The sequence below is a fragment of the Streptomyces sp. NPDC006624 genome (assembly GCF_040611555.1).
Classification (GTDB): domain Bacteria; phylum Actinomycetota; class Actinomycetes; order Streptomycetales; family Streptomycetaceae; genus Streptomyces.
On the sequence record NZ_JBEXOM010000027.1, the window covers coordinates 1 to 56,917 of the forward strand.

Consider the following 56,917-nt stretch of genomic DNA (forward strand, 5'->3'; position numbering starts at 1 on the left):
GGCCGTTTTAAGGCCCTCCAGGCCTTCGCGCGGTTGTCGCCGCTCGGTTCCGGCACCCTGCCGTCACCCACCGCACCGGGGGGTTGGGGGGGGCCCGGCGCCGGCAAGTCCTGGACTTCCCGGCGCCGGGCGCTGTCATGAGCCGGAAGCCCCGCCTCCCGTCCGGCCGGTGCGGGCTGGCACCCCGCGCGGGGCGTTGTCCACAGCACACCCGGGCGTTGTCCACAGCCCCGGCGCACGGCCGCGCGGCGTCGTACGCTGGAGACCCCCGGCCCGCGGCGCGCGTCGGGCCCGTCGTGTTGCCCATCCTGGACGGAAAACACCCCTCATGAGCCTGCACGGTCTGCTCGACGCCGTCGTCAAGGACGCCGCCCTCGCGGAAGCGATCAAAGCGGCCGCAGACGGCAACCGCCTGCACGTCGACCTGGTCGGCCCCCCTGCGGCCCGCCCCTTCGCGGTCGCCGCCCTGGCCCGCGACACGGGCCGCCCGGTGCTGGCGGTCACGGCCACGGGCCGCGAGGCGGAGGACCTGGCCGCCGCCCTGCGCTCCCTGCTCCCGCCCGAGGAGGTCGTGGAGTACCCGTCCTGGGAGACCCTCCCGCACGAGCGGCTCAGCCCCCGCAGCGACACCGTCGGGCGCCGCCTCGCCGTGCTGCGCCGCCTGGCCCACCCCCGCCCCGACGACCCCGAGACCGGCCCCGTCTCCGTGGTCGTGGCGCCCGTGCGCTCGGTGCTCCAGCCACAGGTCAAGGGCCTGGGCGACCTGGAGCCCGTCTCCCTGAGGCAGGGGCAGAGCGTCGACCTGGGAGAGGTCGTCGAGGCCCTGGCGGCCGCGGCGTACGCGCGCGTGGAGCTGGTGGAGAAGCGCGGCGAGTTCGCCGTGCGCGGCGGCATCCTCGACGTGTTCCCGCCCACCGAGGAGCACCCCCTGCGTGTCGAGTTCTGGGGCGACGACGTCGAGGAGATCCGCTACTTCAAGGTCGCCGACCAGCGCTCCCTGGAAGTCGCCGAGCACGGCCTGTGGGCCCCGCCCTGCCGCGAACTGCTCCTCACCGAGGACGTCCGCGCCCGCGCCCGTGCCCTGGCCGAACAGCACCCCGAGCTGGGCGAACTGCTCGGCAAGATCGCCGAGGGGATCGCCGTCGAGGGCATGGAGTCCCTCGCCCCGGTCCTCGTGGACGACATGGAGCTGCTGCTCGACGTGCTGCCCAAGGGCGCCATGGCCCTGGTGTGCGACCCGGAGCGGGTCCGCACGCGCGCGTCGGACCTCGTGGCCACCTCGCAGGAGTTCCTGCAGGCCTCCTGGGCGGCCACCGCGGGCGGCGGCGAGGCGCCCATCGACGTCGGCGCGGCCTCCCTGTGGTCCCTCGCCGACGTCCGGGACCGGGCCCGCGAGCTGGACATGATGTGGTGGTCGGTGTCGCCGTTCGCCGCCGACGAGGAACTGGACGCGGACACCCTCAAGCTCGGCATGCGCGCGCCCGAGACCTACCGCGGGGACACCGCCAAGGCCCTCGCCGACACCAAGGGCTGGCTCGCCGACGGCTGGCGCACGGTCTTCGTCACCGAGGGCCACGGCCCCGCGGCCCGCACGGTCGAGGTGCTGGGCGGCGAGGGCATCGCCGCCCGCCTGGCCCAGGACCTCGCCGAGATCTCCCCGTCGGTCGTGCACGTGGCGTGCGGCTCGATCGAGCACGGCTTCGTGGACCCGGCGCTCGGACTCGCCGTGCTGACGGAGACCGACCTCACCGGCCAGAAGGCGTCCGGCCGCGAGGGCGCCCGCATGCCGGCCCGCCGCCGCAAGACCATCGACCCGCTCACCCTGGAGCCGGGCGACTACATCGTCCACGAACAGCACGGCGTGGGCCGCTACATCGAGATGGTGCAGCGCACCGTGCAGGGCGCCACCCGCGAGTACCTGGTCGTGGAGTACGCCCCCGCCAAGCGCGGCCAGCCCGGCGACCGCCTCTACATCCCCACCGACCAGCTGGAGCAGATCACCAAGTACGTCGGCGGCGAGGCCCCGACCCTGCACCGCCTCGGCGGCGCCGACTGGACGAAGACCAAGGCCCGCGCCAAGAAGGCCGTCAAGGAGATCGCCGCCGACCTCATCAAGCTCTACAGCGCGCGCATGGCGGCCCCGGGGCACGCGTTCGGGCCGGACACCCCCTGGCAGCGCGAGCTGGAGGACGCCTTCCCGTACGCGGAGACGCCCGACCAGCTCACCACGATCGCCGAGGTCAAGGAGGACATGGAGAAGTCGGTCCCGATGGACCGCCTGATCTGCGGCGACGTCGGCTACGGCAAGACCGAGATCGCCGTGCGGGCCGCCTTCAAGGCCGTCCAGGACGGCAAGCAGGTGGCCGTCCTGGTGCCCACGACGCTGCTGGTGCAGCAGCACTTCGGGACGTTCAGCGAGCGGTACGCGCAGTTCCCGGTGAAGGTGCGGGCCCTGTCCCGCTTCCAGACCGAGACCGAGGCCAAGGCGGTCCTGGAGGGCCTGCGCGAGGGCTCGGTCGACATCGTCATCGGCACGCACCGGCTGTTCTCGTCCGAGACGAAGTTCAAGGACCTGGGCCTGGTCATCGTCGACGAGGAACAGCGCTTCGGCGTCGAGCACAAGGAGCAGCTGAAGAAGCTGCGCGCCAACGTCGACGTGCTGACGATGTCCGCGACGCCCATCCCGAGGACCCTGGAGATGGCCGTCACCGGCATCCGCGAGATGTCGACGATCACCACCCCGCCGGAGGAGCGCCACCCGGTGCTCACCTTCGTCGGCCCCTACGAGGAGAAGCAGATCGGCGCCGCCATCCGCCGCGAACTGCTGCGCGAGGGCCAGGTCTTCTACATCCACAACCGCGTGGAGTCCATCGACCGCGCTGCGGCCCGGCTGCGCGAGATCGTCCCCGAGGCGCGCATCGCCACCGCGCACGGGCAGATGTCGGAGTCGGCGCTGGAGCAGGTCGTCGTCGACTTCTGGGAGAAGAAGTTCGACGTGCTGGTGTCCACGACGATCGTGGAGTCCGGCATCGACATCTCCAACGCCAACACCCTGATCGTGGAGCGCGGCGACAACTTCGGCCTCAGCCAGCTCCACCAGCTGCGCGGCCGGGTGGGGCGTGGCCGCGAGCGCGGCTACGCCTACTTCCTGTACCCGCCGGAGAAGCCGCTGACGGAGACCGCGCACGAGCGGCTCGCCACCATCGCCCAGCACACCGAGATGGGCGCCGGCATGTACGTCGCCATGAAGGACCTGGAGATCCGCGGCGCGGGCAACCTCCTCGGCGGCGAGCAGTCCGGTCACATCGCGGGTGTGGGCTTCGACCTGTACGTCCGCATGGTCGGCGAGGCCGTCGCGGACTACCGGCGCCAGCTGGAGACCGGCGAGATCGAGGAGGAGCAGCCGCTCGAGGTCAAGATCGAGCTGCCCGTCGACGCGCACGTCCCGCACGACTACGCGCCCGGCGAGCGCCTGCGCCTGCAGGCGTACCGCGCCATCGCCTCCGCCAACTCGGAGGAGGACATCAAGGCCGTACGCGAGGAACTCGTCGACCGCTACGGCAAGTTGCCCGAGCCGGTGGAGAACCTGCTGCTCGTCGCGGGCCTGCGCATGTTCGCGCGCGCGTGCGGCGTCGGCGAGATCGTGCTGCAGGGCAGCAACATCCGGTTCGCGCCGGTGGAGTTGCGCGAGTCGCAGGAGCTGCGGGTCAAGCGGCTCTACCCCGGCGTCGTCATCAAGCCGGCCGCGCACCAGGTGCTGGTGCCGCGCCCGAAGACCGCGAAGGTCGGCGGGAAGCCGCTGGTCGGGCGGGAGTTGCTGGCGTGGGTCGGGGAGTTCCTGACGTCGGTGCTGGGGTCCTGACCCGGACCGCCGGCGTACGGGGCACCCGGCCGGTGCCCCGTACGCCCCGGTGTGCTCCGGTCCTCCCCCTCGCTACGGTGGGACCGGGCACAGGCCGTCCCCGCGGGGCGGTACGGGAAGACAGGGGAGGGGCGCAGCGTGACGCGTCTGAGGGGCGGGGCGGCGCTGGCCGCCGCGATGGTGGTGGCCGGAGCGGCACTGACGGGCTGCGAGGGCCTGGCCCCGCCGGCGGACGGCAACTCCCCCGGATCCGGCGCCCCGGCTGCCGGTGACGGCCGGGCCGTGAGCCCGCTGGACAACCCCGACGGCACGAAACCGGGCCTGGCGGCGGTCACCTCCGGCGGCGACAAGGCGCGGGCGCGTGAGCTGATCGGGAAGGTGGCGACGAAGGGCCGCGGCCCCAGGACGGGCTACGACCGCGACGAGTTCGGCTACGCCTGGATGGACTCGGCACCGCACGACGTCCCCTACGCGCGCAACGGCTGCGACACCCGCAACGACGTGCTCAAGCGGGACGGTCTCGACCTGCGCTTCAAGTCGGGCTCGGACTGCGTCGTCGCCTCGATGACGCTGCACGACCCGTACACCGGCCGGGAGATCGAGTGGACCAAGTCCCGCGCGGCGAAGGTCCAGATCGACCACGTCATGCCGCTGTCCTACGACTGGCAGATGGGCGCCTCGCGCTGGACGGAGGACAAGCGGGAGTCCATCGCCAACGACCCGCTCAACCTCGTCCCGGTGGACGGCCCCACCAACAGCGCGAAGGGCGACTCCGGCCCGGCGTCCTGGCTGCCCCCGGACAAGCGGATCCGCTGCGCCTACGCGGTGCGCTTCGCCCAGGTGTCCCTGAAGTACGACCTCCCGGTGACGACGGCCGACAAGGAGATGATGCTGCGGCAGTGCGGCGGGTGAGACCGCACGACGTGATCAGCACGACAACGGTTCGGTACAACCCGTGACGTGCCGCCCGTGTCGGGCTATACGCTCGGATCCCCAACGGGCACTGTCACTCGCACACTCGTCCCCATCGGCTACACCGGTCCAGGAGCAGTCATGTACGGCCACGGCGCGCCGCCGCCTCCCCGCAGCGCGGCAACGGTCATCTCCCTGCGCGTGCTGTTCGCGGCCGCCGGTGTCCTCAGCTGCGGCCTGCTGGCCTGCGCACCGCTGTTCCGGGTGGCCGTCCTGCGGGGGCGGGCCCTGGACTGGGCGGCGGCCTGGGTCAGTCTGCCCCTGTCCATCGCGTGCTTCTCGGTGGTCGGCGCGCTGCCGGAGGAGGACTTCCGGACCGACATCGCGGTGGCCGTGATCCTGCTGCTCGGCGCCGCCAGCTCCGTCTACTTCCTGGTCGTGGACATCAGCCGGCACGGCGAGCGGCGGCAGTTCGCCGCCTACCCGCCGTCGCCGCACGCCTCGACGGCCGTCCACACCCCGTACGGCTACCCGCAGCCGGCGCCGCCCTACGCCCCCTCCTCCACCCCCGTCCCGCAGCCCCCCGCGCCCCACCCCCACACCCCCTCCCCGCACAGCGCCACGACACAGGTCCCGGGCCAGGTCCCGCCGCCCCCGCAGCGCCCCGCCCCGGCCCGCATCGACCAGGTCCGCGCCGAACTCGACGAGCTCAGCGACTACCTGCGCCGGCACGAGGGCGAAGGCCGAGGAGAAGGCCAGGGCGAAAGGTGACCGCGGCGGCAGGACGTGTCGTCGCCGGCCGCTACGAGCTGTCCTCGCTGCTCGGGCAGGGCGGCATGGGACAGGTCTGGACGGCGTACGACCAGCGCCTCGACCGGCGCGTGGCGGTGAAGCTGCTGCGTCCCGACAAGGTGGCCGGCCAGGACGCGGAGGAGCTGCGCCGCCGTTTCGTGCGCGAGTGCCGGGTGACCGCCCAGGTCGACCACCCCGGGCTCGTCACCGTGCACGACGCGGGCAGTGAGGGCGAGGAGCTGTTCCTCGTCATGCAGTACATCGACGGCGCCGACCTCGCCGACCATCTCGCCGAGCACGACCCGTACCCCTGGCAGTGGGCGGTCGCGGTCGCCGCGCAGCTGTGCGCCGTACTGAGCGCCGTGCACGCCGTGCCGATCGTCCACCGCGACCTCAAGCCGCGGAACGTGATGGTGCGGCAGGACGGCACGGTCTCCGTCCTCGACCTCGGCGTCGCCTCCGTGATGGACGCCGACACCACCCGCCTGACCCACACCGGCACCCCCATCGGCTCGCCCGCCTACATGGCCCCCGAGCAGGCGATGGGCGGCGCGGTCGGCCCGTACACCGACCTCTACGCCCTCGGTGTGCTCCTGCACGAACTGCTCAGCGGCGACGTGCCCTTCTCCGGCTCCACGGCCCTCGGCGTGCTGCACCGGCACCTGTACGAGCCGCCGGTGCCGGTACGCCGGCTGCGCCCCGAGGTCCCCGAGGCCCTGGAGGCCCTCGTGCTGCGCCTGCTCGCCAAGGACCCGCAGCACCGCCCCGCCTCCGCGCAGGAGGTCCACGAGCACCTGGAGCTGCTCCTGCCCGGGCGCGGCACGCCCACCGGAGCGCCCCTCGACCCCACCCGCCCCTTCCTGCGCCCGCACGCCCCCTGGCCCGACCGGGCCCGCACCCCCGCCCCGCAGCCGGCGCCGCCCGCCGCGCCCGTCACCGGCACCGCGGGCACGACGGACATCGCCCGCGCCGTCGACGAGGTCAAGCGGCTGCTCGGGGAGGGCCGGGTCACCCAGGCCGTCGACATCCTCGGCGCGATCCTGCCCGTCGCGGCGGAACGGCACGGCGAGCACTCCCCGGTCGTCCGCACCCTGCGCAAGCAGTACGCGGCCACCCTCCTCGACGACGGCCAGTACCGGCGCGCCCTGCCCGAGCTGCGCCGCCTCGCGGACGAACGGGCCGCCGAGGCCGGCCAGGCCGACCCGCAGTCCCTGCGCTTCCGCTACGAGGCCGCCCAGTGCCTCGAACAGCTGGGCGAACCGGCCGCGGCGCTCGCCGAATACCGGGCGGTGCTGCCGTACTACGAGAACCAGTACGTCGCCGCCGGCGGCCCCGAGCTGGCGCACGACGTCCGCCGCCGCATCGGGCTGCTCCTGCTCGCCCTCGGCGACCGCGGCGCCGCCCACGACACCCTGGCCCGGCTGCTGCACGACGTGGAGCGCACCCACGGCCACGGGCACCCGCTCGGCGCGGAGATCCGCAGGACGCTGCACTGGCTGGGGCAGGTCCGCGGCTGACGACGCCCCGGGGCGGCGTGCGGCGGTGCCGGAACCGGCGGTGAATCGTTGGTCGAATGGGTTGGCCAGAGGCTGGTCACTGCCTACCATCGATCATCGCAAGACCTTGTGCACCGTCGCACAATCTCCTCAGGAGGTCTCCTTGCACCGCCGCCGTCGCTCCGCGCTCGTCCTCACCGCCGCGATCGCCGCCGCGGCGCCCTTGCTCACCGCCTGCGGGAACGACGCGCACCCCGGCGCGGCCGCCGTGGTCGGCGGGCAGCGCATCACCGTCTCCCAGCTGGAGGACCGGGTCGGCGAGGTGCGCGCGGCCCAGCGGGCCGCCGTGCGGGACGACGCCCAGTACCAGCAGGTCATCGCCCGCACCGGCACGCTCACCCGGGACACGCTGCAGACCATGGTCCTCGACCGGGTGCTGCACCGCGCCGCCGAGGACGCCGGGGTGAGCGTCAGCCGCAAGGAGGTCCAGCAGATGCGCTCGGGCCTGGAGGAGCAGGCCGGCGGCCGCGAGGCGCTGGAGACGACCTGGCTGCAGCAGTACGGCATCCCGCCCAAGCGCCTCGAGGAGAACCTCCGCCTCCAGCTGGAGGCCCAGAAGCTCGCCGAGAAACTGGGCACCGACACCGGCCGCCCCGAGTTCTGGAAGGCCCTGTCCGACGCCTCCAGGGAACTGAACGTCGACCTCAACCCCCGCTACGGCACCTGGGACGTGCAGAAGAGCAGCCGCGCCGACGCCAAGACGCCCTGGGTGCGGGACGTGACGACGGCGCAGGCACCGCAGTCCATGTAGGGCCCACCGGTACGGGCGCCGGTGCCCGGGGACGACCTCCGGCCCGGCCGGCGGCGTGGGATAGCTTCGGACCGTGAACGCCAACAGCCCCGAAGCCGTCCCGGGCCCCGGGCGGACCGCCCCCGGCGCGGCCGCCGGCCCCGGCCGTATCGTCCTGCTCACCACCAGCCACCGCGTCGCCCCCGGCCTGCTCTCCTGGCCCGCCTGGCAGGCCGTGCGGGCGGCCGACCGGGTGCTGTGCGCGGACGGGGCGCATCCGCAGCTGCCGTACCTGCGCGAGGCGGGCGCGGCCGTCGAGGAGACCTCCCCGACGGCCCAGGAGCTGGTCGACGCCTGCGCCGGCGGCCGCACGGTGGTGGTCGTGGCCACCGGCGAGGGCGAACCCGCCCTGACGGACGGCCTCGCGCGTCTCGCCGGCGGCGGCCGTACCGCGATGCCCGAGCTGGAGCTGCTCCCCGCCTCCTACGACCTGCCGGGCGCCCGTCTGCTCGACCTCGTCCAGGTCATGGACCGCATCCGCGCCGAGTGCCCCTGGTCGTCCCGGCAGACCCACGAGGGCCTGGCCAAGTACGGCATCGAGGAGGCCTACGAGCTGGTCGAGGCGATCGAGGAGGGCGACCGGGACGAACTGCGCGAGGAGCTCGGTGACGTCCTCCTCCAGGTCGTCTTCCACGCGCGCATCGCCGAGGAGGACCCGCAGGCGCCCTTCTCCGTCGACGACGTGGCGGGAGGCATCGTCGCCAAGCTGATCCACCGCCACCCGCACGTCTTCGGCGACGCGACGGCCACCACCCCCGAGGAGGTCAAGGAGCACTGGCTGCGCACCAAGGCCGTCGAGAAGCGCCGCAGCTCGATCACCGAGGGCATCCCGCTCGGCCAGCCGGGTCTGGCCCTGGCCGCCAAGCTCGCCTCCCGGGTCCGCACCGCCGGTCTCGACCTGCCGCTGCCGCGGGTCGAGGGCATCGGCTACGACCTGCTCGCCCTGGCGGTCCGCGCCGAGGCGGAGGGCGTCGACCCGGAGGCGGCCCTGAGGGCGGCGGCCCGGGCGTACCGGGACGCGATCAGGCAGGCGGAGACGGGCGGACCCCCACCGGGCGGCGGCGGGGAGCCGGATACGGTCGGGGAGTGACCGACCAGCCCCAGCCCAGCACGCCCGCTCCCGAGCTGTTCACGTGGGAGTTCGCGAGCAACCCCTACCCCGCCTACGCCTGGCTCCGCGAGCACAGCCCCGTCCACCGGACGCGGCTGCCCAGCGGGGTGGAGGCCTGGCTGGTCACGCGGTACGCCGACGCCAAGCAGACCCTCGCCGACCACCGGCTCTCTAAGAACCCCGCGCACCACGACGAGCCCGCGCACGCCAAGGGCAGGACCGGGATCCCCGGGGAGCGCAAGGCCGAGCTGATGACGCACCTGCTGAACATCGACCCGCCCGACCACACGCGGCTGCGGCGGCTGGTGGCCAAGGCGTTCACGCCCCGCCGGGTCGCCGAGTTCGCGCCGCGGGTGCAGGAGCTGACGGACGGGCTCATCGACGCCTTCGCCGGGCAGGGCTCCGCCGACCTGATCCACGACTTCGCCTTCCCGCTGCCCATCTACGCCATCTGCGACCTGCTCGGCGTCCCCCGCGAGGACCAGGACGACTTCCGGGACTGGGCGGGCATGATGATCCGTCACCAGGGCGGGCCGCGGGGAGGTGTCGCCCGCTCGGTGAAGAAGATGCGCGGCTACCTCGCCGACCTCATCCACCGCAAGCGCGAGGCGCTCCCCGATGAGCCCGGTCCGGGCGAGGACCTCATCTCCGGCCTCATCCGCGCCTCCGACCACGGCGAGCACCTCACCGAGAACGAGGCCGCGGCGATGGCCTTCATCCTGCTGTTCGCCGGTTTCGAGACGACCGTGAACCTGATCGGCAACGGCACCTACGCCCTGCTCACCCACCCCGGGCAGCGCACCCGCCTGCAGCGGTCCCTCGCCGCGCGCGAGACCGCCCTCCTGGAGACGGGCGTCGAGGAACTCCTGCGGTTCGACGGCCCCGTCGAGCTCGCCACCTGGCGTTTCGCCACCGAGCCGCTCACCCTCGGCGGGCAGCGCATCGAGGCGGGCGACCCCGTCCTGGTCGTCCTGGCCGCCGCCGACCGGGACCCGGAGCGGTTCGCCGACCCGGACGTGCTCGACCTCTCCCGCCGCGACAACCAGCACCTCGGCTACGGCCACGGCATCCACTACTGCCTGGGCGCCCCGCTCGCCCGCCTGGAGGGCCGCACCGCCCTCGCCACGCTCCTCACCCGCCTGCCCGACCTCCGCCTCGCGGTGGACCCGGCCGAGCTGAGATGGCGCGGCGGTCTCATCATGCGCGGGCTGCGCACCCTGCCGGTGGAGTTCGCACCCGTCACCACGACACGGCCGGGAACGTGACGAAACCTCAACTCTGTGATCTTCACGTGATCTGCGCGGCATGAACTTGTGACAAGTGATCGTCTGCCGATACGTTCACCCATCAACGCGGGCCGAGCACTCGATCCGCGTCGATCACTGCTGTCTCCGAAAGGTCTCCGCATGCTCTCCGGGAACGGTCGGCACCGTCGCCCCCGCCAGGCTCCGGCTCTCCTCGTCGCGGCCGGAGTGACCGGCTCCGCCATCGCGATCCCGCTCCTCGGAGCCTCCGGCGCCAGCGCGGCAGACGGCACGGCCTGGGACCGGGTCGCGGACTGCGAGACCGGCGGCGCCTGGAGCCAGAACAGCGGCAACGGCTACTACGGCGGCCTCGCCATCTCCCAGGAGGACTGGGAGAAGCACGGCGGCCTCGACTACGCCGCCAGCGCCGACCTGGCCAGCCGCTCCCAGCAGATATCCGTGGCCGAGAGAATCCTCGCCGACCAGGGGGTCGGCGCGTGGCGCACCTGCGGGCTGCTCTCCGGCCTCGAGCAGGGCAAGGGCTCCGGTTCGGCCGACGACTCCGGTTCCTCCGGTTCCTCCGAGTCGTCCGCATCCACGGATGCGCCCGGTTTGCTGGAAACGTCCGAGTCGTCCCCTTCGCCGACTCCCTCGTCGTCACCGTCGTCTGACGTGGAGTCGGCCTCTCCGGACCAGGGTGACGAAAGCGGCGAAAGCGCCAAGTCCGACAAGTCGTCCGGTGTGGCCGAGTCCGCGCCGCAGGGGGAGCAGACCCAGGGCGAGGGATCCGCGCCGGCCGGCTCCGGCGGTGACGAGTCCGCCAACGCGCAGGCGCCCGAGGGCTCTTCGGCGCCCGCCGGTACCGGCTCCGGCCGCCACCGCGGCCCCAGCGCCGACGAGAACACCGAGCCGGCGGACGGCCGTACGGACGAGTCGTCGGGCCGCCACGCCTCGCGCGGCGACGGCGCCTCCCGCGACGCGGCCGACGGCTCCTACACCGTGCGCTCCGGCGACACCCTCTGGTCCATCGCCGACTCCCTTGACCTGAGCGGCGGATGGCGTGCGCTCTACACCGGCAACAGGGAGACCGTCGGCGCCGACCCGAACCTCATCCGCCCCGGTCAGACGCTCACGACAGAGGGCGAAGCGGACGGCGAGTAGCCGTTCGGGCAGTGCGGATACGGGGGCGGAAGTCACCCCGAAACGGCGCGAGTTCACGTCATGTTTCGCGGCTAATGTCCCGTATGGGGCCGGTGAGAGATAGATCTCAGAAGCCCTGATCGTCTTTGAAAATCGGTGGATCGCGTGTCTACGGTCGTGACCGCTCGCCATCGCGGGCCCCGGCTGCCGCAACGCCGAATCCTGCCAGCGGCCGCACGGGAACAGTCGTCGCGTCAAGCGCCGTAGGCAGGAGCGGGGGACCCAAGGTAGGTGCCCGACCGGCTTGTTGCGCCGGAAGGGCTAGGGGTGAAGCCGCGTCCCGTCAGGGACGCGGCCGGGCAACTCAACCGGCCCGAACCCGACAGCTCACCTCGCAGGCGTCGGTGAGGGGATCCATCCATGCTGTTTTCCAGCAAGGGCAAGCACCGCCGTCCGTCCAAGGCCACCCGTGCCATCGCCGTCGCCGGTGTGGCCGGTGCCGCCGTCGCCGCCCCGCTGATGGCGGCCGGCAACGCCTCCGCCGCCACCGCCTCCGAGTGGGACGCCGTCGCCCAGTGCGAGTCCGGCGGCAACTGGTCCATCAACACCGGCAACGGCTACTACGGCGGTCTGCAGTTCTCCGCCTCCACCTGGGCCGGCTACGGCGGCACCAAGTACGCCTCCACCGCCGACCAGGCCACCAAGGCCCAGCAGATCGAGATCGCGGAGAAGGTCCTCGCGGGCCAGGGCAAGGGCGCCTGGCCGGTCTGCGGCAAGGGCCTGTCGAGCGCCGGCTACACCGGCGGCGGCTCCACCGACTCCGGCAGCTCCTCGCAGAGCCAGAGCCAGAGCCAGAGCCAGCAGAGCACCGAGACCCGCTCGAGCCAGGAGCAGCCGGCCTCCCGCTCCGAGGAGCGTCCGGCCGCGAAGAAGACCGTCACCACCCCGACCGGCAAGAAGGTCGAGAAGGGCGACGGCGAGTACAAGGTCGTCAAGGGCGACACCCTGAGCTCGATCGCGGCCGACGAGAAGGTCAAGGGCGGCTGGGAGAAGCTCTTCGAGCTGAACAAGGACATCGTCCAGGACGCCAACCTCATCTACCCGGGCCAGCAGCTGCACCTGAAGTAGGCAGCGGCCCGCCCAGGGCCGGCTCCCCGCCCCGGCGCGTCATCCCCCGTACGCGCCGGGGCGGGGTTTTTCGGCAACCGGCTTTGTTCCGTTCGGAAACAATTTACTCTCGGTTCTGTCCATGGGGTGGGCGACCCGGTGGCCGATCGCCGCGAGCCGGTTAGGCTCATGTCGCGAGCCACCGCGGCCCGCACCGCGCAGGGCCCGAGCGGCCCGCGTACCCGCGTCACATCAAGAAGGAGATGCTCGTGCCGTCCATCGACGTCGTCGTAGCCCGGGAAATCCTGGACTCCCGAGGCAACCCCACGGTCGAGGTCGAGGTCGGCCTCGACGACGGCAGCACGGGTCGTGCCGCCGTCCCGTCCGGCGCCTCGACGGGCGCCTTCGAGGCCATCGAGCTCCGCGACGGCGACTCGAACCGTTACCTCGGCAAGGGTGTGGAGAAGGCCGTCCTCGCGGTCATCGAGCAGATCGGCCCGGAGCTGGTCGGCTACGACGCCACCGAGCAGCGCCTGATCGACCAGGCCATGTTCGACCTGGACGCCACCGACAACAAGGGCTCCCTCGGCGCCAACGCCATCCTCGGCGTCTCGCTCGCCGTGGCCCACGCCGCCTCCGAGGCCAGCGACCTGCCGCTGTTCCGCTACCTGGGCGGCCCGAACGCGCACCTGCTGCCGGTGCCGATGATGAACATCCTGAACGGCGGCTCGCACGCCGACTCCAACGTGGACATCCAGGAGTTCATGATCGCCCCGATCGGCGCGGAGTCCTTCTCCGAGGCGCTGCGCTGGGGCGCCGAGGTCTACCACACGCTGAAGAAGGTCCTGAAGAGCAAGGGCCTGGCCACCGGCCTCGGCGACGAGGGCGGCTTCGCCCCGAACCTGGGCTCCAACCGCGAGGCCCTCGACCTCATCCTCGAGGCGATCAAGGAAGCCGGCTACACCCCCGGCGAGCAGATCGCCCTGGCGCTCGACGTGGCCGCCTCCGAGTTCTACAAGGACGGCGTCTACACCTTCGAGGGCAAGGAGCGCTCGGCGGCCGAGATGACCGAGTACTACGCGGAGCTCGTCGACGCGTACCCGCTCGTCTCCATCGAGGACCCGCTGTTCGAGGACGACTGGGACGGCTGGAAGACCATCACCGACAAGCTCGGTGACAAGGTCCAGCTCGTCGGCGACGACCTGTTCGTCACCAACCCCGAGCGCCTCGCCCGCGGCATCGAGGAGGGCGCCGCCAACGCGCTGCTCGTGAAGGTGAACCAGATCGGCTCGCTCACCGAGACCCTGGACGCCGTGGAGCTGGCCCAGCGCAACGGCTTCAAGTGCATGATGTCCCACCGCTCCGGCGAGACCGAGGACGTCACCATCGCCGACCTGGCCGTCGCCACCAACTGCGGCCAGATCAAGACCGGCGCCCCGGCCCGCTCCGAGCGCGTCGCCAAGTACAACCAGCTGCTGCGCATCGAGGAGATCCTCGACGACGCCGCGGTGTACGCCGGCCGCAGCGCGTTCCCGCGCTTCAAGGGCTGACCGCAAAAGGCCCGACCCGTTCGAGGCAGCGTCGTACGTACGTCCCCGTACCCGGTCCCGTACCGTGTCCGGGGACGTACGCGCGTATGACGGCGGAGCGGAGGCGGCGAGATGGCAGTGAAGGACCGGGACCGGTTCTCCACCGCGACCAGGATCCGGCTGCTCGGTGAGCAGACCGCGGCCCGGGTCTACCGCTCCCAGACCAAGCGGCAGGCCCGCCGCTCCCGGCTGACCGGCCGGGCCGCCCTGCTGGCCCTGGTGATGTGCTCGCTGATCGTGGCCCTGGCCTATCCGATGCGGCAGTACGTCTCCCAGCGCGCCGAGATCGAGGACCTGCAGCGCGAGCAGCAGCAGGCCCGCCAGCGCGTCGAACGGCTGCGCGACATGAAGGCGCGCTGGCAGGACGACGCCTACGCCGAGCAGCAGATCCGGCAGCGGCTGCACTACGTCATGCCGGGGGAGACGGGCTTCATCGTCGTCGACCCGCACGCGGCGCGGCAGTCGCGCACCTACCTCGGGGCGGCCGACCGCCCCTGGTACGCGAACGTCTGGGACGGAGTCGACAAGTCCGACGCCTCCGCCCCGTCACAGTGACCCCAGAGAAGGACACCTGAAGACAGTCATGGAAACGCCCCCGCCGACCACCCCGCGCACCGAGCCCAGCGAGGCCGACGTCGAGGCCTTCAAGCAGCAGCTCGGCCGGCCGCCGCGCGGTCTGCGCGCGATCGCGCACCGGTGCCCGTGCGGGCAGCCGGACGTCGTCGAGACGGCCCCGCGGCTGCCGGACGGGACGCCGTTCCCCACGCTGTACTACCTGACGTGCCCGAAGGCGAACTCCGCGATCGGCACGCTGGAGGCGAACGGCGTGATGAAGGAGATGACCGAGCGGCTCGCCTCGGACCCGGAGCTGGCGGCGGCGTACCGGGCGGCGCACGAGGACTACGTCCGGCGCCGTGACGAGATCGAGGAGCTGAAGGGCTTCCCGAGCGCGGGCGGCATGCCGGACCGGGTGAAGTGCCTGCACGTGCTGGTGGCGCACTCGCTGGCCGCCGGGCCGGGGGTGAACCCGCTCGGGGACGAGGCGATCGCGATGCTGCCCGAGTGGTGGCGCAAGGGCCCGTGCGTGACGGCCGCCGAGGAGGACGCCCAGTGACCCGTGTCGCCGCCGTGGACTGCGGTACGAACTCCATCCGGCTGCTGGTCGCCGACGCCGACCCGGCGACCGGCGAGCTGGTCGACCTGGACCGCCGCATGACGATCGTGCGGCTCGGACAGGGCGTCGACCGCACCGGCCGGCTCGCCCCGGAGGCGCTCGAGCGGACCTTCGCGGCGTGCCGCGAGTACGCCGCGGTCGTCAAGGAGCACGGGGCGGAGCGGCTGCGGTTCGTGGCGACCTCCGCCTCCCGGGACGCCGAGAACCGCGACGAGTTCGTGCGCGGGGTGCTGGACATCCTGGGCGTCGAGCCGGAGGTGATCACCGGGGACCAGGAGGCCGAGTTCTCCTTCACCGGCGCGACCAGGGAACTGGCGGGGCGGGACCACCTGCCCAGGCCCTACCTGGTGGTGGACATCGGCGGCGGCTCGACCGAGTTCGTCGTCGGCGACGACCGGGTGCGCGCGGCGCGCTCGGTGGACGTCGGCTGCGTCCGCATGACCGAGCGGCACCTGGTCCGCGACGGGGTGGTGGGCGACCCGCCCTCCGAGGAGCAGATCGCCGCGATGCGGGCCGACATCGAGGCCGCCCTGGACCTCGCCGAGGAGACGGTCCCGCTGCGCGAGGCACGGACGCTGGTGGGCCTGGCCGGGTCCGTGACGACCGTGTCGGCGATCGCCCAGGAGCTGCCGGAGTACGACTCGGCCGCCATCCACCACTCCCGGGTCTCCCGCGAGAAGGTCCGGGAGATCACCGACTGGCTGCTGCACGCCACGCACGCCGAGCGCGCGGCCGTGCCCTCCCTGCACCCGGGCCGGGTCGACGTGATCGGGGCGGGGGCGCTCGTCCTGTTGTCGATCATGGAGCGGATCGGGGCGGAGGAGGTCGTCGTGAGCGAGCACGACATCCTCGACGGCATCGGGTGGTCGGTGGCCTAGCCCGCTTCTGAGCAGGCATGGATCACGAATGAGCGCCTCCCGGGGGTCCCTGCGGGGCCCTCGGTGACCGTCCGCCGGAAAAGTTCGTGAAGTTCTTCACAAGGAATTCGGCCCTCCCGGGGGACGGGAAGGGCCCCGTTGACCCGTCCGGGGGCCGAACGGCCCTTTGAACACGTTCAGAAGCATGGTATGGAGGGGTTCGGGAGGGTGCCCGCCCCCGCCTCACGCGGACCCCTCACGGAGGCCTCCACGCGACAGAGAGGCAGCTCACGCGGCATTGACAACGGCTGGCCGTGCACAAACGCTCCCGGTTGTCACCATGACATGGATCACGTGGGCGGCGGAGGATAGCACACCCCCTCGACAACCTTGTGAAGGGGCGCACGAGCTACCCCCCCGAACCGGGTGGATACTCGATGGCATGAGCACCACGGAGCGTCCCAGGATCCTCGTAGTAGGCGGTGGGTACGTAGGCCTGTACGCAGCTCGGCGCATTCTCAAGAAGATGCGTTACGGCGAGGCGACCGTCACGGTCGTCGACCCCCGGTCGTACATGACCTACCAGCCCTTCCTCCCCGAAGCCGCCGCCGGCAACATCTCCCCGCGCCACGTCGTCGTCCCGCTGCGACGCGTGCTGCCCAAGGCGGAGGTCCTCACCGGCCGGGTCACCACCATCGACCAGGACCGCAAGGTCGCCACGGTCTCCCCGCTGGTCGGCGAGGCCTACGAGCTGCCCTTCGACTACCTGGTCGTCGCCCTCGGCGCGGTCTCCCGCACCTTCCCGATCCCCGGCCTCGCCGAGCAGGGCATCGGCATGAAGGGCATCGAGGAGGCCATCGGCCTGCGCAACCACGTCCTCGAGCAGCTCGACAAGGCCGACTCCACCACGGACGAGGAGATCCGCCGCAAGGCGCTCACGTTCGTGTTCGTGGGCGGCGGGTTCGCCGGTGCCGAGACCATCGGCGAGGTCGAGGACATGGCCCGCGACGCGGCGAAGTACTACAAGAACGTGTCCCGCGAGGACATGCGCTTCATCCTGGTCGACGCCGCCGACAAGATCCTCCCCGAGGTCGGCCCCAAGCTCGGCAAGTACGGCAAGGAGCACCTCGAGGGCCGCGGTGTCGAGGTCTACCTGTCGACCTCCATGGACTCCTGCGTGGACGGCCACGTGGTGCTGAAGAACGGCCTCGAGGTCGACTCCAACACCATCGTCTGGACCGCCGGCGTCAAGCCCAACCCGGTCCTGTCCCGCTACGGCCTGCCCCTCGGCCCGCGCGGTCACGTCGACTGCCAGCCGACGCTCCAGGTCAAGGGCACCGACTACATCTGGGCCGCCGGCGACAACGCCCAGGTGCCGGACCTCGTCGGCCGCAAGGCCGGCAACGAGAACGCCTGGTGCCCGCCGAACGCCCAGCACGCGCTGCGCCAGGCCCGGGTCCTCGGCGACAACGTCCTGTCCGGCATGCGGGGCTTCCCGCAGAAGGACTACTCGCACGCCAACAAGGGCGCGGTGGCCGGCCTCGGCCTCCACAAGGGCGTCGCGATGATCGTCATGGGCAAGATGAAGATCAAGCTCAAGGGCCGTCTCGCCTGGTACATGCACCGTGGCTACCACGGCCTGGCGATGCCGACCTGGAACCGCAAGATCCGCGTCTTCGCCGACTGGACCCTCGGCATGTTCCTCAAGCGCGAGGTCGTCTCGCTCGGCGCCATCGAGACGCCGCGCGAGGAGTTCTACGAGGCCGCCAAGCCGGCCCCGGTCGCCGCAGCGCCGAAGGAGAAGACCGAGGAGAAGGCCAAGGCCTCCTGACCTCGGCACCGCTCCCCGTCTGACCGAAGACCGAAGACCGAAGGGCCTCCCACCGTCCGTGGTGCGGGAGGCCCTTCGGCGTGCGCGGCCGGGCGCGCCCGGCGAAGCTCACGGCGGCCCGGTTCATCTTCGGGACGTGGGAAGTGAGGCTTCCGGGCGCCCCGGGCGCCGGGTGCTGAGCCGATCGACCGGGACGGTGTTCACCCTCCCAGGGTTTGCCCAGTCGTGACGCGCGTGGGGGACTGCGCCGGGGCCGCGCAGGTGTTTACGTGGTGTCGGACATTCCGGGATTCCCCTCCCCAAGCCCTCGACTTCGCTCGAGCAGGGGATGCTCCTATCGGAGGTGTACACCATGGCAGACGCCGCGCAGCGGCTGCAGGGCCTCTTCGCACAGATGCTGGGAGCACCGCTTCCGGTGCGCATCCGCGCCTGGGACGGTTCGCAGGCGGGTCCGCCGGGCGCGCCGACCCTGGTCGTACGCAACCGGCGCGCCCTGCGCCGCCTGCTGTGGAAGCCGGGCGAACTGGGCCTGGCCCGCGCCTGGGTGGCGGGCGACCTGGACATCGACGGCGACCTCTACACCACGCTCGACCTGCTGGCCGGCCTGGTCTGGGAGCGCGGCGAGGACGCCCGCACCCTCACCCAGGCCCTGCGCGAACCGGAGGTCCGCGCCGCCGTCCGCGGACTCGTCCGGCTCGCCGGATCCCCGCTGCCGCCCGCCCCGCCCCGCGAGGAGGCCCGCAGCCCCCGCCGCCACCTGCACACCAAGCGCACCGACCGGCGGGCCATCAGCCACCACTACGACGTCGGCAACGACTTCTACGAGATCGTCCTCGGCCCGTCCATGGTGTACTCCTGCGCCTACTGGCCGGACCCGGACGCCACCCTCGAACAGGCCCAGCACGACAAGCTCGAACTCGTCTGCCGCAAGCTCGCCCTGAGCCCCGGTCAGCGGCTGCTCGACGTCGGCTGCGGCTGGGGCTCGATGGCCGTCCACGCCGCCCGCGAGCACGGCGCCCACGTCGTCGGCGTCACCCTCTCCCAGGAACAGGCCGCCTACGCCCGCAAGCGCGTCGCCGACGCGGGCCTCACCGACAAGGTCGAGATCCGCGTCCAGGACTACCGCGACGTCCGCGACGGACCCTACGACGCGATGTCCTCCATCGGCATGGCCGAACACGTCGGCGCCGACCGCTACCTGGAGTACGCCGCCGACCTGCACGACCTGCTCAGACCCGGCGGCCGGCTGCTCAACCACCAGATCGCCCGCCGCCCCCGGCGGGACGAGGACGCCTACCTCGTCGACCCCTTCATCGACTCCTACGTCTTCCCCGACGGCGAACTGCAGCCCATCGGCACGACCGTCGCGCAGCTGGAGCGCGCCGGGTTCGAGGTGCGCGACGTCGAGTCGCTGCGCGAGCACTACGCCCTGACCCTGCGCCGCTGGGTCACCCGCCTGGAGGCCGGCTGGCAGCGTGCCGTCGAGCTCAGCGGCCCCGGCCGCGCCCGCGTCTGGCGCCTCTACATGGCCGCCTCCGCCCTCGCCTTCGAACGCAACCGCATCGGCGTCAACCAGGTCCTCGCCGTCCGGACGCCGGACTCGGGCGCCTCCGGGATGCCGTTGCGGGCCCGCACCTGGGGTGCGCCCGGCCGCGGTTGATCCCGGCGCAGCGGGAAGGGCCGGGCTCCCCGTGACGGGGGACCCGGCCCTTCGGTGTGCCGCGGTGCGGCGAGGTCACTCGGCCTTGATGGCGTTCAGCATGTTCAGCCGGGCGGCGTTGCGGGCCGGCCACATCGCGGCCAGGACGCCGACCAGACCGGCCAGCACCAGGAAGATCCCGATGCGGTCCCAGGGCAGGACCAGCGCGTAGCCCGGGATCTCGTCCGCGAAGGTCTCACCGATCGCCCAGCCGAGGAACGCCCCGAGACCGATGCCGACGACCGCGCCGAACACCGAGATGACCACGGCCTCCAGCCGGACCATCCGCTTCACCCGGCGCCGGTCCAGACCGATGGCGCGCAGCATGCCGATCTCCTGCTGCCGTTCGAAGACCGACATCGCGAGGGTGTTGACGACGCCCAGCACCGCGATGATCAGGGCCATCGCCAGCAGGCCGTACATGACGTTCAGCAGGGTGTTGATGGCGCCGCCGAACTCGTTGCGGATGTCCTGCTTGTCCATCACGGTGATCGCCGGGTTGTCGCCCAGCGCGTCGATGAGGACCTTCTCGTTCGCCGCGCTCTGACCGCCGTCGATCTTCACGAAGATCTGCCGGATGGACGGCTTCGTCTCGTGCCGGTCCACGACCTTCCGGTCGATGAGCACGGGGGAGAGGAACTCGCTGTCCTTGTAGACGGCGCCGACCGTCAGCGTGGCCTTCTTGTCGTCGCCGAAGGTGACGAGGAGGGTGTCGCCGGTCTTCCAGCCCCTGCTCTTCGCCGTCTTCTCGGCGACCGCGATGCGGCCCTCGGCGAGCGAGTCCGCGCTGCCGCTGACCACGTCGACGGTCAGGACCTTCTCGATGTCGCCCGGGGTGACCGCCGAGGCGGACACGTAGTCGTCGCCGTCGACCTGGACGTAGGCGTCCTGCTGCGGCGAGACCGCGGCCACGCCCTTCGCCTTCTGCAGCGCCGACAGCGCCGACCGGTCCAGGTCACCGCCGTTGGCCATCGAGACCATGTAGTCGGCCTTGATGTTGTCGGTGGTCATCTTGTCGATGGCCGTGCCGACCGTGACGCCGAGCACCGACAGGCCGGTCACCAGCGTCAGCCCGATCGCCAGGGCCGAGGCGGTGGCGCCGGTGCGGCGGGGGTTGCGGACGGCGTTCTGGCCGGCCAGCTTGCCCGCCACCCCGAAGGGGCCGACGAGCAGCGGGCGGACGAGCGCGATCACGGGCCGGGACAGCAGCGGGATCAGGATGATCACGCCGATCAGTGCGAGGAACGCGCCCGCCCCGATGTACATGCGGCCGTCGTCGCCGCCGGTCGAGGCACCCGCCACGATCCCCACCGCGCCCAGGGCGGTGACGGCCGCGCCGATGGAGTTGCGCAGCACCAGCGACTTGGTGGTGGCCACCGCGTGGACACTGTTCATGGCCGCCACCGGCGGGATCTTCGCGGCCCGGCGGCCGGGCAGCCAGGCGGCGAACACCGTGATCAGCACGCCCACCGCGAGAGCCGCGAGCACCGGGGTGGCGGACAGGACCAGCGGACCGTCCGGCATCTTCATGTCGAACGCGGCCATGCCGGAGCGCAGTCCGACGGCCAGGCCGATGCCGAGCACGAAGCCGACGGCCGAGGCGACCAGACCCACCAGCGCGGCCTCGGCGAGCACCGAGCGGGTGATCTGCCTGCGGGACGCGCCGACCGCGCGCATCAGGGCGATCTCCTTGGTGCGCTGGGCGACCAGCATCGTGAAGGTGTTGGAGATGAGGAAGATCCCGACGAAGAGCGCGATGCCCGCGAAGCCGAGCAGGACCTGCTTGAGGTTGCCCATGCCCTGTTCGATCTGCTCGGCCTGCTCGTCGGCGAGTGCCTGGCCGGTGCGGGCCTCTGCCGTGTCCGGCAGCAGCGGCCTGACCGCGTCCAGGATCCGCGTGTCGTTCGCGCCGGGGGCGGCGGTGACGGTGGCGCTCTCGAAGTAGCCCGGCTTGAGGTACTGCTTCTGGGCGACGGCGGTGTCGAAGAGGACGAGGCTGCCGCCGGCGTTGACGGCGCCGTCCTCGGTGGTGAACACGCCGCTGAGGGTGTACTCCTTCACCGGGCCGTTGGTCGCGACGCGCACCCGGTCGCCGACCTGGTACTCGCCCTTGGCGGCGGACTCCTCGTCCAGGGCGATCTGGTCGTCCTTCACCGGGCCGGAGCCGTCGGTGAACGTGTAGGCGGCGTCCTTGCCGTCCTTGCCGGGGGCGAAGTTGGAGCCCTTGTTGGACCAGCCGACGCCGATCAGCTTGCCCTCGGGGTCGGCGACCCCGGCGAAGCCCTCGACGCGGCCGTACACCCCGGCGACGCCGTCCACGGCGGCTATCTCGTCGAGGACCTTGCCGGTCAGGCCGGGCACCTGTTCGGGATCGTCCGGGTCGGCGTACGCGGTGACGGAGACGGCGACGTCGTCGTAGCTCTTGGCCGACTGGTTGCGGAAGGCGTGGGAGAGGGTGTCGGCGAAGACCAGGGTGCCCGAGACGAAGGCGACGCCGAGCATCACGGCGAGCACGGTCATCAGCAGCCGGGCCTTGTGCGCGAGGACGTTGCGCAAGGCGGTACGGAACATGGTGGCGTTTCTCAGTCCTGTCGGTCCTGACGGGGGATCAGCTGGTGCGGCCCTTGGCGTCGAACGCCTTCATGCGGTCCAGGACCGACTCGGCCGTCGGGCGGTGCATCTCGTCGACGATCCGGCCGTCCGCCAGGAAGACCACCCGGTCCGCGTAGGCCGCGGCCACCGGGTCGTGGGTCACCATCACCACCGTCTGGCCCATCTCCCGCACGGAGTTGCGCAGGAAGCCCAGCACCTCGGCGCCGGAGCGGGAGTCGAGGTTTCCGGTGGGCTCGTCCCCGAAGATGATCTCGGGCCGGGAGGCCAGCGCCCGGGCCACGGCGACGCGCTGCTGCTGGCCGCCGGAGAGCTGGGAGGGCCGGTGGCCCAGCCGGTCGGCCAGCCCGACCATGCCGATGACGGAGTCCAGCCACTGCTTGTCCGGCTTGCGGCCCGCGATGTCCATCGGGAGGGTGATGTTCTCCAGGGCCGTCAGGGTCGGCAGCAGGTTGAACGCCTGGAAGATGAAGCCGATCTTGTCCCGGCGCAGCTTGGTGAGCTGCTTGTCCTTCAGGGAGCCCAGCTCGGTCTCGCCGATGCGCACCGACCCGGAGGAGAAGGTGTCGAGACCGGCCACGCAGTGCATCAGGGTCGACTTGCCGGACCCGGAGGGGCCCATGATCGCGGTGAACTCGGCCTGCCGGAAGTCGATGGAGACCCGGTCCAGGGCGACCACCTGGGTCTCACCCTGCCCGTAGATCTTCGACAGATCCGTGGCGCGCGCGGCCACGGTGGTGGCCCGGTCGGCGAGGGATGCGGTGGTCACGGGATGGCTCTCCTGACGGACGGCGATGTTCTGGAAGGACGTGTTCCATCGTCCGGGGCGCGCACCGCCGTGTAGTCACCCGTTGTTCCGGTTCTGAGGGGCGACTCCGGTCTGACCCGGCGGCGCGGTGTCATACCTGGGAATGACGAACGCCCCCGAGGGGTCCGGCTTCCGGGCGGGTGCGTGGACGCTTCTCGGCCACGCGGGATGCGCCGGTGAGGTGAACGCGGGTGCCCAGGTGTCGAGAACAGGTGGAGTGCCCTCGTTCAGACGGTGAAATTCCGTCATTCCGCATACGCGGCCGACCGCCGCACGCAAGGCTATTGGCAAGTGCGGATGGCCTGTTCCGAGTGCTGATGCACCCTCAGACGTCAATAAAATAAGACAACATCGGTCCGTGCTTCCGCTGTTCGGGGGATGCGTCCCGATAGTCTCGGAACCTCGATGCGGAGCCCATGGCCTGCCCGGATGGTGGAATGCAGACACGGCGAGCTTAAACCTCGCTGCCCCTTCGCGGGCGTGCCGGTTCGAGTCCGGCTCCGGGCACTCCGATCCCTGTGTGCTCCATTGAGAACTTCACGGCGTGCCCGTTGACAGTGGCCGTGTGCCGTCAGAAACTCACATCCGAGAAGAGTGAAATATTTTTCACCTGGCGAACACGGATGAGAAGAGGTCGCCCGATGCGCACCACCGTCGGCATCATCGGAGCCGGACCCGCCGGCCTCCTCCTCGCCCGGCTGCTCCACGACGCCGGCATCGACGCGGTCGTCCTGGAGAGCCGCGACCGCGACTACGTCGAGCGGCGGCAGCGCGCCGGGATCCTGGAGCAGGGCACCGTCGACGTGCTCCGCGCGGCCGGAGCCGGGGAGCGCATGGACCGCGAGGGGCTGCGCCACGACGGCATCGAACTCCGCTTCGACCGCCGGCGCCACCGTGTCGACTTCCCCGCCCTCACCGGCGGCCGGTCCGTGACGGTCTACGCCCAGACCGAGGTGTGCAAGGACCTCATCGCCCTCCAGCTGGAGGAGGGCGGCCCGCTGCTGTTCGAGGCGGAGGCACTGGCCGTCGAGGACGCGGACACCGCCACCCCGCGGATCCGCTTCCGGCGCGGGGGCCGCGAGGAGGTCCTGGAGTGCGCGTACGTCGTGGGGTGCGACGGGTTCTGGGGCGTGGCCCGCCGGGCGATCCCGGCCGCACTGACCCGGGTCTTCGAACGGACGTACCCCTTCGGCTGGCTCGGCATCCTCGCCGACGTGCCCCCCTCGCACGACGAACTGGTCTACGCCCGCCACGACCGCGGCTTCGCGCTGCTCTCCATGCGCTCACCGTCGGTCTCCCGCCTCTACCTCCAGGTGCCCGACGGCACCGACGCCGCGTCCTGGGGCGACGAGGAGATCTGGGACGAGCTGGAGCGCCGCTTCGAGACCGCCGACGACTGGCGGCTGGAGCGCGGCCCGATCACCCAGAAGTCCGTCACGCCGATGCGCTCCTACGTCCACGAGCCCATGCGCCACGGCCGCCTCTTCCTCGCCGGCGACGCCGCGCACATCGTGCCGCCGACCGGCGCCAAGGGGCTGAACCTCGCCGTCGGCGACGTCGTGACCTTCGCGCGGGCACTCGTCCACCAGGAGCGGACCGGCTCACCGGAGCTGCTCGACGCCTACTCCGATACCTGCCTGCGCCGGATCTGGCAGGCCGAGCGCTTCTCCTGCGACATGACGGCCCTGCTGCACCGGGCACCCGGAGCGACGCCCTTCGAGGACCGGCTCCAGCTGGCCCGGCTGGAGCGGATCGCCTCCTCCCGCGCCGCCGAGGCCGACCTGGCCGAGGCGTACACGGGCTTCCCGTTCGGGTGAGGTGAACACGGCAGGAGCGGGTACTCGCCGCAAGGTCGCGGACGTGTCGCGGTCCGGTCATGAATCAGCCCCTCCGATGTGGGGAATCAACGGGCCGCGTAGCGTGTTGCGCAGCACGACGAGGGAAAGATCCTCCCCAAGCACTAGGGTCATTCCTTTGCCTACCTATTACTCTTGAGCCAAGGCCACGCACGGTGGCTGGCCATGGAGGAGTGAAATGAGGAGCAGAAACCCGGTCTTCTCGCGACGGGGGTTCAGCCGCGACAACGGCTACGCGGGCTTCAACACCGCGCCGCAGGCCGGGGGTCCCGCTGTCGCCACGCAGGGCAACCCGTACGCGCAGCCGACTGGCAACCAGTACGCGCAGAACCCGTACGCGCAGAACCCTTACGCCCAGCAGGACCTGCAGTACGGCGCGCCGCCGCAGGCCCCGGCCACCACCGGCCGGATGACCATCGACGACGTCGTGCTGCGCACGGCGAGCACGCTCGGTGTGCTCGTCGTCACCGCCGCGCTCTCCTGGGCCCTGCTGCCGATCGACGACGCCAACATCGGCCGGAGCTACGGCATCGGTATCGGCGCCGCCCTGATCGGCATGGTCCTGGCGCTCGTGCAGTCCTTCAAGCGCAAGGCCTCGCCCGCGCTGATCCTGACGTACGCCGCGTTCGAGGGTGTCTTCCTCGGCGTCGTGTCCAACATCGTCGACAACCGCATCGCCGACGGCGCCGCCATGCAGGCGGTGATCGGCACCATGGCGGTCTTCGCCGGTGTGCTGGTCGCCTACAAGGCCGGCTGGATCCGCGTCAACCGCCGCTTCTACGGCTTCGTGATGGCGGCCGCGCTCGGCTTCGTCCTGCTGATGATGGTGAACCTGCTGTTCGCCGTGTTCGGCGGCGGTGACGGCCTCGGCTTCCGCAGCGGTGCGCTGGGCGTGATCTTCGGCGTCATCGGCATCATCCTGGGCGCCTGCTTCCTCGCCCTGGACTTCAAGCAGGTCGAGGACGGCATCGCCTACGGTGCCCCGCGCGAGGAGGCGTGGTTCGCGGCCTTCGGCCTCACGCTGACCCTCGTGTGGATCTACCTGGAGTTCCTGAGGCTCATCTCGATCCTCAACAGCAACGACTAGTCGCAGACGGTCGCAGCGCGAAGGGCCCCGGCTCGTGCCGGGGCCCTTCGTCGTCGTCCGGGCGGCGCCGGCTCACAGCAGCTTCCGCGCGGCCCTCCTCAGGTCGTACTCATGGATGATCGCCTTGGCGTGGCCGTACGCCAGGTTGTGCTCGTGCCGGAGCCAGCTGACCTTTTCCTCGAAGCGGAAGAGTGCCGGGCCTTCTTCGACGGTGCGCAACCAGTCGGAGATCTCACGACCGGTGCAATGGGGAATGCGGGCGAGCATGTTGCGGTGGGTCTCTTCGGAGAAGACTTGGGACATCGGCGCCTCCGGACGCTGGGATGTAAGCCGGTCCTTCAGGTCACCGTGCCTGAGTGTCCGCCCGTTGGCAACAGTCCCGCAGCGACGCGTACGCTCGCGGCGTGGTTGATACGACGCCTCTGACCCGTGCGGTGGATCACTTCGCCGATCGTTTGAGGGCCGCGCCCCAGAGCCGGTTGCAGCGGGGCGCTGCCGCCGAGGCTCTCGGGCTGGCCCGGGAGCTGGCCCGCAGGGCACAGGTCCTCGAGGGCGTGGAGCCCCGGGAGATGCCGGATGCGGGGATGTTCGCGGCGGCGGACCAGATCACCGTCGCCGCGCACGATCTGGCGGTGGTGGTTCCCGGCGACGCCGACGTCGACGAGGCGGTGCGGCTGGTCGAGGAGGCGCAGAAGCGGGCGGGGGTCTGAGTTCCGTGCGCGGGCCGCGTGCGGTCGCCCGCGCGGTTCCCCGCGCTCCTAGAGGGACGCGATGACCCGGTCCGCCAGGATGTAGACGTTCTCCTCGCCGCACTCGAACGTGAGCGTGTACGCGCCCGAGATGCCCGAGCCGCCCAGCAGGGTCGGGGTCTCGCCCGAGCGGAGGGCGCCGGCCAGCCGTTCCGCCGTCTCCCGGTGGCCCGGGGTCATGCACAGGGTCGTGCCGTCGGCGAAGACGTAGACGTCCAGGGTGCCCAGCGGGCCGGGGCGGACGTCGGTCAGTTCGACGCGGGAGGCGGCGAGTTCCTCCAGCGTGGCGACCGTGCGCTCGTGGTCGTTCACGACCGGCGACGGGTTCGGCACGAAGTCCGGGTGGGAGGGGTGGCGGCGGCGGGCCGCGGCCAGCTCCGGGGACTCCCCGGCCTGCTCCTCGGTGTCCGCGCCGGACTCCGAGACCGGCTCCAGACCCGCGAAGTCGGCCTGCCGGGGCAGGAACAGATCATGGTCGGTCAGGCCCAGCAGGGACGGCGCGTCCGAGGCGTCACGGGCCTCCTGGGCGGCCCAGAACGCCCGCGCCTCGGCGAGCTCGCGCTCCCGCTCCTCGGCCAGGGCCGCCGCCACGGCGGCCCGTATCTCATCGGTGTCGGTCGTGGTGCGGGCGGCGGGCAGCAGTGCACGGGTGGTGGCGGCCCGGTTCTCGGCCAGCGCGGTGTGCAGGGCCGCGACCTGGCGGCGCAGCTGCAGGACGGTGCGCAGGACGGCGACGCCCACGGCGCCCGTGGCGGCCGTGGTGACCAGCAACGCGATCGGCATGGCGCTCACTGACGTACTCCCGGTTCAAAGTCGACCCCCGACTTCCTACATCAGCTTGAAGGGCGGACTAACCAGCTGTCAGTGCGTAACGTCACGAAACGGACAGGGCTTCGGTGTCGGGGGAGGGGGTGGGGCTACTGTGACCTGCGGTTCTCCCCGGATGGAGGGAGATAGGTCACATCCTGGGGGAGATTGGATCACAAAACGGCCCAGAACCCTGGTGTTTCCCGGGTTCTGGGCCGCTGCCTCACGGTCGGTGGTAAGGCGGTTACGGTACGGCGCTCAGCTGAGGCGCTCGATGACCATGGCCATGCCCTGGCCGCCGCCGACGCACATCGTCTCCAGGCCGAACTGCTTGTCGTGGAACTGCAGGGAGTTGATGAGCGTGGTGGTGATGCGGGCGCCGGTCATGCCGAAGGGGTGGCCGACGGCGATGGCACCGCCGTTGACGTTCAGCTTCTCCAGCGGGATGCCCAGGTCGCGGTAGGAGGGGATCACCTGCGCGGCGAACGCCTCGTTGATCTCGACCAGGTCGATGTCGTCGATGGTGAGACCGGCGCGGCGCAGGGCCTGGTTGCTCGCCTCGACCGGGCCGAGGCCCATGATCTCGGGGGAGAGACCGGAGACGCCGGTGGACACGATCCGGGCGAGCGGGGTCAGGCCGAGCTCGCGCGCCTTGGTGTCGGACATGATCACCAGCGCGGCGGCGCCGTCGTTCAGCGGGCAGCAGTTGCCTGCCGTGACCATGCCGTCGGGGCGGAAGACCGGCTTGAGGCCCGCCACGCCGTCCAGGGTGACGCCGGGGCGCGGGCCGTCGTCCTTGGAGATGACGGTGCCGTCCGGGAGGGTCACCGGGGTGATCTCGCGCTCCCAGAAGCCGTTCTTGATGGCTTCCTCGGCGAGGTTCTGCGAGCGGACGCCGAACTCGTCCATGTCCTGGCGGGTGACGCCCTTGACGCGGGCCAGGTTCTCGGCGGTCTGGCCCATCGCGATGTACGGGTCGGGCAGCAGGCCGTCCTCGCGCGGGTCGTGCCAGGTGGTGTTCTCCTGCTGGGCGACCTCGGCGGTGCGGGCCTCGGCCTCGGCGAACAGCGGGTTGTGCGTGTCCGGGAGGCTGTCGGAGTTGCCCTTGGCGTAGCGGGAGACCATCTCGACGCCGGCCGAGATGAAGACGTCGCCCTCGCCGGCCTTGATGGCGTGCAGGGCCATGCGGCTGGTCTGCAGCGACGAGGAGCAGTAGCGGGTGACGGTGCAGCCCGGCAGGTGGTCCATGCCCATCTGCACGGCGACGATCCGGCCGAGGTTGTTGCCCTGCTCGCCGCCGGGCAGGCCGCAGCCGAGCATCAGGTCGTCGATGTCCCGCGGGTCCAGCTCGGGGACCTTGGCCAGGGCGGCCTGGACGATCGTGGCGGTGAGGTCGTCCGGTCGCAGGTCCTTGAGGGAGCCCTTGAAGGCGCGGCCGATGGGGGAGCGGGCGGCTGAGACGATCACGGCTTCGGGCATCACGGCTCCATTGACGTACCGGGTGGTCTGGCTGGGCTGACTGGGAAGTTACCCGTACGTATGGGCTGGGTCACGGGTGTGGCGGTGTGACCCTGGCCGCAGTTTTCTAAGCGCTTGCTTTTTGGCGGAGGGTCTCCGGGCCGTCGCGGAGGGTCGCCCCGTCATGTCGACGGCGTGACGGGGGACGGCTCCTGCTCGGGCACCCGGCGGCGGCGCCGCCGCTTCAGCAGGGCCCACGGGCCGCGCGGACCGGCCGGCATGGCCGCCGTGACCTCCGTGCCGGCCTCCGAGGCGGCCTCCGCCGCCGCGCGGGCCACCGGCAGGAACCCCTCGCGGCGGGAGGCGTCCGGGCGCTCCTCCTCGGCCGGCCACAGGCCCAGCGCGGCGCAGACGGTCGGCAGGACCGCCATCGCCGCGGTGGCGTAGCCCTCGGCGGAGGGGTGGTAGTTGTCCGGGCCGAACAGCTCGCGCGGGTTCGCCGCGAACTCCGGGCCCAGCAGGTCGCCCAGGGACACCGTGCGGCCGCCCTGCTCGACCGCTCCGATCGTCTGGGCGGCGGCCAGCTGCCGGGAGGCCCGCCGGGCCAGCCAGCGCAGGGGCTGCTGCACCGGCTCGATCGTGCCGAGGTCCGGGCAGGTGCCGACGACGACCTCCGCGCCGGCCGTGCGCAGCCGCCGTACCGCCGCGGACAGGTGGCGGACCGAGCGGGTCGCGGGCATGCGGTGGGTGACGTCGTTCGCGCCGATCATGATCACGCAGATGTCGGGCACCGGGTCGCGGTCCGCCAGCACCAGGGCCACCTGACGGTCCAGGTCGTCCGAGCAGGCGCCGGGCAGCGCCACCGTGCGCAGCTCCACCGGGCGTTCCGCCAGGGCCGCCACCCCCGAGGCGAGCAGCGCCCCCGGGGTCTGCCCGGCGCGGTGCACCCCCTGGCCCGCGGCGGTGGAGTCACCCAGCATCGTCAGCCGCAGCGGCACCTCACCGGGAGCGGCGTACGTGCCGCCGTACCGCCCGTCCGCGTGCGGCACGTGCGGTGACCTGCCGTTCCCCACCCGGCGCCGGGCCAGCTGCACCTCCGCCAGCAGCAGCCCCGCGGCGGCCGCCCCGGCCAGACCGATCCCGCCGCCGCCGTACGCGGCGCCGGCCGCGATCCGCCGGGCCGCCCTCGCCCTCGACATGCTCGTCATGCGTCGACGCCACCTCCTCGAACCCGTACACCCAGTGCTTGCCCCGTACGGCCCGTCGCCCAATCGCAACAGGGAGTGAACGACCGTCACGGACCACCGCGAGGTCATAGGCTGGCGGCACCACTAGGACCACTTCTTTGCGGCATCCGGAGACAACGGTGCGATTTCACGACTCGATGATCAGCCTCGTCGGCAACACCCCGCTGGTGAGGCTCAACAGCGTGACCAAGGGCATCAGGGCGACCGTCCTGGCCAAGGTGGAGTACTTCAACCCCGGCGGGTCGGTGAAGGACCGCATCGCCCTGCGCATGATCGAGGCCGCGGAGGAGAGCGGCGCGCTCAGGCCCGGCGGCACGATCGTCGAGCCGACCAGCGGCAACACGGGTGTGGGACTCGCCATCGTCGCGCAGCAGAAGGGGTACAAGTGCATCTTCGTGTGCCCTGACAAGGTCAGCACCGACAAGATCAACGTGCTGCGCGCCTACGGTGCCGAAGTGGTCGTGTGCCCGACCGCCGTGGACCCCGAGCACCCGGACTCGTACTACAACGTCTCCGACCGGCTCGTGCGGGAGACGCCCGGCGCCTGGAAGCCCGACCAGTACTCCAACCCCAACAACCCCCTCTCCCACTACCACTCCACCGGCCCGGAGCTGTGGGAGCAGACGGAGGGGAGGATCACGCACTTCGTGGCGGGCGTGGGCACCGGCGGCACCATCTCCGGAACCGGGCGCTACCTCAAGGAGGCCAGCGACGGCAAGGTCAAGGTCATCGGCGCCGACCCCGAGGGCTCCGTCTACTCCGGCGGCTCCGGCCGGCCCTACCTCGTCGAGGGCGTCGGCGAGGACTTCTGGCCGACCGCCTACGACCGGAGCGTCGCGGACGAGATCGTCGCCGTGTCCGACAAGGACTCCTTCCAGATGACCCGCCGCCTCGCCAAGGAGGAGGGCCTGCTCGTCGGCGGCTCCTGCGGCATGGCCGTCGTGGCCGCGCTGGAGGTCGCCTCGCGGCTCGGCGAGGACGACGTCGTGGTGGTGCTGCTGCCGGACAGCGGCCGCGGCTACCTCTCCAAGATCTTCAACGACGAGTGGATGGCCGACTACGGCTTCCTGGAGGACACGGGCCCGAGCGCCCGCGTCGGCGACGTGCTGAACGACAAGGAGGGCGACCGCATGCCCTCCCTGGTGCACATGCACCCGGAGGAGACCGTCGGCCAGGCCATCGACGTGCTGCGCGAGTACGGCGTCTCGCAGATGCCGGTCGTCAAGCCGGGCGCCGGGCACCCCGACGTGATGGCCGCCGAGGTCGTCGGCTCGGTCGTGGAACGCGAGCTGCTGGACGCGCTGTTCAGCAAGAACGCCTCGCTCGACGACCCGCTGGAGAAGCACATGTCCGCCCCGCTGCCGCAGGTCGGCTCCGGCGAGCCGGTGGCCGACCTGATGGCCGTCCTCGGCAAGGCCGACGCGGCGATCGTCCTCGTCGAGGGCAAGCCGACCGGCGTGGTCAGCCGCCAGGACCTGCTGTCCTTCCTGGCCCGCACGGGGGCGTGACGGGCGTGACGGGGGTGTGACGGGGGCGGGGCGTGTGAACGGGGGGCGTTCGGGGAGGTGGGGCTTCGCGGGGCGGGTCTCGCGGGCGCGGGGGTCGGGGAGGCGGCTTCGCGGGGGCGGGTCGCGTGGAGGCGGCCTCGCGGAGGCGCGTCTCGGGAGGCGGCCCTGGGGCCGTGGGCCTCGCGGAGGCACGTCTCGGGAGGCGGCTTTGGGGTCGTGGGCCTCGCGGACGCGGACCGCTGGAGTGGGCCCGCGAGGGCGGGCCGCGCTGCTGCTGCCTGCGTGGGGCGGCGGTCGCAACCGGGCCTCGCAGGGCCGGACTCCACCAGCCGGCATCGCGCAGGCGGACTTCGCGGAAGTGGTACGAGCGCGACACGTTCGCGCAGCACCCGCTTAACACGGGTCCTGCACAGTAGTGGATGTCGGCAGGGCGGGAGCGGCTCCCCGCCCCCGCCGGCGCCGCAGGCGTCACGGACCTCCGGAGCGGCTCCCGGACCTCCACCGGCGTCTCGGACGCGGGGGCCAGGCCTGACCAGGCCCGCGTCCTTCGCGGGGACCGCCGTCGTCCCGCCCCTCGTTCACGGGGGTGCGGCGGTCCCCGCGCAACTCCCCCTCGTCGCGCCCGGGCTCAGTCCTGCCAGTCGCCGTCCCGGGAGGACTTGCGGCGGCCGAACAGGCCCGGGTTGGTGCGGGCCGCCTGGGCGACGTTGACCCCGACGATGCCGACCCAGGCGACGATCAGACCGGGCAGGTGCGCGACGCCCCCGCCGATCGCCGACAGCGGCACCGCGAGGACCAGGGAGACGATCCCGAAGCCGAAGCGCTCCCCCCAGGAGTCCGTGGCCTTCGGCGTCCGCGAGTCCCGGGCCGTCTGCATCTGCTGCTCGGCCAGCTGCCGGCGCACCCGGCGCTCCACCGCGCCGTCGATCCGCTGGTCGACCTTCTCCAGGAAGGACTCGACCAGCGCGGAGTCGTAGTCCTCGCCCAGTTCCCTGCGTGCGTGCAGGGTGGCGTCGAGTTCCTTCTTCAGGTCGGCGTCCCGCGCGTCCATTCCGCTCATGCCGTCCACGGTAGGAAGCGGGTGTGCCGGCCGCACTGGGGTTAGCCCCCCTCTCCGCCCTGGGGCCCGCGGGAGCAGGGGAGAGCCGGACTCGGCCCTCTCCGGCCCGCCGGCCAGACGCTGTGTGCGGGAGGGCGGCGTATGTGACATACGCCGCCGGGCCGGGCGGCGAGCGGCATCAGTTGGAATTTCCGGGGTACGTGGGGTGCGTGTTGCACGAATACGCAATGAGCTCGGAGCGCCGACCCGTCCCGGAGGCCGAGGACGACGGCAGGCCGTCGGTGCCCGCCGCCATCGCCGTATCGGTCGCCGTCGAGGACGACACGGGCATCGCCGAAGCCCGTGACGCGGCCGGTGCCTTCCTGTCCCGGGTGCAGTCCGAGCACGGGCTGCCGGTCTCCGGCCGGGCCGTGGGCGTGGCCCAGCTCGTGGTGAGCGAGCTGGTCACCAACGCCCGCAAGTACGCCCCCGGCCCCTGTCTCATGACCCTGGAGATCCAGGACGGGACCGTGCAGATCAGCGTGTGGGACAGCAGCACCGTCCTGCCGGCCATCCTCGCCCCCGACCCGGGCCGGATCGGACAGCACGGCCTGGAGATCGTCACCGCGCTCTGCGTCAGCTTCGCCATCCACCGCGAACCGGTCGGCAAGCGGATCACCGCCGGCGTGATGCTCGCCGACGACCCCGGCGGCGCGGCGGCAGGCCGCCAGGTGCTGTAGGCAGCCTCGAGGCGCGGGCAGCACACCGCCCGAGGGCGCGTGCGCCGTTTCACCGCCCGGCGGACCGGCCCAGACTCTTGATCTTCTCGAAGGGGTAGACGCCCACGGTCACCACGGCCAGGCCGTAGAGGGCGAGCACCACAAGTCCCCAGGTGCCGATCGATCGGCCACCGCCGCTCATGACGACCGTGCCGATCGGCACCAACGGGGCGAAGCTGAGCACCGCGGCCCCGGTGCACCAGAAGGCCACCAGATCATTCGCCCGTTTCCTCAGCCCGGGGTCGGACTTCACCTCAGCGGGGACCTCGTACCCGTCCGACCGGTCACAGACCTTGCCGCGGTATCCGGTACGTGCGGCCAGCGAACTGGCCACTCCCAGCAGGAGGAAACAACCGAACATGAAGACGTAGGCCATGGACGCCCCAGGGTTCGCGCGGTGCCGAGCGGCTTCAGCGGATGTACTTGATGAGGAAGGCGATCACCATGTTGACGGCCTTGTTCTTGACCCAGCCCGGCAGGAACTTCCAGACGACGCCCCCGATTTCACCCCCGAGGCAGCCGATGACGGCGTTCCTGACGTAGGTCTTCTTGCTGGAGGCCTTGCCCGCCGCGATGTCGCTGAGCACCGAGGTGGGCATGCTGGCCAGTGTGCCCTTCGCACACCATGCCGCGGCGCCGATGGCCGCCGCGGCGATCGGGAAGGCGAAGCCGCCGTTCCGGCTCATGGCCTGCTCGATCTCGGCCAGCGCCTCCGGGCCCATCTCCTGCTCGATGAACTGGCGCTGCTCAGTTGTCAGTTCGGGAGTCTGCGTCGCGGAGGAGGCAGTCGCGGCGCGAGCCGTCGCCCGGCTGCTGCCGTCGGCGGCGGTGGCGCTGGGAGCCGTGGTGGCGAGCAGGGCGGCGCTGGTGACGGCGGCTATCGCGGTCAGAGAGACGCGGCGTGTGGTGGTCCTGCGCATGGTGAATTCCCCGATGGTCGTTCTTCCGTCCGCAGGTCAGGGAGACGGTTCCGTGGTCAACGCTCCAGGTCGTGGAGGTGATCACGGACGAGACTCTGACATCCCGAGGCAGGTCCGGCATAAACGGTGACGGGTGAAAAGGATCACGACTTCCGGCCGGAACGGCCCGTGTCGATCGGGCCTCTTGTCGAAGACGCCGGTGGAATCACAGCCGGCAACACGGGAGCGAGGAATTCCCTTGCAACGCGAATCACTTCGGATCGTACGCCAATAAACGATAAGGGCGGGGCGCCCTGCGACGCGGAGGGAATACGGTCCCCGCCCCTGCGGACTCCCTCTGCCGCCCTTGGCCCTCGTCGACCGCGGTTCGACGGACCGGGCGTGCCGACACCGCCCCGAACAGGTCATGCCGCCCGGAGCCGCGGGTAGGGTGTGCGGCCGGGATCTTGACGAGCACACGACTCCGACGCGCCGGGACAGTGGAGTCGTCGGCACACACAGGGCAGGGACGGCGATGGCACGGCTGGCGACGCGACTGTGGTCACGGTCGTCGTTGCTCACGGCTCATCCCGCCCGCGCGGTCGTCGTGGCCTTCGCCCTGGTGGTGCTGCTCGGCGCGGCGCTGCTGTCCCTGCCCTTCGCCACGGAGCGGGGTGCCTCGCCCGGCTTCGTGACCGCGCTGTTCACGGCCACCTCGGCGGTGTGCGTCACCGGCTTGGCCGTGGTGGACACCGGAACGTACTGGAGCGGCTTCGGCGAGGGCGTGATCATGGCGCTGATCCAGATCGGCGGCTTCGGCATCATGACCATGGCGTCGCTGCTCGCGGTGCTGATCTCGGGCCGACTGCGGCTGCGCATGCAGCTGACCGCGCAGGCCGAGACCAAGAGCCTCGGCATCGGCGACGTACGGCGCGTCCTGATCGGCGTCGCCGGGACCACGCTGACCGTCGAGCTGGCGGTGGGCGCGGTGCTGGCGCTGCGCTTCGGGTACGGCTACGGCGAGAGTTTCGGCCGCGCGGTGTACCTCGGCTACTTCCACGCCGTGTCCGCGTTCAACAACGCCGGCTTCGGACTGCACGCCGACAGCCTCACCCGCTACGCCCAGGACCCCTGGATCACCCTGCCCGTCGCCGCCGCCGTGATCCTGGGCGGCCTCGGCTTCCCCGTGCTGCTCGAGGTCCTGCGGCACCGCCGCCGGCGCCGCACGACGGGGCGCCGGACCTGGAGCCTGCACAGCAAACTCACCCTGAGCGGCACGGCGGTCCTGCTCGTCGCCGGCACGGTCCTGACCTGCCTGCTGGAGTGGACCAACCCCGGCACGCTGGGACCGCACAGCACCCCGGGAAAGATCCTCGACGGCTTCTTCCACTCCGCCATGAGCCGCACGGCCGGCTTCAACGCGGTCGACGTCGGCGCGCTGCACGCCTCGACACTGCTGATGACCTGCGTGCTGATGTTCATCGGCGGCGGCAGCGCCGGAACCGCGGGCGGCATCAAGGTCACCACCTTCGCCGTACTGCTCGCCGCGATCCTCGCCGAGGTGCGGGGCGAGCCCACCTCCACGGTGCTGGGCCGCCGTCTGGCCCCGCACGCGCTGCGCCAGGCCCTGACGGTGGCGCTGCTGGGAGTCGGGCTCGTCATGGGCTCGACGCTGGTCCTGCTCGCACTCACCGAGGAGCCCATGGACGCGGTGCTGTTCGAGACGGTGTCGGCCTTCGCCACGGTCGGTCTCTCCACCGGGATCACGGCGGACCTGCCGACGGCCGGACAGCTGCTGCTGATCGTCCTGATGTTCGTGGGCCGCCTTGGCCCGATCACGCTCGTCTCGGCTCTCGCCCTGCGCGAGCGCACCCGCCGTTACGACCTGCCAGAGGAGCGACCCGTCATTGGCTAGCAAGCTGCCCTTCCTGCGCCGCCGGCATCGCGAGCGCCCGACGGGGACCGAGGCCCACGGTGGTGACCAGCGAGTCGCCGTCATCGGGCTCGGCCGCTTCGGCTCCTCCCTGGCCAACGAGCTGATGAGACGCGGCTGGGACGTCCTCGGTATCGACACCAGCGCCCGCCTGGTCCAGAAGTACAGCGACGGGCTCACTCACGCCGCAGTCGCCGACTGCACGGACGCCGAGACGCTGAGTCAGCTCGGCGTCAACGAGTTCACCAGGGCGGTCGTCGCCATCGGCACCGACATCGAGGCGAGCATCCTGGTCAGCTCCAACCTGCTGGAGGCCGAGGTGCCCAACATCTGGGCCAAGGCCATCAGCCGCCAGCACGGCCAGATCCTCGAACGTCTCGGCGTGCACCACGTGGTTCTTCCCGAGCACGAGATGGGCGAGCGGGTCGCCCATCTGGTCACCGGCCGGATGCTGGACTTCATCGAGTTCGACGACGACTACGCGCTGGTGAAGACCATCGCCCCGGACACCGCCACCGGAGTGCCGCTCGGGCAGAGCCAGGTCCGCAGCCGCTACGGCGTCACGGTCGTGGGCATCAAGCGGCCGGGCGAGGGTTTCACCTACGCGACCGCCGAGACCGTCGTTCACAAGGGTGACGTCATCGTCGTGACCGGCAGGACGCGCGCGGTGGAGCGCTTCTCCGAACTCAGCTGACCCACGCCGCGACCGGGGCGGTTGCCGCCGGCGGAACGGACGTTCCTCTCATCGTCGCCTTCCGGGCAGCGACCGCGGCCGTCTCCGGCATCTCCGGCATCTACGGCACGGTCGGCCTGGCTGGCGGACACCGCCGGTGTGGCCTGGCCGTCCTGGCCGTCTCCATCACCGGCCCGGGGCGCCACGCTCCGGACGACCCTGTGCGGCCTGCTCGGCCTGCTCGGCCTGCTCGGCCTGCTCGGCCTGTGCGGTCTGCCCGGCCTGTATGGCCTGTGCGGCCTGTGCGGCCTGCCCGGCTTCCTGCGCCGGGGGCGTCCTGTTCGGCCCGGTCGTGTCGGCGGCTCGGGCGAACGTGGCGCGGGGCAGATCCCCGTCCTGCTGCCGAGGTGTGGCGTCGGCAAAGGGTTGTGGAGGGGTGGGCCCGCTCAGCAGCCCGTGCCGCACGGCGGCTTCCGCGTCACCGCGGCGCAGCCGGCCGGACGGCGTGGGGCGTACCCACAGCAGGTGCTCCCCGCCCGGCGGCGCGACGACCCCGCCGGTGCCGGGGTCCCCGGCCCACCACAGCACGCCGTCCGGCCCGGGGTCGGCCAGATGGTAGTGCGGCGCCGCGGTGCGCACCGACAGCGGAACGAGGTCGTCTGCCGTGGGAAGGCGCAGCACCACGCGTGGTGGGCCCTGGCCCGCGGGGACGGCGACCGCGCGGCAGGCAGTCCACGGGTGCGCCGCCACGACGTGCCGCACACGCCGTGAGGTGACGAGCGCCGCCGCCCCGACGACGGAGGCGGCAGGGCCGCACACGACGCAGAACCCGGCGAGTGCCCGGAGCCAGCCGACCCCGGTCTCGGCGAAGCCCGGACCGAAGGCCCACCCGGCGAGGGTGGCCGTGGTCCCGGTGCCGATCCAGCGCCAGGCCCGCCGACGCCGGCCGGCGACGGCCCTCGCGGTCGCCGGATGCGCGAGCGCGGTCGTCCGGTGCGTGCCGGGGTGTACCTCGGGCATATGGGCCCCCGTTCCGTCGTGCCTGCGCTGGTCGGCGTGCGCCCTGTCCGCGGGACGGCGCCACTGGTCCGGGGGCCTCGCGGTCGGACGCCGCGGGCCCTCGGCCCCTTGCCGTCGGCCTCAGCCGATCTGGATCTTCCCGTTGGCCTCGGCCGCGGGCGCGGCGGCGGGCTGGGTGCCGCCGCGGCCCTGGGTGATGCCCTTGAGCAGTTCGGCGAGGTCGACTCCGGTGGTGGAGCTGAGGAGTTCGACGCCCTGGGCGACGTTGTCGGCCACCGTGCGGGAGAGCTGGCTCGCGCCGTCGGTGGAGATGACGGTCATCTTGTCCACGGCGCTCAGCGGCTCGGACGCCTTGGCGACGACCTGCGGCAGCACCTCGATGAGCATCTGCAGCACGGCGGCGTCGCCGTACCGCTCGAAGGCGTCGGCCTTCTTCTGCATCGCCTCGGCCTCGGCCGCGCCCGTGGCGCCGATCGCCGCCGCCTCTGCCTCGCCCTCCAGCCGGACCGCCTCCGCGATGGCCGCGCGCCGGGCCTTCTCGGCCTCGCCCTGCTTGAGTCCCTCGATGGCCTGGGCGTCGGCCAGTGCGCTGCGGCGCTGCTTCTCGCCCTCACCGGTCAGCCGGGCCCGCTCGGCCTCGCCCTGCGCGGCGGCGATGGCGGCCAGCCGCTCGGCCTCGGCCTGCTTGACGCGGGCCACACGCTTGGCCTCGGCCTCCTGCTCGGCGGCGTAGCGCTGGGCGTCGGCGGGCTTGCGGACCTGGGTGTCGAGCTGACGGTCGGTCAGCGCGGCCTGCCGCTCGGCGACCTTCTCCTGCTGGGTGAGGATCTCCTGCTGCCGGGCCGCCTCGGCGAGCGGTCCGGCGGCGGCCGCGCGGGCGGCGGCCTCGTCGGTCTCGGCCTTGATCTCGGCCTGCTTGAGGGAGAAGGTCCGCTGGGCGACGGCGATCTCCTCCTCGGCCTTCAGCCGCGCCTGTTCGGCGGCGCGCCGGGCGACCGCCTCGGCGATGTCGGCCTCCTGCTTGGCGCGGGCGGCTTCGGGCCGGCCGAGGTCCTCCAGGTAGGAGCCCTCGGTGGTGATGTCCTGGATCTGGAAGGCGTCCAGCACCAGTCCCTGCCCGGACAGGCTGGCCTCGGCCTCCTCGGCGACCTGCCCGGCGAAGGCGGCCCGGTCGCGGATGATGTCCTCCACCGACATCCGGCCCACGATCGCGCGCAGGGCGCCGGAGAGCACTTCCTGGGTGAAGCCGACGATGCCGTCCTGCTGCATCAGGAACCGCTGCGCGGCGGCCCGGATGGCGTCCTCGCTGCCGCCGACCTTGACGATGGCGACACCCTCCAGGTTGGCCTTCACCCCGCGCAGCGTGACCGCGCCGCGCACGGCGACGGGGATGTGCCGGGAGGACAGGTCCAGGGTGAACTTCTGCTGCACGAACGGCACGACGAAGACGCCGCCGCCGACCACGACCTTCTGGCCGCTGTTGTCGGTGAAGACCCGGCCGGTCTCGGGATCGGTGGACTTCTTGCCGCGCCGCCCGGTGACGATGAACGCCTCACTCGGGCCGGCGACCTTGTACCGGCTGACCACGACCAGGGCGATCAGCACGAGGAGTACGACGACTCCTGCGACCGCGATGACGACAGAACTCATGATGTTGTCCCCTCAGCCCTCCCTGAGGACGGCGTTCGGTAAGGGTGTGTGATCGGTAAGGGTGTGTGAAGGTGAACGGCGCCATGCCCGGCCGGACCGCAGCCGGTCAGAGGGCGAGCGGTCAGGTCAGGGGGTGAGCGGTCCGGTCAGGGGGTGAGCGGTCGGGTCAGGGGTCGACCGGTCCGGTCAGAGGGCGAGCGGTCCGGTCAGGAGTCGACGGGACGGACGGACACGGCGGACTGCGACAGGGTCTGCTCGACCCAGACCTCGGCTCCCCGCGCCACGGCCACCGGGCTCCTGGCCGAGAACTTGACCGGCTGGCCGGCCCGGTGCACCAGGACCTCGCCGTAGCCGCCCGCGGGGATCGCGGTCACCACCGAGCCGGGCACGCCGATCAGGTCCTCGTCCCGCGGGGCGGCCCCGGAGGAGTCGGCCAGCAGCGACCGGCTCAGGCGGTAGGTGACCCAGCCGGTGAGGACGCCGGCCGGCACCCCGATCAGCACGGCCCCGACGGTGCCCCAACCGGTGGTCCCCAGGACGATCGCCCCGGAGAAACCGAGCATGGACACGAACCCGGCGATCACCGGCAGCGACAGCAGTCCGTCGATGATGCCGTCCAGTACGGAGACCCCGTCGAGCAGTCCCTCGATCACGCCGTCGAGGACGAACGACAGGGCAAGGAGGACGACCCCCGCAATGCCGAGCCCGAGAAACCAGGCCATCCGCGCACACCGCCTCTCCTTGCCCTTCCCCCGCTGTCACCGGCATCGTCACACGCGGCCACCGACGGCGGCATTGCCTGGTTCCGGCAATCTTTACGCGGCTTTAATGCCGCGCCCCGAACAGTCGGGCGGCCAGGTGCCCCGGGAGGCGCCGACGGTTCATGACGCCGCGTCAGGAGCCCTGTACCGTTCCCCGCGGTGTGCCGGGAAGTCTGGTCGGCGATCTGCACGACAGAAGGCGGAGCATGGCGGGGAGTGGCGGAGCGTGGCGGAGCACGTCCGCGCCGCCTGAGCCGCTCGACCCGGAGGAGCCGTTCGGCGTGATCACATTCGCTCAGCCCGCGCGTGGTGCGCCCCGCCCCGAGCACATAACCGTGCGGTCACCGCGTGGTCCTCGCCGCGTCCCGCCAGGGCCCGGCGGAACTCCTCGGCCGCCACCCGCGGCTCGGCGCGCGCACCACCGACGCCTGGCGCGGCACGACCCCGGACGGCGGGGCTGTGACCAGCGCCGATCGCGTGCGGTCGAGTGCGCTCTTCTTCCGAGTCGCGCACGCTCGTGGGGGCGGGCCGTGGCGAACCGTTCTCCCGCACGGCCGCTCCCGCCGCCCCCGCTTGCCGCGCTGCATATGCTCATGCAGAATCCTCAGCTACTGAATAGGCGAGGGGGAGCACGTCATGAGCGTGACCGACAGCCCTGCCGCGCGGCTGCAGGCGCTCTTCGAGGGCCACCGCCTGACGCCGACCCAGCGGCGCATCGCGCACAGCATGGTGCGGCGCGCCGCAGACGTGCCGTTCCTGTCCAGCGTGGAACTCGCCGAGCTGGCCGGTGTCAGCCAGCCCTCCGTGACCCGCTTCGCCGTCGCCCTCGGCTTCGACGGCTACCCCGCCCTGCGCCGCCACCTGCGCGAGGTCGCCCCCGCCGAACCCGCGACCGAGGCCGGCTCGGCCAACGAGTACCAGCAGGCCGTCGAGGCCGAGATCGAGAACCTGCGGCACCTGGCCGAGGCCCTGGCCGACCCCGCTGCCGTGCGGCGCGCCGGGCGCCTGCTCGCGGCCTCCCGTCCGCTGCCCGTCCTCGGACTGCGGGCGGCGGCCGCCCAGGCCCACGGCTTCGCCTACTTCGCCGCCAAGGTCCACCCCGACGTACGGCTGCTCAACGAGGGCGGCACGATGCTGTCCGACCGCATCGACGCCGCCGTCCGCGCCGGAGCGAGCGCCCTGCTGTGCTTCGCGCTGCCCCGGCACCCCCGCGAGGTCCTCGACGCCCTCACCTACGCCAAGGAGGCCGGCCTGAGCGTCGTCACGGTCGCCGACTCGGCCTTCGCGCCCGTCGCCAAGGTCTCCGACGTGCTGCTGCCCGCCGCCGTCGGCACCGGACTGGCCTTCGACACGGCCTGCGCCCCCATGCTGCTCGGCCGGGTCCTGCTGGAGGCCATGTGCGACGACCTGCCCGAAGCCCAGGCCCGCCTGGAGGAGTTCGACACGAAGGCCGCGGCCCGGGGCCTGTTCGTCGACTGACGGCCTCTCCGGCGACTTCTCAGACTCGTCTCACGTTCCGCCGCTAATCTGCGGTGCCTACCGCGAAGGAGACACAGCGACAGAACGGAGGCCCGACGTGACGCGCGGAGGACAGGGACTGGCCAGGGTGGCCGTCGTCGTACGGGCGGGGGCGGCCCCGCTGTGGTGGCTGGGCGTCTGCGCGGCGGGCGTCGGCCTGTTCCCGCCCGGTCTGACGGGCCGCCGCATCGGCGTCCTGACCGGTGCGGCCCTCTTCCTGCTGGCCACGGCCGCGGTGTCCGTCACCCGCCGCAGGCGCTACGCCGCCCTGGCCGCCGCCGCGTCCCGCGCCGGCAAGCACGACGTGCTCCAGGACCGCGCCGTGACGACCCGCAACTGGCGCCGAGCGCACCGCTGGTGGCTGCTGCTCGCCTTCCTCGCCGCACTCGGCAGCGCCTTCGCGATCCCGGCGGCCGGCGGGCTGCTCCTGGCCGGCTGCGGTGCGGGCCTGTGGCTGAAGGCGGCCTGGCTGGGCCGCCGGGAGCGGGCCGGCGAGGTGCTGCTGTGGGTGCGGGTGGACTGGCTGCGCGCGGGAGCGGCCCGCCCGGCGGGCAAGCGGGTGAAGGCGTACCGCAGCACGGGCATCAGGGCGGGAGACGCGGCCCCGGGCGGAGCTCGGAGGAAGTCGCCGGCGCTGGTGTAGGGCGAGGCGGAGCGGAGTACGGACGCACCCGGGTTCCCGGGCCTGCGGATGGTTCCCGGGCCTGCGGATGGTTCCCGGGCCTGCGGATGGTTCCCGGGCCTGCGGATGGTTCCCGGGCCTGCGGATGGTTTCCGGGGCTGTGGATGGTTTCCGGGCCTGAGGGCGGCTCCCGGGGCTGTAGATGGCTCGGACCTGCGGATGCGCCGGGGTGGGGGTGTGCGGCCGACCTTCGATCGCCCGCTGCACCCTCACCCCACCCCCGAGTTCCCAGCCCCCCGCCGGCCCCGCACCCACCCCCCACCCCCTCACACCAGCGCGTCCCCCTCCGCCCCGCCGGACTCCGCGACGACCTCCTCCACGCTCTGCGCCCGGCGCACCACCGCGAAGCGCCCGTCCGGCCAGAAGCCGTACACCGCGGGCCGCACCAGCGAGTTGTACCCGTAGTGATGCGCGAAGTAGTACGCCCCCGTGTCCAGCGCCGCCGCGTAGTCCCCCTGTTCCAGCAGCGGCATCGACCGTCCCTCCGCCAGCAGGTCACCGGCGAAGCACGCCGGGCCGGCGACGTCCTGCACCACGACCGGCCCGTCCTTCACCCGCCCCTTCGCGTCGTAGGCGCGGATCCGCAGGGGCCAGTTCCCCGGTGCGTAGACGGTGCGCGCGGCGACCTGCACCCCGGCGTGCGTGACCGCCACCGCCCGACCGCCGGAGGTCTTCGCGTACTCGACCCGGGCCACCACCGTCCCGTGCTTGGCCAGCAGTGACCGCCCGAACTCGGTGACCAGCCCGTACCGCCCGTCGAACAGCCCCGGCACCTGCGCGGCCAGCGTCCGCGCGTACTGCGCGTACGTCGGTGTCGTCGCGTCCGACGCGAAGTTGACCGGCAGGCCGCCGCCGATGTCGAGCGTGTCGACCTGGCGCCGCCCGGCCCGGCGGTTGATCTCCTCCGCCAGCGCGTACGACTCCGCCACCCCCTGGGCCATCAGGGACAGCGGGATGCCCTGGGACCCGGTGTGGGTGTGCAGCCGGGTCAGCCACGGCCGGTCCAGATACGCCCGTACGACCCACTCCCTGGCCCCCTCGTCCCGCAGCGCCACCCCGAACTTCGAGGTGGCCGTCGCCGTGGACAGCGCCCCGATCGCCCCGCCGCCGACCTGCGGGTTGACCCGGATCCCCAGGGGAGAGCGACTGGTCCCGGCCCGCATCAGCGCGTCGATGCGCTCCAGCTCCTGCGGGTTGTCCGCGTTGACGGCGATCCCCAGGGACAGTGCCTCGCGCAGCTCGGCCCGGGTCTTCGCGGGGGAGTCGAGCACCGTCATGGCGGGCGGCACCCCCGCCGCCCGGGCCAGCGCCAGTTCACCCGGACTGGCCACCTCCGCGCCGACGCCCTCCTCGCGCAGCAGGCGCAGCACCGGCACCAGCGGGGTGGCCTTCACCGCGAAGGCGTGCAGCACTGGCGTGCCCGGCGCCGTCACCCCCTCGAACGCCGACCGCAGCTCCGCGGCCGACTCCCGGACGCCGGTGACGTCCAGCAGCCCGACGAGAGGGCTGCCGGGTCCCAGCAGCCCCTGCTCCACGGCGGCCCGCACCGCCTCGTCCCGCCGGGCCGCGCGCCCGGCACCGGAACCGTCCGCCTGTTCCACCTCGATGTGTGCGCCCATGCATCCAGCCAAACACCCACGCCGCGGCCGCGCCGACCCCCCGACGTATTGACTAGTCCTATTCAGAAGTCCAGGATGTGAATAGACGCAGCAACATCCGCCGGGGACACCCACCAGGAGGCAGACCATGTCAGGACCCCGTCCTGTCCGAGCACCGCGCGGCACGGAACCGAGCGCCCTGGGATGGCAGCAGGAGGCCGCCCTGCGGATGCTGCAGAACAACCTCGACCCGGAGGTCGCCGAGCACCCCGACCAGCTCGTCGTCTACGGCGGCACCGGCAAGGCCGCGCGCGACTGGCGCTCCTTCGACGCCATGGTGCGCACGCTGAAGGGCCTGAAGCAGGACGAGACCATGCTCGTCCAGTCCGGCCGCCCGGTCGGCGTCATGCAGACCCACGAATGGGCCCCGCGCGTCCTCATCGCCAACTCCAACCTCGTCGGCGACTGGGCCACCTGGGAGGAGTTCCGCAGGCTCGAACAGCTCGGCCTGACCATGTACGGCCAGATGACCGCCGGCTCCTGGATCTACATCGGCACCCAGGGCATCCTCCAGGGCACCTACGAGACCTTCGCCGCCGTCGCCGCGAAGAAGTTCGGCGGCACCCTGGCCGGGACGATCACGCTCACCGCCGGCCTCGGCGGCATGGGCGGCGCCCAGCCCCTCGCCGTGACCATGAACGACGGCGTCGCCCTGTGCGTCGACTGCGACCCGCGCGCCATCGAACGCCGCATCGAGCACCGCTACCTGGACGTGAAGGCCGACAGCCTCGACCACGCGCTCCAGCTGGCGACCGAGGCCCGCGACGCCCGCCGCCCCCTGTCCATCGGCGTGCTCGGCAACGCCGCCGAGCTGGTCCCGCAGCTGCTGGCCATGGGCGCGCCCATCGACATCGTCACCGACCAGACCTCGGCCCACGACCCGCTGGCCTACCTCCCGCTCGGCGTCGACTTCGACGAGATGGCCTCCTACGCCGCCAAGGACCCGGCCGGCTTCACCACCCGGGCCCGTGCGTCGATGGCCGCGCACGTCGAGGCCATGGTCGGCTTCCAGGACGCCGGCGCCGAGGTCTTCGACTACGGCAACTCCATCCGCGGCGAGGCCAAGCTCGCCGGCTACGACCGCGCCTTCGCCTTCCCCGGCTTCGTCCCCGCCTACATCCGCCCCCTGTTCTGCGAGGGCAAGGGCCCCTTCCGCTGGGCCGCCCTGTCCGGCGACCCCGCCGACATCGCCAAGACCGACAAGGCCATCCTCGACCTCTTCCCGGAGAACGAGTCCCTGGCCCGCTGGATCCGGATGGCCGGGGAGCGGGTCCACTTCCAGGGCCTGCCCGCCCGCATCTGCTGGCTCGGCTACGGCGAGCGCGACAAGGCCGGTGAGCGGTTCAACGACATGGTCGCGAGCGGGGAGCTGGCCGCGCCGGTCGTCATCGGCCGCGACCACCTCGACTGCGGCTCCGTCGCCTCCCCCTACCGGGAGACCGAGGCCATGCTCGACGGCTCCGACGCGATCGCCGACTGGCCGCTGCTCAACGCCATGGTCAACGTGGCCTCCGGGGCGTCCTGGGTGTCGATCCACCACGGCGGCGGCGTCGGCATGGGCCGCTCGATCCACGCCGGACAGGTGACCGTGGCCGACGGCACCCCGCTCGCCGGGGAGAAGATCCGCCGCGTCCTGACCAACGACCCCGGCATGGGCGTCATCCGGCACGTCGACGCCGGCTACGACATCGCCGAGTCCGTCGCCGGCGAGCGCGGCGTCCGCATCCCGATGCGCGAGGGTGACCAGGCGTGACCTTCCACAGCATGTGGGCGGAGCTGCTGCCGATCGGCCGCAGCTCCGCCTCCGGCGGCTACCGCCGCTTCGCCTGGACCGGCGCCGACCGCGACTGCCGGGCCTGGTTCGAGGAGCAGGCCAGGACCCGCGGGCTGACCTACGAGCTGGACCGCAACGGCAACCAGTGGGCCTGGCTCGGCGACCCCGCCCGCGGCGACGCCGTCGTCACCGGGTCGCACCTCGACTCCGTGCCGGACGGCGGGGCCTTCGACGGGCCCCTCGGAGTCGTGTCCGCCTTCGCCGCCCTGGACGAACTGCGGGCCAGGGGAGCCGAGCTCTCCCGGCCCCTGGGCATCGTCAACTTCGGCGACGAGGAAGGCGCCCGCTTCGGTCTCGCCTGCGTCGGATCCCGGCTCACCGCCGGACAGCTCACCGCCGAGGACGCCCACCGGCTCACCGACGGCGACGGCATCACCCTGCCCCGGGCCATGGAAGCCGCCGGCCACGACCCCGACGCCATCGGCCCCGACCCCGAACGGCTGGCCCGCATCGGCGCCTTCGTCGAACTCCACGTCGAACAGGGCCGCGCCCTCGACCTGTCCGGGCACCGGGTCGGCATCGCCTCCGCGATCTGGCCGCACGGCCGCTGGCGCTTCGACTTCCGCGGTGAGGCCAACCACGCCGGCACGACCCGGCTCGCGGACCGCCGCGACCCGATGCTGCCCTACGCCGAGACCGTGCTCGCCGCCCGCCGCGAGGCCGGACTCGCCGGAGCCGTCGCCACCTTCGGCAAGATCTCCGTCGAGCCGAACGGCGTCAACGCCATCCCCTCCCTGGTGCGCGGCTGGCTCGACTCGCGCGCCGCCGGCCAGCAGGACCTGGACGCCGTGGTCGCCGGGATCGAGAAGGCCGCAGCGGAGTACGCCACCGCCCACGGCGTGGAACTGGCCGTCACACGCGAGTCCTTCACCCCGGTCGTCGAGTTCGACCACGCCCTGCGCGACGAACTCGCCCGCATCCTCGGCCGGGACCAGGACCCCCGGCTCACCGTCCCCGTCCTCGGCACCGGCGCCGGACACGACGCCGGGATCCTGTCCGGCAGCATCCCGACCGCCATGCTGTTCGTGCGCAACCCGACCGGCGTCTCCCACTCCCCGGCCGAGTCCGCCACCGAGGACGACTGCGTGGCCGGCGTCCTCGCACTCGCCGACGCACTGGAAGGACTGGCCCGCACGTGACGACGACGTACTGGCTGGAGCACGCCTGGCTCGGCGCCTCCCCCCAGGCCCCCGGGTCCCCCCAGGCCCCCGGGTCCCCCCAGGCCCCCGGGTCCGCCCGGGAGGGCGGGATCCCCGTCGAGCCGGGCGTGGCCCTCGACGTCCGGGACGGCCGCGTCACCGCCGTCCGGACCGGTGTCACCACCCCGCCGCCCGGCGCCGAGATCCTCCGCGGCCTCACCCTCCCCGGCCTCGCCGACGCGCACTCCCACGCCTTCCACCGGGCCCTGCGCGGCACCGTCCAGGTCGGCTCCGGGACCTTCTGGACCTGGCGCGAGGTCATGTACGCCACCGCCGCCCGGCTCACCCCGGACCGCTACCACGCCCTCGCCCGCGCCGTGTACGCCGAGATGGCCCTGGCCGGCGTCACGGCCGTCGGCGAGTTCCACTACGTCCACCACGCCCCCGGCGGCGTCCGCTACGCCGACCCCAACGCCATGGGCGAGGCCCTGATCGCGGCCGCCGCCGAAGCCGGCATCCGCATCACCCTCCTCGACACCGCCTACCTCTCCTCCGGCTTCGGGCAGCCGCCCACCGAATCCCAGCTCCGCTTCTCCGACGGCACGGCGGAGGCCTGGGCCGAACGCTGTTCACTTCTCAAGGAACGGGATCACGCACGGATCGGAGCGGCCGTCCACTCCGTACGGGCCGTGCCCGCCGACCAGTTGGCGACCGTCGCACGGTGGGCCGAGGAGCGGCGGGCCCCGCTCCACGTGCACCTGTCCGAGCAGACCGCCGAGAACGACGCCTGCCGCGCGGCCCACGGCTGCACCCCCACCCGGCTGCTCGCCGACCACGGGGTGCTCGGACCGCGCACCACCGGCGTCCACAACACCCACCTCACCGACGAGGACATCGCCCTCATCGGCGGCAGCGGCACCGGCACCTGCATGTGCCCGACGACCGAGCGGGACCTGGCCGACGGCATCGGACCCGCCGTGGCGCTGCAGCGCGCGGGCTCCCCGCTCTCCCTCGGCTCCGACAGCCACGCCGTCATCGACCTGTTCGAGGAGGCACGCGCCATGGAGCTGAACGAGCGGCTGCGCACCCGCACACGAGGCCACTGGACGGCCGCTGCCCTGCTGCGCGCGGCCTCGGCCGACGGCCACGCCGCCCTCGGCTGGGAGGGGGCCGGCACCCTGGAGCCCGGAGCGCTCGCCGACTTCACGACGATCGCCCTCGACTCGGTCAGGACGGCAGGGCCGCCTGCGCGGCTCGGGGCCGAGACGGCCGTATTCGCTGCGTCGGCAGCAGACGTGTCGCACACGGTCGTGGCCGGGCGGCACGTCGTACGGGACGGAGTGCACGCGCTCGTCCCCGAGGTGCCGCGAGCCCTCGCGGCCGCCGTCGCAGCCCTGCGCGACTGACCCCGGACCGCCTCCCCCCGCTGCCCGCCCCCGCCCCGACCGCCGACCAGGCCAGCAAGGACGCCATGAGCAACGCGACGACCGTCAGCCCCGCCCACTCCGCGAGCAGCGCCAGCACGCTCATCACCAACATCGCCGCCCTGGTCACCAACGACCCCTCCCTAGGTGACGGATCCCCCCTCGGACTGATCCAGGACGCGGCCGTCGTCATCGAAGGCGACCGCGTCGCGTGGACCGGTGATCACAGGAAAGCACCCGCCACTGACAACCGGGTCGACGCCGGCGGCCGGGCGGTCGTCCCCGGCTTCGTCGACTCCCACTCCCACCTCGTCTTCGCGGGCGACCGCACCCAGGAGTTCAACGCCCGTATGTCGGGCCGCCCGTACAGCGCGGGCGGCATCCGCACCACGGTCGCCGCCACCCGCGCCGCGAGCGACGAGGAACTCGAGGCCAACGTCACCCGCTACCTCGCCGAGGCCCTCCGCCAGGGCACCACCACCTTCGAGACGAAGTCCGGCTACGGCCTCACCACCCACGACGAGTCCCGCGCCCTGCGCGTCGCCGCCCGCCACACCGACGAGGTCACCTACCTCGGCGCGCACATCGTCGCCCCCGAGTTCGCCGGCGACCCGGCCGGCTACGTCGCCCTGGTCACCGGCGAGATGCTCGACGCCTGCGCCCCGCACGCCCGCTGGATCGACGTCTTCTGCGAACAGGGCGCCTTCGACGGCGACCAGGCCCGCGCGATCCTCACCGCCGGCCGGGCCAGGGGCCTGCACCCCCGCATCCACGCCAACCAGCTCTCCTACGGCCCCGGCGTGCGGCTCGCCGTCGAACTCGACGCGGCCAGCGCCGACCACTGCACCCACCTCACGGACGCGGACCTGGACGCCCTGGCGAGCGGCCGTACGGTCGCCACCCTGCTCCCCGGCGCCGAGTTCTCCACCCGGGCCGCCTGGCCGGACGCCCGCCGCCTGCTGGACGCCGGGGTGACCGTCGCCCTGTCCACCGACTGCAACCCCGGCTCGTCCTTCACCTCGTCCGTCCCCTTCTGCATCGCACTCGCCGTACGGGACATGGGCATGACCCCGGACGAGGCCGTCTGGTCGGCCACCGCGGGCGGCGCGGCGGCCCTGCGGCGCACCGACGTCGGCCGCCTCACCCCGGGCGCGTACGCCGACCTCGCGATCCTCGACGCCCCGAGCCACGTCCACCTCGCCTACCGGCCGGGCGTCCCCCTCGTCACGGCCGTCTGGCGGCGGGGCGCGCGGGTGCTCTGACCGCCCGCGCCACCGGTGCGTGCGACCGTGGCGGGCCCCGGCGGGCACGAACGCGGAGCGGCACGACTGCGCACGGCACGCGAACGGGGGCGGACCCTGCGGTCCGCCCCCGAGGACGATGTCACCCGGTGAGGATCACTCCTCGACGGTCAGCCCCTTGCGCAGCCGCACCAGCGTCCGCGACAGCAGCCGCGAGACGTGCATCTGCGAGATGCCCAGCTCCTCGCCGATCTCCGACTGGGTCATGCCGGCGACGAACCGCAGCGACAGGATCTTCCGGTCCCGGGGCGGGAGTTCGGCGATCAGCGGCTTCAGCGACTCGACGTACTCGATGCCTTCGAGCCCGTGGTCCTCGTAGCCGATGCGGTCCGCGAGCGCGCCCTCGGAGTCGTCCTCCTCCGGCTGGGCGTCCAGCGAGGAGGCGGTGTAGGCGTTGGACGCGGCCATGCCCTCGACGACCTCGTCGTCGGAGATGCCGAGGCGCTCGGCCAGTTCGGCCACCGTCGGGGCCCGGTCCAGCTTCTGCGCCAGCTCGTCCCCGGCCTTGGCCAGGTCGAGGCGCAGTTCCTGCAGCCGCCGCGGAACGCGCACGGACCACGAGGTGTCACGGAAGAAGCGCTTGATCTCGCCGATGATGGTCGGCATCGCGAACGTGGGGAACTCGACACCGCGCGACAGCTCGAAGCGGTCGATCGCCTTGATCAGTCCGATCGTGCCGACCTGGATGATGTCCTCCATCGGCTCGCTGCGGGAGCGGAACCGGGAGGCGGCGAACTTGACCAGGGCCAGGTTCAGTTCGACGAGCGTGTTGCGGACGTACGAGAACTCGTGGGTCCCTTCCTGCAGCGTCTCGAGCCGCACGAAGAGGGTCTTGGACAGGGCCCGCGCGTCGACCGCGTCGACTTCCTCGTACGGGGGGATGTCCGGAAGTCCGGCGAGAAGATCGTCTGGTGTGACGAGCATCTCGTCCTGGGCGATGGGATCCAGATGTTCCGGAAGGGGTGTCGACGTCGCTTCCTGGGTAGGCGATCCGTCGAGCCGGGGTGACATGATGTCCTCCATCGTTCTCGGCATATGGCTGCCGGAGCCAATACGTGCACTGCGGTGTGCGGCGCCTCCAAAGCCGGCCGTGTCGGGTGCGTGTACTCACTAGGCCTACCCGCTTTTCTGAGCCCACCGCAAGTGCGTTCTGTGGGCATATGTCCGTTTGTGTGTGGTTGTTCGGGTGTCGGAGTGTGGCGGGAAGGCGTAGTGTTCGAGGTCGTCAGCAAGCAGCCACGACGTCGGGAGAGAGAGACGGCATGGACCGCGGGACGGTCGGCAGCGCACAGTCTGGCCGGCTTCTGGTGGAGGTGCGGGAAGAGGGCTCTAGTGCCGTCGTGACCCCGGCGGGTGAGTTGGATCACCACACCGCCGATCTGTTGCGTGAGCCACTCGAGGACTGCCTCGCCAAGGGATTCAAGCGCCTGGTCATCGACTGCGCGCGCCTGGAGTTCTGCGATTCCACGGGGCTGAACGTGCTCCTCGGGGCGCGGCTCAAGGCCGAGGCCGCAGGTGGCGGCGTCGCGCTCGCCGGTATGCAGCCGGTGGTGGCACGCGTGTTCGAGATCACGGGGGCCGATGCGGTCTTCAGTGTCCATGACACGGTCGAGGCGGCTCTGGCCGGCGAGCCGGGCTGACCGGCGTGCGTCGGCGCGCGGAGCCCCGGCTGCCCTTCTGTGACCTGCGTCCCAGCCCCGTCACGGTTTTCGTGGCCACTACAGGGGTGTTCTGCCGGTCCGCCAGGGCAGGAGAGATCCTGAGCCTGTCGGTTGCCAGGGTGACGGGGGCGTAGTGAAACCGACGCGCCGCGCGCTGCGTGACTGACGTGTGTACTGAATTTTCTGAATTGTGAACTGGTGAATCGGTGAGGTGAAGCGCTGATGAGCACCACCCGGCCTTACTCGCCGGGCGACCGCGGGCCGGAGCCCAGCGGCGCTTCCGGGGCGTCCGGGGACGGCGTACCGGCGGCGGGCCCGCCCGGCGAGGGTGCGGCCGCGTCGTCGGGAGCCGCGACGCCGCCGGGTGGCCGGCAGGTGCGCCGGCTGAGCTTCGAGGACGAGAGCGGGGTAGTCCCGCTCGCGCGCGACTTCACCCGCCAGGCGCTGTACGCCTGGGGCTGGCTGCCCGCCGCCTCGGCCGACCAGCGGGCCGCCGCCGAGGACGTGCTGCTGGTCGTCTCCGAGCTGGTCACCAACGCGTGCCTGCACGCCGAGGGACCCGACCAGCTGACCATCACCTGCGACAACAAGGTGATCCGTATCGAGGTCGCCGACCGCGGCACGGGCCAGCCGGCACCCCGCACCCCCCATCGCGCGGGCCGCCCGGGCGGGCACGGCATGTTCATCGTCCAGCGCCTCTGTCTGGACTGGGGCGTCGTACGCAGCCCCGGGGTCTCCGGCAAGACCGTATGGGCGGAACTGGGCGCACCGGCCTGACCCGCGCCCGTGAGGGCTTCCCGTCACCGCCCCGTCATTCGGGCATGCCCAACCGGCCCTGACGGGCGGCTGGGCATGGGGGCACGGGTGCCTTCGTGCTGAAGGCGCACGCGCCACGTGCCGCACGCGACCCGCGCCGCGTGCCCCACGCCACCGGTCCCCAGTGCTCACGCACCCCGCGCGCCCCCTCAGTACCGATGCGCGCCCAGTCGGTGCCGTCTCCCTTCACAACCGATGCGCCGCCCCCGTCGGTGCCGCCCCCCTCGTGTCCAGCAGGAGCTGCGCCTTCACCGACAGGCCCTGCAGGTCGTACGTGCGGTGCTGCTGGAGGAGGATGGTCAGGTCCGCGTCGGCCGCCGCCTCGTAGAGGGAGTCCGCGCGGGGGACGGGGCGGTCCAGGACGCTCCAGGCGGGGACGTGGGGGTCGTGGTAGCTGACCGAGGCGCCCAGTTCCATCAGGCGCAGGGCGATCTCCTGGGCCGGGGTGCCCTGCAGGTCGGCGAGGTCGGGCTTGTAGGTGACGCCCAGGAGCAGCACGCGCGCACCGCGGGCCGACTTGCCGTGCTCGTTGAGGAGCGCGGCGGCGCGCTGGACGACGTAGCCGGGCATGCGGTGGTTGACCTGCTGGGCCAGTTCCACCATGCGCAGGCCGCGGCCGGCCTGGGTGGTCAGGTCCTGGGGGACCGAGTGGCCGCCCACGCCGGGGCCCGGGCGGAAGGCCTGGAAGCCGTACGGCTTGGTCTCCGCGCAGCGGATGACGTCCCACAGGTCGACGCCCAGGTCGTGGCAGAGCACCGCCATCTCGTTGACGAGGGCGATGTTCACGTGCCGGTAGTTCGTCTCCAGCAGCTGCACGGTCTCCGCCTCGCGGGGGCCACGCGCGCGTACCACCTTGTCGGTGAGCCGCCCGTAGAAGGCGGCGGCCGACTCCGTGCAGGCCGGGGTGAGGCCGCCGATGACCTTGGGGGTGGTGGCGGGTGTGGCGTCGCGGTTGCCGGGGTCGATGCGGCTGGGGGAGTACGCCAGGTGGAAGTCGCGGCCCGCGCGCAGACCGGAGCCCTCCTCCAGGAGCGGACGGAGGACTTCCTCCGTCGTCCCCGGGTGCACCGGCGACTCCAGGATCACGGTGGTGTGCGGGCGCAGGTGTGCGGCCAGGGTGCGGGCGGCGGCCTCCAGCTGGCCCAGGTCGAGTCCGCCGTCCGCGCCCCGCGGGGTCGGCGCGCAGACGACCGCGGTGCGCACCCTGCCGAGCTCGGCCGGGTCGGTGGTCGGCCGGAAGCCCCCCGAGAGCATCCGGCGCAGTTCGGCGGGGCTGAGCGAGCCGGCCTCCGGTCCGGTCCGGTAGCCGATGGTGGAGACGCCGGCGGCGACGGCGGCCTGGGCCAGGGGCAGGCCGTACGGGCCGAGTCCGATGACGGCGAGATCTGCGGGCATGGCGTGGCCGTCCTTCCCGATAGCCGAAGTGGGACAGGTGCGCAAGCCCTGTGGACAGGATGAGCGAGCGCAATGTCAGACTAGGAGTAAATATGACCGATATGCGGGATTGCTCGGCCGAGTTTCGGCGAGTGTTCCCGGGGTGTTGTCCACAGGCTGAGGGCCCGTGGTGGCTGAAGTCGGGCAACCCGGTCAGAATTCTGGGCATGGGGTAACGGACGGGGCTGCGCCCGACGGGTGCGGTCGGCACGACCGATAGCGGGAGGCAGCGGTGAGGACAGCGACACTCGGACCGGCGCAGCGCGCCGAGTCACTCGCATCTATGGCCGAGCGCGAGCTGGACGTGCTGGTCGTGGGCGCAGGTGTGGTCGGTGCGGGCACCGCGCTCGACGCCGTGACCCGCGGTTTGTCCACAGGTCTGGTCGAGGCGCGGGACTGGGCGTCGGGCACGTCCAGCCGCTCCAGCAAGCTGATCCACGGCGGCCTGCGGTATCTGGAGATGCTCGACTTCGCGCTCGTCCGCGAGGCCCTGAAGGAGCGCGGCCTGATGCTGGAGCGGCTCGCTCCGCACCTGGTGAAGCCGGTGCCGTTCCTGTATCCGCTGCAGCACAAGGGCTGGGAGCGGTTCTACGCCGGGTCGGGCGTGGCGCTGTACGACGCCATGTCCATGGCCCGCGGGCACGGCCGGGGTTTGCCGGTGCACCGGCACCTGACGCGGCGTCATGCCCTGCGCGTGGCGCCCTGCTTGAAGAAGGACGCCCTGGTCGGGGCGCTGCAGTACTACGACGCCCAGGTGGACGACGCCCGCCACGTGACGACCCTGGTGCGCACGGCCGTGGCGTACGGCGCGAAGGCCGCCAACCGCGCACGGGTGACGGGCTTCCTGCGCGAGGGCGAGCGGGTGGTCGGTGCGAAGGTGCAGGACGTCGAGGCGGGCGGCGAGTACGAGATCCGCGCCAAGCAGGTCGTCAACGCCACCGGCGTGTGGACGGACGACACCCAGGCCATGGTCGGTGAGCGCGGCCAGTTCCACGTCCGGGCCTCCAAGGGCATCCACCTCGTCGTCCCACGCGACCGGATCCGCTCCACGACCGGCCTGATCCTGCGCACGGAGAAGTCCGTGCTGTTCGTCATCCCCTGGGGCCGGCACTGGATCGTCGGCACCACGGACACCGACTGGGACCTCGACAAGGCCCACCCGGCCGCCTCCGTCGCGGACATCGACTATCTGCTGGACCATGTGAACTCGGTCCTCTCGGTGCCGCTGACCAGGGACGACGTCCAGGGCGTGTACGCGGGCCTGCGGCCGCTGCTCGCGGGCGAGTCGGACGCCACGAGCCAGCTGTCGCGCGAGCACACCGTGGCCCACCCGGTGCCCGGGCTGGTCGTCGTGGCGGGCGGCAAGTACACGACGTACCGGGTCATGGCCAAGGACGCGGTGGACGCGGCGGTGCACGGACTGGACATGCGCGTCGCCGAGTGCGTCACGGAGGACGTGCCGCTGCTGGGCGCCGAGGGCTACCCGGCGCTGTGGAACGCGCGGGCGCGGATCGCCGCCCGGACCGGACTGCACGTGGTGCGGGTGGAGCACCTGCTGAACCGCTACGGGACGATGACGGAGGAACTGCTGGACCTCATCGCCGACGACCCGTCCCTGGGTGAGCCCCTGCCCGCGGCCGACGACTACCTGCGCGCCGAGATCGTGTACGCGGCCTCCCACGAGGGCGCACGGCACCTGGACGACGTGCTGACCCGGCGTACGCGCATCTCCATCGAGACCTTCGACCGGGGCACGCGCAGCGCGCGTGACGCCGCCGAGCTGATGGCGCCGGTCCTCGGCTGGGACAAGGACCAGATCGAGCGCGAGGTGCAGCACTACGAGAAGCGGGTCGAGGCGGAGCGGGAGTCGCAGCGCCAGCCCGACGACCTGACGGCGGACGCGGCACGGCTGGGCGCGCCGGACATCGTGCCGTTGTAGACGGACTTGGTGCCGTGGCAGCCCGACATCACCCGAACGAGTGTCAGAAGTCGGGATCTGTGTGCGGAACCCGGTCGTTCTACGAGGTGCGGGGGCAGAACTCGGCCGCGAGCACCGCGGGTTCGAGACCGGGATCGGCTATCGCGTCCGTGTTCACGCGGAGGGTGAGGACACGCCGGCCGTCGACGGTGGCCGCGGTGCGCACGTAGCTGCCGGATATGTGCCCGTTGTGTCCCCACACCGTGGTGCCGCAGGGCAGTTCCTGCGGGAACACCCCCATGCCGTACGCGCCGTGTGCGGCACGGGTGTCGAGCATCTCGCGCAGCCAGCGCGGGGGCAGTAGCCGGCCGCCGAGCAGGGCCGCGTAGAAGCGGTCCAGGTCGGCGAGCGTGGTCACGATCTCGCCCGCGGCCCCGGCCACCCGCGGGTCGAGATCGGTGACGTCGGTGCCGTCGGCCGCGTAGGCGCGGCCGTGCGGAGAGGGCAGCGCGGAACGGGATCCGGGGAAGGAGGTGCCCGTCAGACGCAGGGGAGTGAGGATGCGGCGCTCGGCCTCGGTGGCGTACGGGTGCCCGGTCACCTGCTCGACGACCAGGCCGAGCAGGACGTAGTTGGTGTTCGAGTAGGAGAAGCGGCCGCGTGCGGCCGGAGGGTGGGTGAGTGCGATGCCGACGGCCTGACGGGCTGTGACGGGTGTGGTCCCGCGGGTGTCCGCGGTGAAGTCGTACAGGCCGCTGGTGTGGGTGAGCAGGGAGCGCAGGGTCAGCGCGCGGCCGTCGTTGCCGGCTCCTCGCACCAGACCGGGCAGGTGCTCCTCGACCGTGTCGGTCAGGGAAAGCCGCCGTTCGGCGGCCAGTTGCAGGACGACCGTCGCGACGAACGTCTTGGTGAGGCTGCCGGCGCGGAAGTGGTCCGAGCGGGCGATTCCCGTTCCGGCCTGGGCGTAGCGGGTGGTGTTCCCCT

General features: G+C 72.2%; 47 protein-coding genes, 1 tRNA gene and 1 riboswitch (1 of these 49 cut by a window edge). Of the genes, 32 read left to right on the forward strand and 16 right to left on the reverse strand.

Annotated elements, in window-relative coordinates; translation table 11 throughout:
• Positions 1 to 328: 328 nt before the first annotated feature.
• The 15 genes from mfd (at position 329) to ABZY20_RS33230 (ending at position 19,625) form a co-directional block, all read left to right on the forward strand.
• Positions 329 to 3,862: a transcription-repair coupling factor gene (gene mfd / locus ABZY20_RS33160; RefSeq protein WP_356446561.1), complete on the forward strand. Its 3,534-nt coding sequence runs from the start codon at positions 329 to 331 to the stop codon at positions 3,860 to 3,862.
• A gap of 177 nt (positions 3,863 to 4,039) precedes the next feature.
• Positions 4,040 to 4,774 carry an HNH endonuclease family protein gene (locus ABZY20_RS33165; RefSeq protein ID WP_356446651.1) on the forward strand — a complete coding sequence of 245 codons (735 nt, stop codon included), beginning with the start codon at positions 4,040 to 4,042 and terminating at the stop codon, positions 4,772 to 4,774.
• Between the two features lie 141 nt (positions 4,775 to 4,915).
• On the forward strand, positions 4,916 to 5,545 hold the full coding sequence (locus ABZY20_RS33170) for a hypothetical protein (RefSeq protein WP_356446563.1): 630 nt from the start codon (positions 4,916 to 4,918) through the stop codon (positions 5,543 to 5,545).
• Between the two features lie 38 nt (positions 5,546 to 5,583).
• On the forward strand, positions 5,584 to 7,083 hold the full coding sequence (locus ABZY20_RS33175; protein ID WP_356446653.1) for a protein kinase: 1,500 nt from the start codon (positions 5,584 to 5,586) through the stop codon (positions 7,081 to 7,083).
• A 142-nt stretch (positions 7,084 to 7,225) separates the two neighbouring features.
• On the forward strand, positions 7,226 to 7,873 hold the full coding sequence (locus tag ABZY20_RS33180; protein ID WP_356446565.1) for a SurA N-terminal domain-containing protein: 648 nt from the start codon (positions 7,226 to 7,228) through the stop codon (positions 7,871 to 7,873).
• 73 nt (positions 7,874 to 7,946) lie between these two features.
• The gene (locus ABZY20_RS33185; RefSeq protein ID WP_356446567.1) at positions 7,947 to 9,002 is read left to right on the forward strand and encodes a nucleoside triphosphate pyrophosphohydrolase; all 1,056 of its coding nucleotides are present in this window, start codon (positions 7,947 to 7,949) and stop codon (positions 9,000 to 9,002) included.
• A complete protein-coding gene (locus tag ABZY20_RS33190; RefSeq protein WP_356446569.1) occupies positions 8,999 to 10,288 on the forward strand; it encodes a cytochrome P450 in 1,290 nt (429 codons plus the stop codon). Before ABZY20_RS33185 ends, ABZY20_RS33190 begins: the two co-directional genes overlap by 4 nt.
• A gap of 141 nt (positions 10,289 to 10,429) precedes the next feature.
• Positions 10,430 to 11,428, forward strand: coding sequence for a transglycosylase family protein (locus tag ABZY20_RS33195; RefSeq protein WP_356446570.1), 999 nt, complete (start codon positions 10,430 to 10,432; stop codon positions 11,426 to 11,428).
• Between the two features lie 228 nt (positions 11,429 to 11,656).
• Positions 11,657 to 11,823, forward strand: a riboswitch (cyclic di-AMP (ydaO/yuaA leader).
• 4 nt (positions 11,824 to 11,827) lie between these two features.
• Positions 11,828 to 12,535: a transglycosylase family protein gene (locus ABZY20_RS33200; protein ID WP_356446571.1), complete on the forward strand. Its 708-nt coding sequence runs from the start codon at positions 11,828 to 11,830 to the stop codon at positions 12,533 to 12,535.
• 248 nt (positions 12,536 to 12,783) lie between these two features.
• A complete protein-coding gene (gene eno / locus ABZY20_RS33205; RefSeq protein WP_356446573.1) occupies positions 12,784 to 14,064 on the forward strand; it encodes a phosphopyruvate hydratase in 1,281 nt (426 codons plus the stop codon).
• Between the two features lie 111 nt (positions 14,065 to 14,175).
• Positions 14,176 to 14,658, forward strand: a complete 483-nt coding sequence (locus tag ABZY20_RS33210) for a septum formation initiator family protein (protein ID WP_356446574.1) — start codon at positions 14,176 to 14,178, stop codon at positions 14,656 to 14,658.
• A 28-nt stretch (positions 14,659 to 14,686) separates the two neighbouring features.
• The gene (locus tag ABZY20_RS33215) at positions 14,687 to 15,217 is read left to right on the forward strand and encodes a DUF501 domain-containing protein (RefSeq protein WP_356446575.1); all 531 of its coding nucleotides are present in this window, start codon (positions 14,687 to 14,689) and stop codon (positions 15,215 to 15,217) included.
• Positions 15,214 to 16,155: a Ppx/GppA phosphatase family protein gene (locus ABZY20_RS33220; RefSeq protein ID WP_356446576.1), complete on the forward strand. Its 942-nt coding sequence runs from the start codon at positions 15,214 to 15,216 to the stop codon at positions 16,153 to 16,155. Before ABZY20_RS33215 ends, ABZY20_RS33220 begins: the two co-directional genes overlap by 4 nt.
• Before the next feature lie 421 nt (positions 16,156 to 16,576).
• Positions 16,577 to 17,965, forward strand: coding sequence for an NAD(P)/FAD-dependent oxidoreductase (locus ABZY20_RS33225; protein ID WP_356446577.1), 1,389 nt, complete (start codon positions 16,577 to 16,579; stop codon positions 17,963 to 17,965).
• A 352-nt stretch (positions 17,966 to 18,317) separates the two neighbouring features.
• Positions 18,318 to 19,625 (forward strand): class I SAM-dependent methyltransferase, encoded by a 1,308-nt coding sequence (locus ABZY20_RS33230; protein ID WP_356446579.1) that lies wholly within the window; start codon positions 18,318 to 18,320, stop codon positions 19,623 to 19,625.
• 75 nt (positions 19,626 to 19,700) lie between these two features.
• On the opposite strand, the gene ABZY20_RS33235 is transcribed toward ABZY20_RS33230, so the two are convergent.
• Entirely contained in the window at positions 19,701 to 22,235 is a 2,535-nt protein-coding gene (locus tag ABZY20_RS33235) for an FtsX-like permease family protein (protein WP_356446581.1), read from the reverse strand.
• Between the two features lie 37 nt (positions 22,236 to 22,272).
• On the reverse strand, positions 22,273 to 23,043 hold the full coding sequence (locus ABZY20_RS33240; protein WP_356446582.1) for an ABC transporter ATP-binding protein: 771 nt from the start codon (positions 23,041 to 23,043) through the stop codon (positions 22,273 to 22,275).
• Between the two features lie 462 nt (positions 23,044 to 23,505).
• On the opposite strand from ABZY20_RS33240, the gene ABZY20_RS33245 reads away from it, so the two are divergent.
• From ABZY20_RS33245 to ABZY20_RS33255, 3 genes are all read left to right on the forward strand, one after another.
• A tRNA-Leu gene (locus tag ABZY20_RS33245) sits at positions 23,506 to 23,589 on the forward strand.
• A 134-nt stretch (positions 23,590 to 23,723) separates the two neighbouring features.
• Entirely contained in the window at positions 23,724 to 24,899 is a 1,176-nt protein-coding gene (locus tag ABZY20_RS33250) for a 4-hydroxybenzoate 3-monooxygenase (protein WP_356446584.1), read from the forward strand.
• 217 nt (positions 24,900 to 25,116) lie between these two features.
• Positions 25,117 to 26,025 (forward strand): Bax inhibitor-1/YccA family protein, encoded by a 909-nt coding sequence (locus ABZY20_RS33255; RefSeq protein ID WP_356446586.1) that lies wholly within the window; start codon positions 25,117 to 25,119, stop codon positions 26,023 to 26,025.
• Positions 26,026 to 26,097: 72 nt separating this feature from the next.
• On the opposite strand, the gene ABZY20_RS33260 is transcribed toward ABZY20_RS33255, so the two are convergent.
• Entirely contained in the window at positions 26,098 to 26,328 is a 231-nt protein-coding gene (locus ABZY20_RS33260; protein ID WP_059424410.1) for a DUF4287 domain-containing protein, read from the reverse strand.
• 101 nt (positions 26,329 to 26,429) lie between these two features.
• Here ABZY20_RS33260 and ABZY20_RS33265 point away from each other — a divergent pair, with 101 nt between their 5' ends.
• Positions 26,430 to 26,735, forward strand: a complete 306-nt coding sequence (locus ABZY20_RS33265) for a hypothetical protein (protein ID WP_356446588.1) — start codon at positions 26,430 to 26,432, stop codon at positions 26,733 to 26,735.
• 48 nt (positions 26,736 to 26,783) lie between these two features.
• Here the strand turns inward: ABZY20_RS33265 and ABZY20_RS33270 are convergent, their stop codons facing one another.
• The 3 genes from ABZY20_RS33270 to ABZY20_RS33280 form a co-directional block, all read right to left on the reverse strand.
• Complete coding sequence (locus ABZY20_RS33270) at positions 26,784 to 27,566, reverse strand: hypothetical protein (protein WP_356446590.1); 783 nt, start codon at positions 27,564 to 27,566, stop codon at positions 26,784 to 26,786.
• A 273-nt stretch (positions 27,567 to 27,839) separates the two neighbouring features.
• Positions 27,840 to 29,060, reverse strand: a complete 1,221-nt coding sequence (locus tag ABZY20_RS33275) for an acetyl-CoA C-acetyltransferase (protein ID WP_356446592.1) — start codon at positions 29,058 to 29,060, stop codon at positions 27,840 to 27,842.
• A 161-nt stretch (positions 29,061 to 29,221) separates the two neighbouring features.
• Positions 29,222 to 30,247 carry an SGNH/GDSL hydrolase family protein gene (locus ABZY20_RS33280; RefSeq protein WP_356446593.1) on the reverse strand — a complete coding sequence of 342 codons (1,026 nt, stop codon included), beginning with the start codon at positions 30,245 to 30,247 and terminating at the stop codon, positions 29,222 to 29,224.
• A gap of 158 nt (positions 30,248 to 30,405) precedes the next feature.
• On the opposite strand from ABZY20_RS33280, the gene ABZY20_RS33285 reads away from it, so the two are divergent.
• Positions 30,406 to 31,794, forward strand: a complete 1,389-nt coding sequence (locus ABZY20_RS33285) for a cystathionine beta-synthase (RefSeq protein ID WP_356446595.1) — start codon at positions 30,406 to 30,408, stop codon at positions 31,792 to 31,794.
• A 628-nt stretch (positions 31,795 to 32,422) separates the two neighbouring features.
• Here ABZY20_RS33285 and ABZY20_RS33290 read toward each other — a convergent pair.
• Positions 32,423 to 32,845: a hypothetical protein gene (locus ABZY20_RS33290; protein ID WP_356446655.1), complete on the reverse strand. Its 423-nt coding sequence runs from the start codon at positions 32,843 to 32,845 to the stop codon at positions 32,423 to 32,425.
• 236 nt (positions 32,846 to 33,081) lie between these two features.
• Here ABZY20_RS33290 and ABZY20_RS33295 point away from each other — a divergent pair, with 236 nt between their 5' ends.
• Positions 33,082 to 33,573: an ATP-binding protein gene (locus ABZY20_RS33295; RefSeq protein WP_356446597.1), complete on the forward strand. Its 492-nt coding sequence runs from the start codon at positions 33,082 to 33,084 to the stop codon at positions 33,571 to 33,573.
• A gap of 49 nt (positions 33,574 to 33,622) precedes the next feature.
• Here ABZY20_RS33295 and ABZY20_RS33300 read toward each other — a convergent pair whose 3' ends face one another.
• A complete protein-coding gene (locus ABZY20_RS33300) occupies positions 33,623 to 33,988 on the reverse strand; it encodes a hypothetical protein (RefSeq protein ID WP_356446599.1) in 366 nt (121 codons plus the stop codon).
• 34 nt (positions 33,989 to 34,022) lie between these two features.
• Positions 34,023 to 34,532, reverse strand: coding sequence for a hypothetical protein (locus ABZY20_RS33305; RefSeq protein WP_356446600.1), 510 nt, complete (start codon positions 34,530 to 34,532; stop codon positions 34,023 to 34,025).
• Positions 34,533 to 35,046: 514 nt separating this feature from the next.
• Here ABZY20_RS33305 and ABZY20_RS33310 point away from each other — a divergent pair.
• Together ABZY20_RS33310 and ABZY20_RS33315 are read left to right on the forward strand one after the other, a co-directional pair.
• Positions 35,047 to 36,426, forward strand: coding sequence for a potassium transporter TrkG (locus ABZY20_RS33310; protein WP_356446602.1), 1,380 nt, complete (start codon positions 35,047 to 35,049; stop codon positions 36,424 to 36,426).
• Positions 36,419 to 37,138 (forward strand): TrkA family potassium uptake protein, encoded by a 720-nt coding sequence (locus tag ABZY20_RS33315; protein ID WP_356446604.1) that lies wholly within the window; start codon positions 36,419 to 36,421, stop codon positions 37,136 to 37,138. Before ABZY20_RS33310 ends, ABZY20_RS33315 begins: the two co-directional genes overlap by 8 nt.
• Positions 37,139 to 37,303: 165 nt before the next feature.
• Here ABZY20_RS33315 and ABZY20_RS33320 read toward each other — a convergent pair whose 3' ends face one another.
• The 3 genes from ABZY20_RS33320 to ABZY20_RS33330 form a co-directional block, all read right to left on the reverse strand.
• Positions 37,304 to 38,137: a hypothetical protein gene (locus ABZY20_RS33320; protein WP_356446605.1), complete on the reverse strand. Its 834-nt coding sequence runs from the start codon at positions 38,135 to 38,137 to the stop codon at positions 37,304 to 37,306.
• 120 nt (positions 38,138 to 38,257) lie between these two features.
• Entirely contained in the window at positions 38,258 to 39,787 is a 1,530-nt protein-coding gene (locus ABZY20_RS33325) for an SPFH domain-containing protein (RefSeq protein ID WP_356446607.1), read from the reverse strand.
• Positions 39,788 to 39,993: 206 nt separating this feature from the next.
• Entirely contained in the window at positions 39,994 to 40,509 is a 516-nt protein-coding gene (locus ABZY20_RS33330) for a hypothetical protein (RefSeq protein ID WP_356446609.1), read from the reverse strand.
• Positions 40,510 to 41,184: 675 nt separating this feature from the next.
• Here ABZY20_RS33330 and ABZY20_RS33335 point away from each other — a divergent pair.
• Both ABZY20_RS33335 and ABZY20_RS33340 read left to right on the forward strand, forming a co-directional pair.
• Positions 41,185 to 42,027, forward strand: a complete 843-nt coding sequence (locus tag ABZY20_RS33335) for a MurR/RpiR family transcriptional regulator (protein ID WP_356446611.1) — start codon at positions 41,185 to 41,187, stop codon at positions 42,025 to 42,027.
• 97 nt (positions 42,028 to 42,124) lie between these two features.
• A complete protein-coding gene (locus ABZY20_RS33340; RefSeq protein WP_356446613.1) occupies positions 42,125 to 42,709 on the forward strand; it encodes a hypothetical protein in 585 nt (194 codons plus the stop codon).
• A gap of 305 nt (positions 42,710 to 43,014) precedes the next feature.
• On the opposite strand, the gene ABZY20_RS33345 is transcribed toward ABZY20_RS33340, so the two are convergent.
• Positions 43,015 to 44,367 carry a diaminopimelate decarboxylase gene (locus ABZY20_RS33345; RefSeq protein WP_356446615.1) on the reverse strand — a complete coding sequence of 451 codons (1,353 nt, stop codon included), beginning with the start codon at positions 44,365 to 44,367 and terminating at the stop codon, positions 43,015 to 43,017.
• Positions 44,368 to 44,494: 127 nt separating this feature from the next.
• Here ABZY20_RS33345 and hutU point away from each other — a divergent pair, with 127 nt between their 5' ends.
• The 4 genes from hutU to hutI all read left to right on the forward strand — a co-directional run bounded on the left by hutU (position 44,495) and on the right by hutI (position 50,065).
• On the forward strand, positions 44,495 to 46,159 hold the full coding sequence (hutU, locus tag ABZY20_RS33350; RefSeq protein WP_356446617.1) for a urocanate hydratase: 1,665 nt from the start codon (positions 44,495 to 44,497) through the stop codon (positions 46,157 to 46,159).
• Positions 46,156 to 47,379 (forward strand): allantoate amidohydrolase, encoded by a 1,224-nt coding sequence (locus ABZY20_RS33355; protein WP_356446618.1) that lies wholly within the window; start codon positions 46,156 to 46,158, stop codon positions 47,377 to 47,379. The genes hutU and ABZY20_RS33355 overlap by 4 nt, the downstream gene beginning before the upstream one ends.
• A gap of 110 nt (positions 47,380 to 47,489) precedes the next feature.
• Positions 47,490 to 48,785 carry a formimidoylglutamate deiminase gene (locus ABZY20_RS33360; protein ID WP_356446657.1) on the forward strand — a complete coding sequence of 432 codons (1,296 nt, stop codon included), beginning with the start codon at positions 47,490 to 47,492 and terminating at the stop codon, positions 48,783 to 48,785.
• Complete coding sequence (hutI, locus tag ABZY20_RS33365) at positions 48,782 to 50,065, forward strand: imidazolonepropionase (RefSeq protein ID WP_356446659.1); 1,284 nt, start codon at positions 48,782 to 48,784, stop codon at positions 50,063 to 50,065. The genes ABZY20_RS33360 and hutI overlap by 4 nt, the downstream gene beginning before the upstream one ends.
• Before the next feature lie 135 nt (positions 50,066 to 50,200).
• On the opposite strand, the gene ABZY20_RS33370 is transcribed toward hutI, so the two are convergent.
• On the reverse strand, positions 50,201 to 51,127 hold the full coding sequence (locus ABZY20_RS33370; RefSeq protein ID WP_356446620.1) for an RNA polymerase sigma factor SigF: 927 nt from the start codon (positions 51,125 to 51,127) through the stop codon (positions 50,201 to 50,203).
• A gap of 239 nt (positions 51,128 to 51,366) precedes the next feature.
• Here ABZY20_RS33370 and ABZY20_RS33375 point away from each other — a divergent pair, with 239 nt between their 5' ends.
• The gene (locus ABZY20_RS33375) at positions 51,367 to 51,744 is read left to right on the forward strand and encodes an STAS domain-containing protein (RefSeq protein ID WP_356446622.1); all 378 of its coding nucleotides are present in this window, start codon (positions 51,367 to 51,369) and stop codon (positions 51,742 to 51,744) included.
• Between the two features lie 243 nt (positions 51,745 to 51,987).
• Positions 51,988 to 52,542, forward strand: coding sequence for an ATP-binding protein (locus ABZY20_RS33380; protein WP_356446623.1), 555 nt, complete (start codon positions 51,988 to 51,990; stop codon positions 52,540 to 52,542).
• A 225-nt stretch (positions 52,543 to 52,767) separates the two neighbouring features.
• Here ABZY20_RS33380 and ABZY20_RS33385 read toward each other — a convergent pair whose 3' ends face one another.
• Positions 52,768 to 53,976 (reverse strand): nucleotide sugar dehydrogenase, encoded by a 1,209-nt coding sequence (locus tag ABZY20_RS33385; protein ID WP_356446625.1) that lies wholly within the window; start codon positions 53,974 to 53,976, stop codon positions 52,768 to 52,770.
• Positions 53,977 to 54,247: 271 nt separating this feature from the next.
• Between ABZY20_RS33385 and ABZY20_RS33390 the strand changes: the two genes are divergently transcribed.
• On the forward strand, positions 54,248 to 55,954 hold the full coding sequence (locus ABZY20_RS33390; protein WP_356446627.1) for a glycerol-3-phosphate dehydrogenase/oxidase: 1,707 nt from the start codon (positions 54,248 to 54,250) through the stop codon (positions 55,952 to 55,954).
• A gap of 79 nt (positions 55,955 to 56,033) precedes the next feature.
• Here the strand turns inward: ABZY20_RS33390 and ABZY20_RS33395 are convergent, their stop codons facing one another.
• Positions 56,034 to 56,917, reverse strand: partial view of a serine hydrolase domain-containing protein gene (locus ABZY20_RS33395; RefSeq protein ID WP_356446628.1) — the 3' portion only. 160 nt of this gene lie beyond the right edge of the window; only the last 884 of its 1,044 coding nucleotides appear in the window; its start codon lies off the right edge, out of view; the stop codon is at positions 56,034 to 56,036.

What these genes read in the sequence shown, in the direction of transcription:
- mfd (WP_356446561.1), top strand. Translation starts at nt 329, where the DNA reads ATGAGCCTGCACGGTCTGCTCGACGCCGTCGTCAAGGACGCCGCCCTC.
- ABZY20_RS33165 (WP_356446651.1), top strand. Translation starts at nt 4,040, where the DNA reads ATGGTGGTGGCCGGAGCGGCACTGACGGGCTGCGAGGGCCTGGCCCCG.
- ABZY20_RS33170 (WP_356446563.1), top strand. Translation starts at nt 4,916, where the DNA reads ATGTACGGCCACGGCGCGCCGCCGCCTCCCCGCAGCGCGGCAACGGTC.
- ABZY20_RS33195 (WP_356446570.1), top strand. Translation starts at nt 10,430, where the DNA reads ATGCTCTCCGGGAACGGTCGGCACCGTCGCCCCCGCCAGGCTCCGGCT.
- ABZY20_RS33200 (WP_356446571.1), top strand. Translation starts at nt 11,828, where the DNA reads ATGCTGTTTTCCAGCAAGGGCAAGCACCGCCGTCCGTCCAAGGCCACC.
- ABZY20_RS33210 (WP_356446574.1), top strand. Translation starts at nt 14,176, where the DNA reads ATGGCAGTGAAGGACCGGGACCGGTTCTCCACCGCGACCAGGATCCGG.
- ABZY20_RS33215 (WP_356446575.1), top strand. Translation starts at nt 14,687, where the DNA reads ATGGAAACGCCCCCGCCGACCACCCCGCGCACCGAGCCCAGCGAGGCC.
- ABZY20_RS33225 (WP_356446577.1), top strand. Translation starts at nt 16,577, where the DNA reads ATGAGCACCACGGAGCGTCCCAGGATCCTCGTAGTAGGCGGTGGGTAC.
- ABZY20_RS33230 (WP_356446579.1), top strand. Translation starts at nt 18,318, where the DNA reads ATGGCAGACGCCGCGCAGCGGCTGCAGGGCCTCTTCGCACAGATGCTG.
- ABZY20_RS33235 (WP_356446581.1), bottom strand. Translation starts at nt 22,235, where the DNA reads ATGTTCCGTACCGCCTTGCGCAACGTCCTCGCGCACAAGGCCCGGCTG.
- ABZY20_RS33250 (WP_356446584.1), top strand. Translation starts at nt 23,724, where the DNA reads ATGCGCACCACCGTCGGCATCATCGGAGCCGGACCCGCCGGCCTCCTC.
- ABZY20_RS33255 (WP_356446586.1), top strand. Translation starts at nt 25,117, where the DNA reads ATGAGGAGCAGAAACCCGGTCTTCTCGCGACGGGGGTTCAGCCGCGAC.
- ABZY20_RS33260 (WP_059424410.1), bottom strand. Translation starts at nt 26,328, where the DNA reads ATGTCCCAAGTCTTCTCCGAAGAGACCCACCGCAACATGCTCGCCCGC.
- ABZY20_RS33275 (WP_356446592.1), bottom strand. Translation starts at nt 29,060, where the DNA reads ATGCCCGAAGCCGTGATCGTCTCAGCCGCCCGCTCCCCCATCGGCCGC.
- ABZY20_RS33280 (WP_356446593.1), bottom strand. Translation starts at nt 30,247, where the DNA reads ATGACGAGCATGTCGAGGGCGAGGGCGGCCCGGCGGATCGCGGCCGGC.
- ABZY20_RS33290 (WP_356446655.1), bottom strand. Translation starts at nt 32,845, where the DNA reads ATGGACGCGCGGGACGCCGACCTGAAGAAGGAACTCGACGCCACCCTG.
- ABZY20_RS33295 (WP_356446597.1), top strand. Translation starts at nt 33,082, where the DNA reads ATGAGCTCGGAGCGCCGACCCGTCCCGGAGGCCGAGGACGACGGCAGG.
- ABZY20_RS33300 (WP_356446599.1), bottom strand. Translation starts at nt 33,988, where the DNA reads ATGGCCTACGTCTTCATGTTCGGTTGTTTCCTCCTGCTGGGAGTGGCC.
- ABZY20_RS33305 (WP_356446600.1), bottom strand. Translation starts at nt 34,532, where the DNA reads ATGCGCAGGACCACCACACGCCGCGTCTCTCTGACCGCGATAGCCGCC.
- ABZY20_RS33310 (WP_356446602.1), top strand. Translation starts at nt 35,047, where the DNA reads ATGGCACGGCTGGCGACGCGACTGTGGTCACGGTCGTCGTTGCTCACG.
- ABZY20_RS33320 (WP_356446605.1), bottom strand. Translation starts at nt 38,137, where the DNA reads ATGCCCGAGGTACACCCCGGCACGCACCGGACGACCGCGCTCGCGCAT.
- ABZY20_RS33325 (WP_356446607.1), bottom strand. Translation starts at nt 39,787, where the DNA reads ATGAGTTCTGTCGTCATCGCGGTCGCAGGAGTCGTCGTACTCCTCGTG.
- ABZY20_RS33330 (WP_356446609.1), bottom strand. Translation starts at nt 40,509, where the DNA reads ATGGCCTGGTTTCTCGGGCTCGGCATTGCGGGGGTCGTCCTCCTTGCC.
- ABZY20_RS33335 (WP_356446611.1), top strand. Translation starts at nt 41,185, where the DNA reads ATGAGCGTGACCGACAGCCCTGCCGCGCGGCTGCAGGCGCTCTTCGAG.
- ABZY20_RS33345 (WP_356446615.1), bottom strand. Translation starts at nt 44,367, where the DNA reads ATGGGCGCACACATCGAGGTGGAACAGGCGGACGGTTCCGGTGCCGGG.
- hutU (WP_356446617.1), top strand. Translation starts at nt 44,495, where the DNA reads ATGTCAGGACCCCGTCCTGTCCGAGCACCGCGCGGCACGGAACCGAGC.
- ABZY20_RS33370 (WP_356446620.1), bottom strand. Translation starts at nt 51,127, where the DNA reads ATGGAGGACATCATGTCACCCCGGCTCGACGGATCGCCTACCCAGGAA.
- ABZY20_RS33375 (WP_356446622.1), top strand. Translation starts at nt 51,367, where the DNA reads ATGGACCGCGGGACGGTCGGCAGCGCACAGTCTGGCCGGCTTCTGGTG.
- ABZY20_RS33380 (WP_356446623.1), top strand. Translation starts at nt 51,988, where the DNA reads ATGAGCACCACCCGGCCTTACTCGCCGGGCGACCGCGGGCCGGAGCCC.
- ABZY20_RS33385 (WP_356446625.1), bottom strand. Translation starts at nt 53,976, where the DNA reads ATGCCCGCAGATCTCGCCGTCATCGGACTCGGCCCGTACGGCCTGCCC.